Origin of the sequence: Nocardia noduli (genome assembly GCF_019038455.1) — a bacterium.
GTDB lineage: Bacteria > Actinomycetota > Actinomycetes > Mycobacteriales > Mycobacteriaceae > Nocardia > Nocardia noduli.
Genome location: NZ_JAFMPL010000002.1, coordinates 1 through 57,671 on the forward strand (window position 1 = coordinate 1; position 57,671 = coordinate 57,671).

Here is a 57,671-nt window from a genome sequence, read left to right on the forward strand (position 1 = left end):
GGATGGGGATGGCACCGGTGACAGTGGAATACGAGGTCGCCGAGGACGAGCGCTTCGCCCGGGTCGTGCGTCGCGGCGCGGCGGTGGCGACCAGGGAACTGGCCCACAGCGTGCATCCCGAGGTCGACGGATTGGCGCCGGATCGCTGGTACCACTACCGATTCCGCGCGGGTTCGGCGATCTCGCCGGTCGGCCGGACACGAACCGCGCCCGCCTACGACAGTCACCCCGACCGACTACGTTTCGTGTTCGCGTCCTGTCAGGCCTGGAGCGACGGCTACTACACCGGTTACGAGCACATCGCCGCCGAGGACATCGATCTGGTCGTGCACCTGGGCGATTACATCTACGAGGACGCCGTATCCGGCCGGCGCACCGGCAGGACGGTCGAATCGCACCTGCGCCCGGAGGCCCGCGACCTGGCGGGCTATCGGCTGCGCTACGCGCTGTCCAAGATCGAGCAACCACTACAACGCGCCCACGCGCTGTTTCCGTGGCTGGTCACGATGGACGATCACGAGGTCGACGACAATTGGGCGGCGGGCTCGTCCGGCATCGATGCCGATATCGACATCCTCCCCGTGGTGTTCCGGGCGCGCCGCGCCGCCGCGTTCCGCGCCATGTACGAACACCAGCCGCTACGCCTGGCGCAACGACCGTCGGGCACCCACATACATCTGCACCGTCGCTACCACTACGGCGATCTGGCCGACATCACCATGCTCGACACCCGCCAGTACCGCACCCGGCAGAGCAGTCTCAACGGAGACATCACCACCGAACGCGAGGACCGCACCGCCGCCGACCGCACGATTCTGGGCGGCGCGCAACGGGACTGGCTCGTCGACGGATTCGCACGCTCACGCGCCCGCTGGCAGATCATCGGCAACCAGGTGCCGCTGGGCCAGACCGATCACGACCCCGGACCGGCCACCGCCGTGTCCACCGACGCCTGGGACGGCTACGACGCCGACCGCAACGCCCTGCTCGGCGCCGCCACCGACCGCGACGTCCGCAACCTCGTCGTCATCACCGGTGACCGGCACGAGAACTACGCCTCCGACCTGCGCCGCGACTACGCCGACCCCGACTCCCCCGTGGTCGGCAGCGAATTCACCGGCACTTCGCTGACCAGCGGCGGTGACGGCGTCGACACCTACGACCACGGACGGCGTCTGCTCGACGCCAACCCGGACCTGAGATTCTTCAACGCCCAGCGCGGCTACATCCGCGTCGAGGTCGACCGGCAGCTGTGGCGCAACGACTTCCGGGTCGTGCCCTACGTCGAGAGACCCGGAGCGCCCGTCCACACCCGCGCCACCTACGTCGTGCAGGACGGAATTCCCGGAGTCGTCGAGGCGTGGCGACCCGACCGCCCCACCGACCAGGACCGCGCACCGGAACCGGAGATCGACGAACTCGCGGGAGCCTCGGACAGCAGCCGGTGATCCCGCCGACCGACCGGGGTTCCCGCCGACCGGGATGCCGAGTGGGATTCGGTGATGTTTTGCTTCCGCACGTAAAAAGCCCAGGGGTAGCAAGCTCCATTCGCGGCGGGGCCGGCGTCGGGCACGGCGCTGTCACCTGGTGTTACGGTGAGCCCGTGTTCGACTTTGCCCGCCTCGACGCGGCGGTCCTCCTTACGCTGCGCGTCTGTATCGCGGAACTGCGTGACGCAGACGACTCGCTCGCGATGGTGGCCTGCGGCATGGTCGAAGACCTCACCGGGTTCTTCGTCGCCGGAGCCGGTGCGACGTGGGTAGCCGGGCTCGAGGGGGCGAATGTAGGTAAGGCGGAGTTGGTTTGGAGTCCGTCGGAGTGGCCGCTCTTCGCGAAAGATCCGGACGACACCGCGCCAGGTCGGGTAACGCGCGCGATCTGGGCGCTCTCCGGTACTCAGGCGATTATCGATGGGACCGGGAAAGAGCTGGAGGCAGATGCCTACGCGGCCCTGCGGCGGCAATACGAGAACCGGATCGTGCGCGCGATCCAGCAGATGCAGGCGGGCGGGGAGTTTCGCGATGCCGCCGGGCATGACGTGTGGGTCTGGTTGCACTCTGCGGACGACGCTGATCCAGAACTCGACGAGCGCAGCTTCGCCGGTCTGCAGGTCATCGAACTCGCCCGCGATTTCGGTGACCGTTTCGGTGCCGGGGGCGATCGGCTGCTCGCGCGTCTCGCGGCCCGCGAGGGGTAAGGCAGCCTTCCAGGTCATCGCCAGCGCGAATAGATTTGCCATATGCCCGGCACAGAGCAGGTACCGCAGGCGCTGGCCGATATCGTCGAACTCTTCGCACCCGGCTCGGAGTCGATCCGGCGCCGACTTGCCGAGGCGATCACCACCGATCGCGAGCGGACGGGCTCGCGGACCGCCGCCGCGATATTGCTGGACGCCCTGTACCCCGACTCCGCCGACCTGCACGACGCAGGCATGGTCTACTGCGACTGGCGCTCGGTCCCGACCGAGATCCGCGACTACCTGATCGAGTTGCCCACGTGCCCGGCCACGCTGAGCTGGGACTGGCTCGAGGAGTTCGACGAGGACGACTGGGATCCAGAGGAGATCGACAGCTTCCTGTGGCCGCTTGCCGCCCGGTGCCACGAAATGGGCACGGCCCTGATCGCCCTCGACATCGAGTCGGACGGCTACGGTCTGGGTTTCATCGCGGCCGATCACATCGACAGAATCGTGAAGCTCGCCGAGAGCGCGGACTGCGACCTGCGCGTGGTCCATCCGCAGGTGCCTACCGATCTGATCTGACCGACAACACGGCCCCGTCCGACCGGGTGATCTCGCTACCCCGCGATCCCCTCCGCGACATGGCGCCGAGAGTGGGGCGCCGCAGGTAAGGGGCCAGTATCTGCGGTAACTCCTTAGCGCGACTTTTCGCGGATTCGGACCAGTCCCACGTGCCGATCTGAAACAGCGCGGAGGTACCGGAGCCGGTGTGAGCGCGTGCACGGCGCAGCGCTTCGGTGGCGAGGTCGACGCTGAACCAGCGTCGGCCAGTTCCTCGAGCCGCGCCAGCGGGAAGCCGTAGTCCGACCCGGCGTCGGTGACCTCGTTGGGCCAATGGGTGCGGGAGAGTCGGTCGGTCAGGTCGTCGAGGTCTGCCTGAGGATGTCGATGCGAAAGGCTTGATCACGGTTGTCATGTTCGGCCACGTCATCACCCCGGGCGGGACCTGCCAGGTCCGAGCGGCTCGAACCGGCGGCCGAACACCGCAGCTGCTTCGCTACCGGAGCGGGCGCCCGGTCGCCCGCACCTACGCGGGTCACTCGACACCCTCGCCGAGCACAGGCAACACCCTCACCTCCGTCAGTGCCGGGAGCGGCGAGGTCGCTCGAGCCCCCGTGGGCCTTGCCGGAGAACCACACCCTTTGGCTCCCATTACCATTCGCCCGCCGTCGTCCGATCCGGCCGCCCCGGACACTCCCCTCGACGGTGGGATGTGATCACATGGAACACACAAATACCGCGAATTCGCTGGAGGTTGTGTGTCGGAATCCATGAAATTGCGCATTTTCACCGAGCCGCAGCAGGGCGCGAACTACGACACGCTGCTGACCGTCGCGAAGACCGCCGAGCAGTTGGAGTTCGACGCGTTCTTCCGTTCGGACCACTATCTCGCCATGGGTGACTCGGACGGGCTGCCGGGCCCCACCGACGCTTGGATCACCCTGGCCGGGCTCGCGCGCGATACCGAGCGCATCCGGCTCGGCACCCTGGTCACCGCCGCCACCTTCCGACTGCCCGGCCCGCTGGCCATCCAGGTCGCCCAGGTGGATCAGATGTCCGGCGGCCGGGTGGAACTCGGTCTCGGCAGCGGATGGTTCGCCGAGGAGCACGCCGCCTACGGCATCCCGTTCCCCGCCGACAAATTCGCCCGACTCGCCGAACAGTTGGCGATCATCACCGGGCTGTGGTCGACCAAACTCGGCGATACCTTCGATTTCGACGGCAAGTACTACCGGCTCGCCGATTCGCCCGCGCTGCCCAAACCGGTGCAGGATCCGATCCCGGTCGTCATCGGCGGCACCGGCGCGACCCGTACCCCCGCGCTCGCGGCGGAATACGCGACCGAATTCAATATGCCGTTCTCGTCCGCCGAGGATTCGGCCCGGCAGTTCGAGCGGGTGCGGGCGGCCGCGCGGGCACGCGGACGCAGGCCCGAGGATCTGGTCTATTCGAACGCGCTCGTGGCGTGCGTCGGCGCGAACGACGCGGACGTGGCGCGGCGTGCCGAGGCGATCGGGCGCGACGTGGCGGAGTTGAAGGCCAACGGGCTGGCGGGCTCGCCCGCCGAAGTGGTCGACAGGATCGGCGCCTATGCCGCTGTCGGCACGAGCCGGATCTACCTGCAAATCCTCGATCTGCACGATCTCGCGCACCTGGAGCTCATCGCCTCCGAGGTGAGCTCACAGCTCTGAGCGACGGTCGATATGTCCGCGGATGACGCCTACCGCGGGCCGGGTGGGTAGCCTTTCGAATGTTCGGTCCGTTCGAAGGGAACAACGTTCGCGATGCAACCGCTTGGCATGGACGATCCGCGACGGATCGGTGACTACCGGCTGCTGGGCGTGCTCGGCTCCGGCGGGATGGGCCGGGTGTATCTCGGGCGCAACGCGGGCGGGCGCACGGTCGCGGTGAAGGTGATCCGGCCCGATCTCATCGGCGACGGCGAATTCCGGATGCGTTTCCGACGCGAGGTGACCGCGGCGCGGCGGGTCGACGGGCGATTCACCGCGCCGGTGCTCGATGCCGACGTCGACGCGAATCCGCCGTGGCTGGCGACCGGCTACGTCGCGGGTTTCTCCCTCTCCGAAGCGGTGGAGCGGTTCGGCACCTTCACCGAGGACGCGGTGAAGGTGCTCGCGCGCGGTCTGGCCGAAGCTCTCGCCGCCATCCACGGCGCGGGTGTGGTGCACCGCGATCTGAAACCGTCGAATGTGCTGCTCGCACTGGACGGTCCGAAGGTGATCGATTTCGGTATCGCGCGTGCCGTCGAGGACACCGCGCTCACCACGACCGGCAAGGTGATCGGTTCGCCGGGTTTCATGTGCCCGGAGCAGGTGACCGGCGAACCGGTGGTGCCCGCCAGCGACATATTCGCTCTCGGTGGGATTCTCGTGTTCGCGGCCACCGGACACGGCCCGTTCGGGACCGGCGACACGGTGCACATGCTGTGGCGGGTGGTCTACGAGGAGCCGCGACTCGACGCCGTCCCCGAACGCCTCAGACCGCTCATCGCGTCCTGCTTGTCCAAGGATGTCGCCGCACGGCCGACGCCCGGGCAACTGATAGAGCAACTCGACCTGCTCGGGGTCCCCCGGGACGGCGGATGGCTCCCGAGTCCGGTCGTGCACGAGGTGAGCCGCCGCGCCGTGCAGTTGCTCGACCTGGACTCCGGACCGCACGACCTGCCCCCCGAGATCCGATCACACTCCCCCGCAACCGGTTCCGGGTCCTTCACACCGCCACCGACCGCACGGCCGCCGTACACGGGGCCCCCGCGACAGCACACGGGGTACGGCCCCGGAGGCGATCCCTCGGCCCCCGGTCGTCACGAACCCACCCGGCACAACACACCGCCCCCGTCCCCGGTGTGGCAGACGCCGCAGGGCTCGACGCAGCCCGGATCGATGCCACAGCCGGGCAGATACGACGCCCAGTCCGCACCGCCGCCGTCCCCGCCGAAGAACCGCACCCGTGCCGCGCTGATCGCCGGACTCCTCGTCGTCGCGATCGCCGTCGCCTTCGGCGCCTTCTTCATCGGCATCCGGCTGAACAACGATTCGAAGGACAGTGCCGACAGCTCCGAGACCAGCACCGAGGAGTCCACCGACACCGAGTCGACCGACACCACCGAACCGGAGTCGACCAGCGCCTCGTCGGATACGCCGGTTCCGGAGGCCTTCGTCGGCAGCTGGCGCGGGACCGCCAACGACGGCCTGGTCTCCTTCGATATCCAGCTCACGATCAACGAGGGCGTCGTCGGCGAACAGGTCGCCACCTCGTCGAACACCGGCAAGCTGAGCGGTTCGCGGTGCGCCAGGATCGAGACCCTGACCGAGGCGACCGAGAGCGTGCTGACCTTCGAGGCCTCGCTCGACACCGCCAACAGCACGGGCGGCGACTGCGTCGACGACGGAAAATCATCGACCGTGACCCTGCGCGGTGACGGCACGCTCACCTACAGCACACCGGGCCTGATCGGCGGCGACATCACCGGGACGCTCCGCAAGCGCTGACGCGCTCGGGGCGCTGATCTTCGATAGGCTCCTACGCGGCCGGACGGTGTAATCACCCGAGGTGTCCGGTCTCCGCGCATCGGCAACCCCGCATCACCCCGACGAGTGCACTCGGAGCCGCGATGACGAACGACCGCAACGCAATTCAGCTCGAATGTGACGAACGGACGGTGGCCGTCGGGCCGCGGGCGGGGATGCTCGTGGTACTGGTCGCGGTGCTGGTGGCGCTCGGATCCCCCGTCGTCGCGGCCGCACCGCTCGACCGGGCCTGCGGCTCCGCGCTGGGGCGCGACGAGATCGAGACGATCATCGAACTGTCCGATACCGACGTCCTGCGCGGGTCGTCGATGGAGCGGCTCGAGCGGGCGGTGGACAATCACCGCCGGATCACCGAGATCTTCGTGCGCCATCGCGATCGGCGTGGCCTGTTCCCGTTGGGGCTCGACGCCGTGGAACGGACGGCGGTGATGCCGCTTCAGCGTTCGTCCGGGGTTTTCGACGATCCGGAGTGGGCGCATCGGATCAGCCTGGAATTGCTGTCGCGGTTTCTCCGGAATGTGCACGCCGAATTCACCGGCGCTCCGGTGCAGGCGCAGTGGGCGCGCTATTTCGAGCTGACCCGGCAGTGTGAACTGCCGCCGGCGCAGGTCGCGATGGCCGGATACAACGCGCACCTGAGCGTCGATCTGTCGTATTCCGTTGCGGCCGTGCGTGGTACACCCGCGAACGCGGCGGACTATTTCCGCATCGTCGACGTCATCGCGCAGCAGGGACAATTGATCGTGGCGGAGACCGAGCGGGTTTACGGCGGGAATCTCGGTCCGCTGTGGCGGTTCTACTTTCTCGGGGAAGGACTCGATGCCGTCTTCGGGGCCGGGGTGGGCAGCGGCGCGCTGCTGCGGCTCGCCGACGCGGGTGCGAACGTGGTGATCTTCACCAACGGTCTTGCCCTGCAAGATCCTGTTCTCGCACCCGCCGCCGCAGCGGAGATCGACGCGCTGTGGCGGGCGGCCGATGCCGCGTTCGGTGTACTCGCGGGGATCGGTGGCCTGTAGTCCGGCGTGGACCATCCGCGTCACCCGGCGACGCCGCGTCGGTCGGAGACTTCGGCCGTGGCGCCCGGCGGCGTGATCGCGGAGACGGTCGACAGCGTCGCGCGGACGCGACCGTGGACGGATATCGTCGGGAAAGGCAACCACGACGGGATCGAGGCGACCGAGATGACGAGCCGGGACCGGCGCGCGGACACGATTTCCCCGCGAGCGACGCTTCCACCTGCGACGACCGTCGGATCGGCGACGCGGCGACGGGTGGCGATCGCGATCGTCGGTCTCGCGGTGGCGCTCACGGGTTGTTCGGACACACCGACCGCGCCCGACACCACGACGGTGGTGAGCAGCACGGCCCCCAGCGCACCGTCGGGCATCCCCGATCTCGGGACGGGCGAGGAAATCGCCCGGGATATCGACGTGCCTTGGGGGCTGGCATTTCTGCCCGACGGCGCGGCACTGGTGGCCGAGCGCGATTCGGGCCGGATTCTGCGTATCGCGCCGGGGCGCGCGCCGGAAGAGGTCTATCGGGTTCCCGGGGTGGTCGCTCGGGGCGAGGGCGGACTGCTCGGGTTGGCCGTTTCCCCCGACTATACCGAAAACCGTTACGTATACGCGTATTTCACAGCGGCGGATGACAATCGTATCGTCCGATTCCGGCTCGGCGGGACACCTGAACCGGTGTTCACGGGAATCGCCGAGGCGGGCAATCACAATGGTGGTCGCATCGCCTTCGGCCCCGACGGCATGCTCTACGTCGGCACCGGTGACGCCGGGCAGACCGCGCGCTCGCAGGATCCGAAGAGCCCGAACGGGAAGATTCTGCGCCTGACTCCCGAAGGTGTTCCCGCACCGGATAATCCGATCGCCGGATCACCGGTGTACAGCCTCGGACACCGCAATGTGCAGGGTCTGGCCTGGGACCGGTCGGGACGTCTGTTCGCGGCGGAATTCGGGCAGAACCGGCTCGACGAGATCAACCTGATCCGACCCGGCGCGAACTATGGCTGGCCCGCGGTGGAGGGCGGGGGCGGCGGTGAACGGGGCTATGTCGACCCGGAACTGACCTGGTCGACCGCCGAGGCGTCTCCGTCGGGGATCGCGATCGCGGGCGACACCCTGTACGTCGCGGCGTTGCGCGGTGAACGGCTCTGGACCGCGACGATCACCGGCGACGGAATCGTCGACCCGCGCGACCTGTTACGGGACAGCTACGGACGCTTGCGGACGGTGAACGTCGCCCCGGACGGCGCGCTCTGGCTCACCACCTCGAATACCGATGGACGCGGCGATGTCCGCGAGGGAGACGACCGGATCCTGAGATTCCCGGCGCGATGATCAGCGCACGGCCCGACCGAACGGTGAGATGGCCGTCGGCGCGATGGTCCGGAAGAGGCCGAGCACCTGCCGCACGAAATCTCCACGACGGCAACCGAACTCGCGGAGCGCGGGCCCGTGATCGTAGGCGACCACGATCGTGGCGCCGAAAAGGACCGTCCACCACGCCGACAGCGCCACCCATCGCACGGCTCGGGAACTCGTCGCGAAGTCCGCGCGCAGGCGTTGGCAGTGGAACGGGATGTGGCGTTTCTCCTCACTGAGGATCAGCGCGGCGACCTGCGTGGTCAGCGGATCGGATGTCCCGCCGCGCAGCAGGCGGTAGTACTGGAGTGCGACGACTTCCGCGACCATCAGCACCATCAACTCGAGCCGGAGACCGAGTGCCCTGCGCAGGCGGGTGAACACGACATCGGTCCAGTGATTCGCGATGGTCGGGGCGCCTGCCGAGCGGAGCAGCAGTGCCAGCAGGCGGGCGTGATTGCGTTCCTCCGCGATGAACAGCCTTGCCGCGGCGGCGTACTCGGGGTCTCCCGCCCGGTCCGCCTTGGCGATCAGGTTCGCACCGTCGCCGCTCTCACCGACCTGGAACCGTTGGATACTGCGGATCACCGCGGGATCCAGACGCGCGCCACGGGGCCAATCCGGGTCACCGGCCGTGCCGCGCGCGATCGCCTTCGCCTCGAATTCCCGCGTCCACCGCGCGAAATCGACGGTCTCTCCCCTACCGAGCAACAAACTCTCCATGGGCGCAACCCTAGGAAGTCGATGTGCGTGGAACCTGGTCGAATTGTGGAGATCTCGTGCAGGCCGGGCACGGACACGAGAACGGGCCGCCCACCGTCCGTAGCGGCGAGCAGCCCGAATGTCGCGGCGTACTACTCGAGAGTGCTGTCCACTCGAGGGCGCTGCCTACTTGAGGGTGCTGCCCGCGTCCACCGTCATCTGCAAACCCGTGATGTAACGAGCCTCCTCCGACGCCAGGAACAACACCGCATTACTGATATCGACCGGCTCCACCCACCCGATCGGCAACACATGCATGAACTGCGCCACCGGCAACATATCCTCCGGACCCGGCGACTCCAGATCAGGACGGAACAACTTCATCGTCCCCTCGTTCATGAACATCGGCGTATTCACATTCGTCGGATGCACCGAATTCACCCGAATCGAATGCTGACCCAACTCCACCGCGAACGTCTTCATCAAACCCACCACACCATGCTTGGCCGCGATGTAATGACCCGTATTCGGGTACGCCTTGATACCACCCACCGAACTGGTCAGGATGATCGAACCACCCCTACCCGCCGACAACAGATGCGGCACACCCGCCTTCACAGACTTCCACACACCCGCCAGATTGATATCGATCATCGAGGACCAATCGGCCTCACTCAACTGATCCAACGTCTGACCACCATTACCGATACCGGCATTGGCCACGATGATATCGAGCCCACCCAACTCCTCCACACCACCGGCCACAGCAGCCGACAACGCATCGAAATCACGCACATCCACCTGCGCGGTCACGACCCGACGACCCTGCGCCTTCACCAACTCCTCCGTCTCGGCCAAATCCTCCGGCGTCGACGCCGGAATCAAATCCGTACCACTGACCGACGCACACACATCCACCGCGATGATGTCCGCGCCCTCCTGCGCCAAACGCACCGCATGACTACGACCCTGACCACGCGCCGCACCCGTGATGAAGGCGACCTTGCCCTCTACCCGCCCACTCATAGATCCACCTCGTTGGTCGCGGCTCGAACACGACGGTGTCCGATGTCCTGTCGCCGATAAATACTGATCGACTGCTCAGCAACTGTTGCATCGGCGACGCGACATTGTCAACGGCCTCCTCAGCGGCCGGATTCGGATTCCAGAACGGCCATCGCCGCGTTGTGTCCGGGAATACCGCTGACTCCACCGCCGCGCACCGCGCCCGCGCCGCACAGCAGGATCTTCTCGTGTCCCGACGCCACACCCCAGCGGGCGGCGGCGTCGGCGGCGTCCTCGGTGCGGAAGGGAAACGCCAGATCCCGATGGAAGATGTGGCCGCCCGGCAGGCCGATATCGCGTTCCAGGTCGAGCGGGGATTTCGCTTCAAGGCAGAGGTTGCCGTCGGCATCGGTGGCGAGGCAATCGGTGATCGGTTCCGCGAGTACGGCATCCAACTGCGCCAGGGTGGCGTCGACCAGCGCGGACTTCGCGGATTCCCGGTCGTCGGCGAAGAGACCGGCAGGGGTGTGCAGGCCGAACAGGGTCAGGGTGTGCAGGCCGCGCGCGGCGGCGTCGCCGGTCAGGATCGAGGGATCGGTCAGTGTGTGGCAATAGATCTCCGAGGGCGGCGCGGACGGCAGGGCGCCGCTCGCGGCCTCGCGGTAGGCGCGTTCGAGTTGTTCATAGGATTCGGCGATGTGGAAGGTGCCCGCGAAGGCGTCGGCGGGATCGACCGCGGCGTCGCGCAGCCGAGGCAGCCGGTGCACCACCATATTGATCTTCAGTTGCGCGCCCTCGGGTTTGGTCGGCAAGGGTTCGCCGAGCAAGCGTGACAGGTCGTAGGGCGAGGCATTGACCAGGATGTATCCCGCGCCCACCGTGCCGCCGACGTGGCGGACCTCGGAAGTGACGCCGTCGGTGTCGATCCCGGTCACCTCGTGTCCGGTGACGATCTCCGCACCCGCCGCGCGCGCCGCCGAGGCCAGGGCGTCGGTGAGCGCACCCATGCCGCCGACGGGCACATCCCAGTCGCCGGTTCCGCCACCGATGACGTGGTACAGGAAACAGCGGTTCTGGCGCAGCGACGGGTCATGGGCGTGGGTGAACGTGCCGATCAGGGCATCGGTGAGTACCACGCCCCGCACGGTGTCGTCGGCGAAACGGTCCTCGATGGTCTCGCCGAGAGGTCGCTCGAAGACAGCGTCCCAGGTGCGCCGGTCGTCGACCAGGCTCCGCAAACGTTCGCGCGACGGCAGCGGTTCGGTCAAGGTCGGGAAGACGCGTTGCGCGAGTCGTCCCATCGCGCCGTAGAACTCGTGCCACGAGTCGTAGTCGCGCGTCGTACCGGTGAGCCGCGCGAAACTCTCCCTGGTTCGCGTCGCCGAGCCCGTGTCGACCAGCAGGCCGCCGGTGTCGACGGGGGTGTAGGAGGAGATCCGGCGGCGGCAGGTCTCGAATCGCAGTCCGAGATCGTCCACGATCCGGCGCGGCAGCAGACTCACCAGGTAGGAGTACCGCGACACGCGCGCGTCGACTCCCGGGAAAGGGCGTGTCGACACCGCGGCGCCACCGGTGTGATCCTGGCGTTCCAGCACCAGGACCGAACGGCCGGCGCGCGCGAGATAGGCCGCGGCGACCAGACCGTTGTGGCCGCCGCCGACCACCACGATGTCGTAGGCGGAACGTGTCGTTGTCATCGGTCCTCGATATCACGCGGCGCGCGCCGAGGTGAGCCGACGCGCCACGGCCCGGACGCCACGGCGGCGGGGCCTACCCCACCGTCCCGCAGAGGTACCGCGCGCGGCGGCCGATCAGACCGAGCGCGTGTTCGTGGATCTCGCGCGCGTACTCCCACAGATTCGGCCAGTCGAGCAGGGCCACACCGCAATTGGTCTTGGCGAAGGAGGCGTTGGTGAGATCCCAGTCGCCCGCGAGCGCGGTGTACTCGCAGGACCCGCAGGTTTCGAAGGGTTCGGCGCCGTACATCCAGTCCTCGTCGTCCCAGCCGTCGAGCGGGGTCCGGCAGCGCGGGCAGACCGGCGCGGTCGTCTTGTTCCAGGCGCAGACGAAATCGAAGCCGAGCATGGGGGTGATCAGATGCCGGTCCGGCACCTCGGTGGCCCGGCCGACATTGCGCACCGCCTCGGCCATCAGATCCGCCAGGGCGCCGTGGTCGACCGGATGCCCGGGAACGATCAGGAAACCGTGCTCGGACTCGGCCGTGGACACCTCCCGGCACCCGAGGAAATAGCGCACCGTCTCGCGCACCCGTCGCACCGCGGCGGTGTCGGATTCGCCGAGTGCAAAGTAGTACTGCAAGAACACCGTGCTGAGCGTAGCAGTCGGCACCGACAATCGCTGGATGAACGAAAGCCACTGTCGGACAACACTACCCGTGAACGCGATGGCGATGCGAACTTGTCGGTGCCCTCCCGTAGGTTGATCACCATGATGAGGAACGGGAGGGAAGCGAATGGATTCGGATGAGCGCGAACGGGAGCGCGCGTCGGTGGTGCGGATGCTGCCCGCGGTCGCTCCGCGCAAACTCGCGAAGGTCCCCTTCGTGGAGCTTGCCGACGGGCGGTTGCAGGGTGTGGTGTCCAGTGGATCCGATATCGCACGGGTCTACGTCTCGTCGATCTCGGCACGCGACCACGGACTCAGTTGCAGTACCAACAACAATCGGCCGTGCGGCGGTCTGCGCGGATCGTATCCGTGCAAACATATCTCCGCGCTGGTCAGCGAGGCGATAGTGCAGTACGGCATCGACCAGGTCGCCCGGTATCTGCGGGTGGAGGTCCCCGAGGACGGCCATCTGATCGGTGCGCTGAACCCGGTGCACGAACCCGCGCCCGCGGCGGTCGTCTTCAGCCGGTTCCTGCGCCACCTGGCCTACCTGGAATTCCCCGGCAGCACCGCGCCGATTCCGGAGTTGCAGTGGTTCCCGGCCACCACGGGGGTGATGCGCTGATGCTCGGTGTACAGATTGCCGCGCTGACCGAGATCCCCACCGGTGTGGCCGATGTCGTGGACATCGTGACCGGTATCGATACCGCGCTCGTCAACGGGTTCGGACGCCTCGGCGATCAGGACGCGGGCGCGCTGGCGGCGCTGGCGGCGGCGGTGAGCGGTTCGCCGCTCGGCCCCGCGGTCGCCGACGCGGTGGGCAAACTCGGTGCGGGCTCTATCGGGCCCGAGGACCTGTCCGCGGTGGCGGCGGGACGCGCCGCGCTGCTCGGCGCGGTCCACGACGCGCTGGCCGAGCAGTTCGACTCGGCGCTGGGGCGAACCCGATCCCCGTGGGACACCGCCGATCAACTCACCCCGCCCGACGATCTCGTCCTCGGGTGCCGGTCCTGGTTGCAGGAAGTGGCGATCACGGGGTGGCGCGGGGTCGACCACGACCTGGTCGCCGCCGCCGATCGGACCGTCGAAGCGCTGTGGGCCCACCCCACGCTGCGGCGTCTCGCCGTCCTGCTGGACGGATTCACCGCGGAGCTGCGCGCCGCGTGCCCCGTCGCCACCCTCGACACGCTGCCCACTCGGCGCTGGGCCGATCTGTGGACTCGGGCGCTGCTGTCGACCTGGCGTCGTACCGAGGCACTGCCCGCGCGCACCGTCTCCGGGCGTCTGCTGATCCTCGGCGCCGATATCCACGAACACGGCACCGCCGTGCAGGCACAGGTCCACTGCGTGCTCGAAACCGGTGACGGGCCCGCCCGGCGCGTACGGTTGAGCGTCGGCGCGGCCAAGGTCGACACGATCGTCGGCCCGGCGATCTGGGAACTGCTCGGCGATCACCCGCAGCTCCTGCGCGCGCTGGCCGAACACCGCGGCCTCGTGGTCACCGATCTGCCGATCACCGCGGGCGGGGATCTGCTGTGGCAGGACGACAGGGCCGCACTCGACGCCCCCGCCGATCCGTTCACCACCGCGCGCGTCGCGCTGGCGGAGGCGATCGGTCCCGCGGTGGCGCCGCTCGAACGCGATCCGGTCCATCTGTCCGAACCCGTTCTGCTGGAAGGCTATCGGGTCAAGGACGGGGCGGTGGAACTGGACGGCCACCGCCTGGCGCTCGACCTCGAACTGCTGCCCGGCTGCGGACCGCTCACCCCGGCGATCGTGACGAGTTCCACGGCATGTGTCGGGCTGGTGCGCTGGGACGCGGGACGCTGGATCCTGCGGCCGCTCGCGGTGCGGCGCACCGTCAAGGGCGCGGCCGTCGACGCGCACAACGGGGACTGGGCACTCGGCCCGACCGACCCGAAAGCGGTGAAGGCGCTGGCAAAATCCGGTGATTCGGTCGCGGTACTGCGGGAACGAGCGGGACGGTTGCTGCGGAAATGAACGATATCGGTCAATCCACGCACGAAACCCAGCGCCAGATTCTCTATTGGCGTCTGCTGGCCCGGATATTCGACAACGAGCCGCAGCCGACGCTCGAGTCGGCCAGCGTCGCGATCGTCGACGATCTCGGACTTCCCGCGGCACTGCTCGATCCCGGTATCGCGATCGACACCGTGATACAGCGGTTTCCCGAGCTCACCGGGGATCTGGAAATGCTGCGTACCGAGATCGCGCCGCGTGAGCACGGTTCCGCCGCCGAGGAGTCGTCCGCGCCCGGCGAGGAGATCCAGGAGCCCACGGGCAGCGACGAGCCGGAACCGGTGGCGACCGACGAGGTTCGCAATGCCGCGCTGATCTCGAAACTGCTGCTCAACGTGTTCGCCACGGGTTCGGGCAATGTCAGCGCGACCCAGCTGTCGGGCTGGCAGCGCGACGCGGGCTGGCTGCGCGGCGCCCTGGGCGCCGGTGCGGATTCCGAGATGCGCGCGGTACTCGCCGGTCTCGAGGGCGATCTGGTGGCCAGGATGCGGTTGCGCGAAGTGCTCGCCGACCCGCGACTGGCCGCGCAACTCACTCCGAGCATGTCGTTGATCGAGCAGTTGCTGCGGGACAAGGCCAATCTGTCCGGCGTCGCGCTCGCCAACGCCAAGGCGCTGATCCGCAAATTCGTCGATCAGGTGGCCGAGGTGCTGCGCACGCAGGTGCAGCAGAGTTCGGCGGGAACGATCGACCGCTCGGTGCCGCCGAAGCGGATCCTGCGCAATCTCGATGTGGATCGCACGATCTGGAAGAACCTGACCAACTGGAACCCACAGGACGAACGGCTGTACGTGGACCGGCTGTTCTACCGCCAGACCGCGAAACGGACCGTGCCCGCGAAGATGATCGTGGTGGTCGACCAATCCGGGTCGATGGTCGACTCGATGGTCAACTGCACCATCCTGGCCTCGATCTTCGCCGGCCTGCCGAAGGTCGACGTGCACCTGATCGCCTACGACACCCGCGCCCTGGATCTGACACCGTGGGTGCACGATCCGTTCGAAGTGCTGCTGCGCACCAAACTCGGCGGCGGTAACGACGGGCCGGTCGCGATGGCGATGGCCCAGCCCAAGATCAGCGATCCGGCCAACACCGTGATGGTGTGGATCTCGGACTTCTACGAGTTCGACCGGTCGCAACCGCTGTTCGAGAGCATGCAGGCGGTGTACCGCAGCGGCGTGAAATTCATTCCCGTCGGATCGGTGAACAGCTCGGGGCACCAGAGCGTCAATCCCTGGTTCCGCGAGCGATTCAAGGCCATGGGCACCCCCGTGATCTCGGGCCGCATCCAGAAACTCGTCAACGAACTCAAGAACTTTCTCGACTAGGAGATCTCCCCACCATGACCGACACCGCTCTGCGCGCACCCGCTGAAGTCAAGTACGCCGAGGAATTGGACTGGCTGGAATCGATCGATGACGGTCCGAAACCGTTCGCGTGGCGACTGAGCCCGAAAATGGTGCGACTGTTCGTCCTCGGCTCCGAGCGCGCCGACGGACTCGACCGCACGATCGACCAGAAATGGTTCGGCGACCGCAGTTTCGTGGAACGCAGCATCGTCACCCTGGCCTCGGACCGCGGTCTGCTGCTGATCGGCGACCCGGGTACCGGCAAGAGCTGGCTGGCCGAATTGCTCTCCGCCGCGATCAGCCGCAATTCGACCCTGGTCGTACAGGGCACCGCGGGCACCACCGAGGACCACATCAAGTACTCGTGGAACATCTCGATGGTCATCGCCAAGGGGCAGTCCAGGGACTCGATGATCCCGTCCCCCATCATGACCGCGATGGAACAGGGCGTCATCGGCCGCTTCGAGGAATTGACGCGTTCGACCAGCGATGTGCAGGACGCGTTGATCTCGATCCTGTCGGAGAAATACGTCTCCATCCCCGAACTGGACGACGACAATATCGTCTTCGCGCAGCCGGGATTCTCCATCATCGCCACCGCGAACAGTCGCGACCGTGGTGTGAACGATCTGTCGTCGGCATTGAAGCGCCGCTTCAATTTCGTCCGCATCCCCGTGGTCACGAACAAGCGCAGCGAAGCCGAGATCGTGCGGTTCCGGACGGCGGAACTGCTGCGCCGTCATCAGATCGAATTGGAATTGCCGCCGACGCTGCTCGATATCCTGCTGGAGAGTTTCGCCGATCTGCGCGCGGCGTCCGCCGCGGCCGGAAGCGACGACGAGAAACTGGAATCGGCGCTGTCGACGGCCGAGCAGATCGGTGTGCTCGAGGACGCGATCCTGCACAGTCAGTTCTTCGGCGACACCACCCTCGGCGCGCACACTCTGGCCGGTTCGCTGGTCGGGTCGCTGGCCAGGCGCACACCCGAGGATCTCGCCATCCTGAACAAGTTCTGGCACGGCGTGGTCGAGCCGCGCAGCAAGGAAATCGGCGGCGAATGGTCGCAATTCCTCGAAGGCGGCCGTGACGCCATCGCGAGGCTCTCGTGAGCACGTTCTCCCCGCTGCGCGAGCAGCTCACCGAGGCCGCGACCCGATTCGCGGCCGAACCGGGGATCGTCGCCGATATCCTCGCGGGCATCGTCGACGACGTCGACCGGGCGTTGCGCGAGGAGTTGGAGATCTTCCCGGTCTGCCACCACTCGCCCGCCTCGGCGCTGGCCATGGTGCGTCGACTGCACGAGAAACAGCCCAAGGTCATCTACCTGGAGTTGTGTGAGGATCTGCGCCCGATCCTGGAGGAATTGCGCAACTGCACCCTGCCGGTCGCGTTACAGGCGTGGGCCGGGGAGCCCGACGGGTTCCCGGCCACGTGGGCCCCGCTCTCGGTGGTCGCGCCGATCACCGAGGCCTCGGCCGAATACCAGGCCATCGCCTACGCGCTGAACACCCCGGGCGTCGAACTGGTGCTGGTCGACCGGTCGACCGACCACGTCTTCCAGTGGTCACCCGCCAACGAGCGGGATACGGCCGACGGCGGCGAGACCGAGGAAGCCCTGCACGGTGACGCGGTGGGGATCGAGATCGGTGATCTGCGACCGCATTTCGCCGAACTCGAGGAACATCTGCTGCACCACGGCAAGGTGCGGCACTGGTCGGAATGGTGGGACCAGTACGTCGAACAGCCGCTGGCAGGCGCCGATTACGACACCTACCGGCAGGTCATGGTGTTGATCGGCAGCCTGTTCCGTCGGCTGCGCCGCACCGGAACCGATCACGACGAGGACCGCGAACGCTATATGTGGACGCGCATGCGCGAACATCTCGCGGCCACCGGATCCGATCCCGCACGGTGTCTCTACGTGTGCGGGGCGTTCCACGCGGCCAGTCACGTCGAACAATTCGGACTCGCCGCCGACGCGCCCTACGAGATCACCCCGCGCTCGGCGACCGTCTGGCAGTACGGGCTGATTCCGTCGAGCCATTCCGCGATCGAGGAACAGTTCGGGCTGGCTGCCGGTTCGGTGTCGATCGCCGCCGCCACCTGGGCGAAGGGAGTCCGGCGAGGCAAGTTGCGGCCGTTCGTGCTGAAAGGGCAGCAGACCGCGAAAGCCGCGTCGGCCCGCAAGACGAAGGCGATCGCACGGTCGGAGTCGCCGGCTGTCGCCGACCAGCTCTCCGGTTTCCTCTCCCGCCCACCGCGATTGGACGATCTGGACGAGTCCGAGTTGCTGGAGTGGTCGGTCGACATCGTGCGGCTCGCGCGGCGCAACGGCTACCTCGCCAGCACCGCCGACGCCATCGCGATCTTCGAGACCTCGATCCTGTTGGCGGGCATGCGCAATCGGGCGCGCCCGACACCGTACGACTTCCAGGACGCGGCGATCACCTGTATCGAGAAGGATCACGTCCCCGGTCGCCGTGACGTGCGCAGGCTGTGCGAGATCCTGCTCGGCGGTGACCGGATCGGACAGGTCGGCTACGCGGCGCTGCCGCCGCTCGCGCAGAACGTCTTCGATCGGCTGAAGCCGGTCGGTGTCGTACCGACCGATCGCGGGGTGCGCCGCACCCTGCTCGACCTGGAATCCGATCCGCTGCTGCGGCCGTGTTCGGATCTGCTGTGGATGCTGCGCAGGCTGCTGCCCGCGGGCGCGGCCCGGCCCATCATGGGCACGCGGGAACTCGGCGAACGCTCCATCCAGGAGAGTTGGGATCTCGCGCTGGGCAAGTACCAGCGCGATCTGGTGCAACTCGGGTACGAGGGCGTCACCATCGAACAGGTACTGGAGCAGCGCCTGCGCCGGGCCGTCAACGATCCGGACGCGACAGCCGCCGGTGCGCTGGCCGCGGTGGAGGACGCGCTGGTCTACCTCGGCTCGGCGCGACTGGCCGACGAACTCGGCGCTCGCGCGGTCGAATTGCTCGCCGCGGAACGGTCGGTGGACGAAGCGCCCGAGGTGCTGCGCCGAATCCGGCTGCTGCTCAACTATTTCCGCTCGACAAGTGCCGGTCTGCCGCAATGGTGCGGCACCTTCGTCACCGCGGGCTACGCGCACTACTGCACCCTGCTCCCCACCGCGTTCACCGACGAGGAGACCGGTGTCAGGCCCGTCGCCGCCATGCTCGGATTCCTGTTCGGCATGGAGAATCTGGCGCTGTCGCTCGGCTGCGATCACACCCAGCTGGAACTGGCCGTCCGCCAGTCCCATCCCGAGGCACCCGCCAAGGTCGCGCTGCTGTGGGCCACACGCCTGCAATTGGGTCTGCTCACCCAGGCCGAACTGCGCGCCCGCTGCGACGACATGCTCGCGAATCCGCTCGTCGTCCCGGCCTTCCCGCAGTATCTCAGCGGATTCGTCCAGGCCATGGACCCGGTGCCCACGCTGAAACCCTTCATCGTCGAGTTGCTGTCCAAGGCATTCGGTCGTCTACCGGATTCGGTGCTTTTGCCCTGGCTGCCGAAACTGATCACCACCCTGCGCGGTCAGGCCGCCGAACTGATTCCCGCCCTGACCAGGGAAGCGGGCCGCACCTTCCCCGGCGAACGCGGTGCCGTCGCATCCTGGACACCGCCGTGGGCGAGGACCACGTCCGTCGCCCCGGCCACCGTCGTCGTCGCCTCGGGCGGCCCGGCGGGCGATCTGCTGCGTGCGCATCCCAGCGCCTGCGACGCCCTCGCCGGGCTTCTCGGACACGAGGACGGATGGCAGGAACTCACACCCGGCCCGAACCGCTCGGTCACGGCCTTGCTGGAACGGCACCCGCGGGCGGCGGCAGCGTTGGCGGCGATGCTCCCGGGTGAGACGGCGCCTGCCGGATTGTCGGTGGCCACCGCCGCGAGCTGATCCGTCCTTTCGCGCGTGGGACCGTTCGGACGTCGCCTGCCGGATTGTCGGTAGCGTCTGCCGCGGTTGATCCACCCCTCGCGCGTGAGCCCGTTCGTTGGAAGGTGCTCCGGCCGCGCGTATACGATTGGTTCGCCGCAGGTCGGGGCAGCGCGGATACGGTGACGCTGTCGTGCCGGGTTGCCGGACGGACCGCGTCGGGAGGAGTTCGGCATGGCTGATGTACGGGCGCAATTCGGCGTGCTCGGGCCGGTGGAACTCACCATCGATGGGGAGGTCCGGGCGACGGGGGGGCCGAAACAGCGGGCGGCACTGGCCTATCTGGTGATCAACGCGAACCGTCCGGTGTCGGTGGACGCGCTGGCGCACGCGGTGTGGGAGGAGAATCCGCCGCCGGATGTGCGGGTCGGCCTGCACACCATCGTGTCGAATCTGCGGAAACCGTTCCGCGACGCGGGTATCGACGCTCGGTCGGTCCTGTCCCAGGTCGGAGGAGGTTATCGCCTCTCGGTGGCCGACGACGGATGCGACGTCCACCGGTTCCGGGCACGTAAGGAAGCCGGTGTCCGGGCGCTGGCGGCGGGCCGTTTCCGGGCGGCGAGCGAATCGCTGTCCAGCGCGCTGGGGCAGTGGCGCGGGGCGGTGCTGGGGGATCTGCGCGGACTCGCCTTCGCCGACGCCTACGCCGCCGCGCTGGAGGACGACCGGATGAGCGTGATCGAGGCCCGCGCCGAAGCCGATATCGCGCAGGGCCGCGCGAGCGCGGTGGTCTCGGAACTCTCGCACCTGGTGGGGGCACACCCGCTGCGAGAACCGTTGTGGCAGCAGCTGATCACCGCGCTCTACATCGACGGCAGGCAGTCCGACGCGCTGGACGCCGTCCGGCGGTTGCGCACGACGCTGGCCGACGAACTCGGCATCGATCCCAGCCCGCCCCTGCGGGAACTCGAGGAACGCATCCTGCGTCAGGAACCGCTGACCGCGCACGCGGCGGGCACCGCGTCGGCGACCCGAATGACCACGATCGTCGACCAGAAACCGGGTGACCATCTCGCGGTGCTCCGCGACGACGCGGGCAACGACTACCCGGTCCGTGAACGTTTCACCAGGATCGGGCGGCTGCGGGACAACGACATCGCCTTGGACGACGGCAGGGTCAGCCGCCATCACGCGGTGGTCGTCGACACGGGTCTGGCCTACGTCGTCAAGGACCTGCTGTCCTCCAACGGCGTCTTCGTCGACGGTGTCCGCGTGATCGACAGCATGGCGCTCGTCGACGGGGCCGTCCTCCGGATCGGTGACAGCGAACTGGTGTTCGCGCTGGTACCGCGCGCGCCGATGAGGCCACCGGGCGTCTAGGTTTCGCGGGTGAGGTCGGTGTCGCGACCGGTTCGTGACGGCCCGCTAGCCGAATCCGCGTTGGAACCAGGCGAGCAGGTCCGGCTCGGTCTTCGGCCCGTCCTCGGGATTGTCCTCGGACAGCGCGCACACCTCCACCATCGTCGCGTGTTCGTCGTGCGCTCCGACCAGGCAGGTCCGCGCACCGGTTGCCGGGGGGCCGTCGACGTAACAGAAGATTCGCCCGACCGGGGCGGAGTCGGCGCGCCATACGCTGTCGGGGCCGGGTCCGCCGCCGCAGGCATGGCCGGCCAACTGGTTCAGGACGCCCTGATACATCCGCGTCGTGGACGCGCGATCCGGGAAGCCCAGGAACTGCGCCGAGGGAGATCCGAGCGGTGCACCGCACGCGACGGTGGCGTTCATCAGACCGACCGGAGGAGCGAGATGGCGACAGGTGGCCGACGTGTAGGGCGGTCCGACCCGGTCCAGCAGCGCGAGATCGGCGTCGGTGAACACATCCGGATCCGTTGCCGCGTCGCCGGTTCGGAATTGGAGCAGGCCCGCGCGTGCGGCGTAGTCGCGCAACGGCGTCGCGGCCCGATCGGGCCAGAAGTAGTACGCGAGAGACAGTTCGGACTCGTTGGTCAGCGCCAGACCGGGTTTGGGCACCGACGGATCGTCGACGATATTGGTGAGGCAGGTTCGACGGCCGACTTCCTTGCCGTCGACCGGTGACGGAGCGTCACGCCCCGGCGGATCTCCCGGGCAGGCGGTCGCGGCGAATCCGTCGAGGACGACCTCGCGGTAGTACTCGCGCAGCGCGTCGAGATCGCGGAATCGCAGGAAACGGGCGGTCGGCGCCGACACCGCCGGATTCGCGTCGCAGAAGATCACGGCGGTGGTCGTGGTGTCGGGGTCGAGATGCGCGCAGGTGGCGCGGCGGTACCCGGCCCCAGGCAGGGCCGCGAGCAGATCGAGATCCGGTCCGCGCAGTGCCGTGCCGTCTGCGACGGCGGTGCCGTCGTCATCGCGACCGACCATCATCCAGGTACCGAGAAGTGTTGCGGCGATGAGAATTACCGCCACGGTTACCGCGATGACGGGCCGTCTCCGCCGGAACCCGTCCCATCGCGACACACCGACGCGACCATCGCCGCCGCCGGTTTCGTAGGCGGCCCCGCCGACCTCTACGTCCGAGCCTCGGCCGTGCACGGGCGTGCCCGTGGCCGGTCCGGAATCGTCACCTGATCCCGCCCCCCGCTTCGGTGCCGGACTCGAATCCTGCGTCGGGGTTCGGCCCGGCGCAGAGGACGGTGGCGGTGCCGCATCCGGACCGGATTCCGGCACAGCTCGCGCACCGTGCTCGGATGCGTGCGTATCCGCTTCACCGTGCACGGTCTGCGACGACGTCTCATTACCGTCATCCGCGTGCGAAATCGCCTCGTTCGGGCTGGGACTCGGTGACTCATCGGCCGACCCGGCACCACCTGGATCCGACGCCCGACGCGCGCCCTTGTCCGACTCCGACCACTCGACCGCACCCCGGTCGGACTCCGATCTCTCCGCCGACCGGGGCATCGACCCCGACGAGTACCGCCCCGGGGGCTGCGCGCGGTCGGTCACCACCGGTCCGCTCACCGCGCCGCCCCTGGTCGGCTCCTCGTCCACCTGCGCGGCGGTCGCGGTCCGGAGGGCGGCCTCGGCCGCGTCGGCCAGCTCACCCGCCGTGGCGTGACGATCCGAGGGATTCTTCGCCATCCCTCGGCCGATGACGGCGTCGAAACCGAGGGGGACATCGCGGCGGATCATGCTCGGTCGTGGCGGAGGTTCGCCGAGGTGGGCGCGCATGACGGCGGCATCGGTGCCGACCGGGAACGGGCGTGCCCCGGTGAGGCATTCGTAGAGCACGCAGGCGAGCGCGTAGACGTCCGCGCCTCGGGTGACCACGCGCGAGGTGAACCGTTCCGGGGCCATGTAGTGGAACGAGCCGACCGCGGCGCCGTCGGAGGTCAGTCCGGTGTCGGCGCTGGAATGCGCGATGCCGAAATCGACCAGGTAGGCGAAACCGCGTATGGTGGTGAGGATGTTGTCGGGTTTGATGTCGCGGTGCACCAGTCCGTCGGCATGCGCGGCGTCGAGCGCGGCGGCGATCTGCCCGATCAGGCCGACCGCGCGCGCGGGTGCCAGCGGCGCTTCGGCGCGCAACACGGCGCGCAGATTGTCACCTTCGACCAGACGCATATCGATGAACAGGTGACCGTCGATCTCGCCGTAGTCGTGGATCGGGATGACGTGCGGTTCCTTGAGCCTGGCCGCGCTGTGGGATTCGCGGCGGAACCGCTCGCGGTAGACCGGGTCGTCGGCGAGTTGCTCGGGCAGCACCTTGATCGCGACGACCCGGTCGCGTTCGGTGTCGTACGCCTCGTAGACCTCGCCCATGCCACCGCGGCCGATCAGGCGATCCAATCGGTACGGGCCGAACCGTGATCCCACCGTGAGCGGCGGCTGCTCGGCCGTCATCTACCCCTCCGCGTGACAGGAACCACCCGTGCGTGCCGATCAACTGTAGAGCGCGCGGACACGTTCCGCAGACGTACCGACGTGCGGTGATCGGCTCTCATCGGTCGCGGCGCACGCGAATCACACGACCAGGCAGGACGTGCCGATGGGCATGCCGACCCCGACGTAGACGCTCACGCCGGGAACCTGACCGTCCTGCGGCGCCTGCACGGCGGTGAGGGTGTGCGGGCCGCGGGAGGTGGGAATCCAGGTCGCGAGCGCGACGCCGCCGGTCGGTGCGATGGTGGCGAGCGGAATTCCGTTGTCGTAGAGCGAGACCGGGGTGACGGCGTCGGTGAGGACGGCCTCGATCGTGTAGGAGCAGCCGGTGCCGTAATTGGTGAGCGGGCCGTAGTTGATATCGGGAAGTACCCCGATCCTGGTCACGGTGGCGGCGGCGTGCGGCGGCTGGATCACTCCGCCGAGGACGCAGGCGAGGGCCGCGACACCGATGACCGAGGCGCGAAGGACCGACGATCGGTAGGCGATCCCGGCCCGGTCGGTGCGGTGGCCCCTCGTGCGGTGGTTCCTCATGCGGTCCTCGTTCCGCGCCGCCCGTTTCCGCGCGGCGCACGCCGTGGTCCGCGCGCTACCGGCAGCCGATCGCACGCGAATCGTCCAGCAAGCCCTGTCCGGGGATGGGACATCCCCGCCCCGATCGTATCGGTTCGGGGCGGGTGCGGACCACGGGTCGCGCGGTGAGTCCGCGCCGGAAACTCAGCCCACCAGCACCGACAGCGTCTCGGCCACGCAGGCGGGTTTGGCGCCGCCCTCGATCTCGACGGTGACCCTGGCCGCCAACTGGCTGCCCGCCGGTGTGGTGGTCAGGCCGACCAGTTCCACGCCCGCGCGCACCCGGCTACCGACCGGCACCACCGAGACGAACCGCACCTTGTTGGAGCCGTAGTTGACCGCCATCTTCAGCCCGTCGACCCGATAGACCTGGGAGACCAGCATCGGAAGCAGCGACAACGTCAGGTAGCCGTGCGCGATGGTGGTGCCGAACGGACCGCTCGCGGCCCGCTCCGGATCCACGTGGATCCACTGGTGGTCACCGGTCGCCTCGGCGAACAGATCGATCTGCTTCTGCGTGACGGTGTGCCATTCGCTGTAGCCGACATGGGTGTCGATCGCCGACTCGAGTTCGGCGATTCCGTTGAACGTACGCATTGTGTCTGGTTCCCCTGTATCAGTCGGTCGGTCCACCGGCGACATAGAGGACCTGTCCGGAAACGAATCCGGCGCCCTCGCTGACGAGGTAGGAGACGGCGTTGGCGATATCGGACGGCTGGCCGATGCGGGCCACCGGGATCTGCTGCACCAGCCCGTCACGGAACTGCTCGAAGGTCACGCCGAGACGTTCGGCGGTCGCGTGGGTCATATCGGTTTCGATGAAACCGGGCGCGATGGCGTTGGCCGTCACGCCGAATTTGCCCAGCTCGATCGCCAGCGTCTTGGTGAAGCCCTGCAGGCCCGCCTTGGCCGCGGAGTAGTTGACCTGACCGCGATTGCCGAGCGCCGAGGTGCTCGACAGGTTGACCACGCGACCCCATTTGGCCTCGGTCATGTATTTCTGCGTCGCCCGCGTCATCAGGAAGGAACCGCGCAGGTGCACGCCCATCACCGCGTCCCAGTCGGCGACGCTCATCTTGAACAGCAGGTTGTCCCTGGTGATGCCCGCGTTGTTCACCAGTACGGTCGGTGCGCCGAGTTCGTCGGCGACGCGCTGGACCGCCGCGTCGACCGACGCTTCGTCGGAGACGTCGACACCGACCGCGAGCGCCCGGCCGCCCGCCGCTTCGATATCGGCGACGACGGGTTTACCCGCCTCCTCCGCCAGATCGAGGATCGCGACGGCGAATCCGTCCTCGGCGAGTTTGCGGGCGGTGGCCGCGCCGATTCCGCGCGCGGCGCCGGTGACGATGGCGGTTCGGGTGTCACTCATGGAGACTCCTGGGGTCGAAGGGGATCGAGACGACACTTCATAAAATACATCTTCATTTGGGCGTCTCTAACTGGCCGGTAGGTGTCGGACCGGAAAACTACCCGCACGTAGGTTCGATACACAGCAATTCAGCTGTACTATTCTCGCGGTGAGCACCTCCCAGCGGCATCCGTCCACACGTTCTCCCGGACGGCCGGCCTCCGCCACGCGGGAGCAGGTCCTCGACCTGACCCGGCGTTCGTTCCTCGCGGGCGAACGGGTGGACGTCCAAGCCATCGCGGCCGAACTCGGACTCAGTCGCGCCTCCATCTATCGCTGGTTCGGTTCCCGCGACGGACTACTCGGCGCCATGCTGGTCGACGAACACCAGCGCATGCTCGACCGAGCCGACGCCAAACGGCGCACCCGCGGCGCGGCACGAGTGCTCGAAGTCTACGGCCGCCTGGTCCGGTGGGAATCGGATAACGAACCGTTCCGGCGGTACTTCGAACACGAACCCATGTCCGGCCTGCGCATCCTCACCGCGAGCGACGGTCCGGTGCAGCCGAAGATCGTTGCCGCGATAGAGGATTTGATCGGCAGGGCGATGACCGAGGACGGCTACCAGCCGTCGCTCGAGCCGTCCCTGCTCGCCTACGCGCTGGTCCGACTCGGCGAGGCGTTCCTCTACAACGATCGCGCGGCAGGCATCCGCGGCGATGTCGATCGCCTGCGTCAGGTCGTCACGGTGCTGCTCGGCGTCACACCGCTGGAGTGAGCGCGGCGTCGTCGAGACGGCGTGCGCCCGTGCGGTTTCCCGAGCGGTTCAGACCGCCGGGTCGATGATCAGCACGATGAGTTTTCTCGGCGCGGTGAGGACGCCCGCCTCCTCGGACCGCGGATCGGCGGTGGCGGCGGGCCCGCCGAACCAGGTGATCGGGCGGCGGTGGTCGAGCCGGTCGATCACCTCGGGCAGGGTCGCGCCGATCTGCTCGACCCGGACCACGCACACGTGACATTCGGGCGCGAGGGTCGGCGCGCGCCGCCCCTGCCCCGCACTACCGTCGAGGACGATGATCCCCGCGTCGGCCACCGCCGCGGCGCAGGTCGTGACGACCGCGTCGGCGCCGGACAACTCCTCCTGGGGCAGGAACGGGCTGTCGTCGATGACGCGGTGTCCGGTCGCGGACGACCAGCGTGACAACCAGTATTCGGGCAGCCCCTGCGGCGCCACCACCGATTCCACCCCGTGCGTCGCGAGGATATCGCACACCATATTCGGGATATCGGGCTCGATCAGGTGATACACCTGTCCGCCGTAGTGTTTTACGCGGTCGGAGAACAGGTCGGCCAGGGCGGTGCGGTCGCCCGAGGTGGGGTCCGACGGGTGCCGCTGATGAGCCCGTGACATCGGCACGAGCCGTTCGTCATCGGGAAGATCGTGCAGCGCTTCCAGCAAACGGCGCAGCAGATCCTCGCGCGGATTCATCTCCGCCCGCCGTTCGCCTCGTCGCGAACGGCACCGCTTGTTCTACCCAATGCACAACTCCCCGAGCGATTTCCGTAGCGCCCGCCGGTTGCTCCACGATGGCATCGCGATGCTAGCGCACGACCCATCCACGTCATCCGACCGACACACCGGGCGGTCTAGACCGACTTCTCGACCGGGTGCTCGCCGCCACCGTGCACGGCGGCGAGCTCCAGGCCGGTGTCGTCGGCGTCGACGTGGACGGTGTCACCGGAGGACAGCGCGCCGTCGAGCAACAGCCTCGACAATTTGTTGTCCAACTCCTTCTGCACGGTACGCCGAAGCGGGCGCGCGCCGAATTCCGGCTGGTAGCCGTGCTCGGCCAGCCAATCCACGGCGGGTTCGGTGACGTCGAGTTCGATGTCCTGGGCGTGCAGCAGCCGTCGGGTGCCGTCGAGCACCAGATCGACGATGTGGTGGATCTGCTCCTGATCGAGGCGATGGAAGATGATGGTGTCGTCGATCCGGTTCAGGAATTCGGGGCGGAACCGCGTGCGCAGACGCTGGGTCAACTGCTCTTCGATCGCGCCGGGATCGGACGCGGACAGAATGAGGTCGGAACCGATATTGCTGGTCAGGATGACGATCGTATTCTTGAAATCGACTGTGCGACCTCGGGAATCGGTGACCCGTCCGTCGTCGAGCAGTTGCAGCAGCACATTGAACACATCCGGGTGCGCCTTCTCGATCTCGTCGAACAGGATCACCGAATACGGCCTGCGTCGCACCGCGTCGGTGAGCTGGGCGGCATCGTCGTAGCCGATATATCCGGGAGGCGCGCCCACCAGACGCGACACGGTGTGCTTCTCCTGGAATTCGCTCATGTCGAATCGGATCAGCCGGTCCTCGTCGCCGAAGACGGCCTCGGCCAGCGCCTTCGCCAACTCGGTCTTGCCGACACCGGTGGGGCCGAGGAACAGGAACGAGCCGATCGGGCGGTTCGGATCCTTCATCCCGGCCCGCGCGCGCCGCACCGCCTCGGCGACCGCGACGATCGCCTCGTCCTGCCCGACCACGCGTTTGTGCAGCGCGTCCTCGAGTCCGAGCAGGCGCTGACGTTCCTCGACGGTCAGATCCGCGACCGGTATGCCGGTGTGGCGTGACACCACCTCGGCGATATCGGTGACCGTCACCTGCGGCACCTCCGCCGCGTCGACGTCGGTGCGTGTCCTTTCCGCGTCGGCGATCTCGGTCTTCAGCGCGTTGGCCTTCTCGTAGTCCTCGGCCGCCACCGCGGCGTCCTTCTCCCGGTGTAGCCGCGCCAGTTCCTCCTCCGCCGAGCGCAGGTCCCGATCGGGGGTCCTGATCCGCAACCGGACCCGCGCGCCGGCCTGATCCATCAGATCGATCGCCTTGTCCGGCATGAAGCGGTCGGCGATATAGCGATCCGACAGTTCGGCGGCGGCGACCAGCGCCTCGTCGGTGAAACGCACCTGGTGATGTTCCTCGTAGACGTCGACGAGTCCGCGCAGGATCTCCACCGTGTCCAGTACCGAGGGCTCCTTCACCAGCACGGGCTGGAAGCGACGTTCCAGCGCGGCGTCCTTCTCGATGTGCTTGCGGTACTCGTCGATGGTCGTCGCGCCGACCACGTGCAGTTCGCCGCGGGCCAAGGCCGGTTTGAGCATATTCCCCGCGTCCATCGACCCCTCGGAGCCGCTGCCCGCGCCGACGATGGTGTGCAGTTCGTCGATGAAGACGATGAGTTCGTCGGAATGCGCGCGCACCTCGTCGAGGACCTTGGTGAGCCGTTCCTCGAATTCGCCCCGGTATTTGCTGCCCGCCACCAGCGAACCGACGTCGAGGGCGACCACCCGGCGATCGGCCAGGGTGCCCGGCACGTCGCCGTTGACGATGCGCTGGGCCAACCCTTCCACGATCGCGGTCTTCCCGACGCCGGGATCACCGATCAGCACCGGATTGTTCTTGCGCCGCCGCGACAGGATCTCCACCGTCTGCTCGATCTCCTCGGCCCGGCCGACCACCGGGTCGACCTTTCCGGCCCGCGCGTCGGCGGTGAGGTCGCGCCCGTATTCGTCCAGGGTCGGCGTCTGGCTCTGCACGCGGCCCGCCGCGGCCTGCTTCCTGCCGCCCGACAGCAGCACCTGCGCCGCCGGGCTGTCCGGCGAGGAGGCGACGCCGAGCAGGATGTGCTCGGGGCCGATATAGCTGCTGCCCGCCTCGGCGGCGCTGCGCTGGGCGGCGCGCAGGGCGAGTTTGGCGGCCGGGCTCAGCGTGAGCGTTCCGTCCGCGGGTTCGGCCGCCTGACCGGTGTCGGAGATCGTGCGCATCTGCTCGGCGATCTTGTCCGGGTCCTGCCCGAGTTCGGCGAGAATGCTGCGTCCCGGCTCGGCCTCGGTCGCCGCGTAGAGCAGGTGTTCCGGGGTGACCTCCGGATTGCCCCAATCCAGTGCCGTCTCACGCGCGGTGTTCACCAGCAGTTTGGCGTTGTCGGTCATCAGACGACCGAGATCGATCCGCTGCACCGGTGGCTCGGCCGTCGAACCCGGTCCGAAGAAGCGCTGGAAGATATCGTCGAAGGAATTCATCGAACGGGGCCACGGGTCGGTCATGTCCACCTCGCTGCGTCGGCGGCACCGGATCGGCGCCCGGATCACGGAGGGGGCCGAATGTTCGGAGACTTCGGCACCCACGGACTACTCGGTTGCACTGGTTCGCGACATGGCCCCGCCCCTGCGGTACGGCCACCACCGCAAACTACCGCCGTCCGACATTCGGTCGCAACCGGTCGGTTCTATCGCCAGCCCAGCAGCTCCCGACCGTGACAGCTTCGATACGCCCGCGTCGAGTCGTGACCCGCGCGGACGCCTACGCTGCAGAGATGATGCCGGGCACCGGGGTGACGATCCGACCGTCGGCGTGGAGCTGAACAGCCGATGTACCCGACCATCGCCGCCCTCGACGCCGCCGTCGCCGACTGTCGCGCGTGCCCGCGCCTGGTGGCATGGCGCGAACAGGTCGCGCGCGACAAACGCGCCGCGTTCCGCGACGAGACCTACTGGGGACGGCCCGTGCCCGGCTACGGACCCGACGACGCGCGCTTGCTCGTGGTCGGCCTCGCGCCCGCCGCGCACGGCGGCAACCGCACCGGACGCATGTTCACCGGCGACCGCAGCGGCGACGTGCTCTTCGCCGCCATGCACGCCGTCGGCCTGACCAACCAGCCGACCGCCGTGCACCGCGACGACGGTCTCCGCCTGCTCGGTGCCCGCGTCACCGCGCCGGTACACTGCGCGCCGCCCGACAACAAGCCGACCCCGGACGAACGTGACCGGTGCCGCCACTGGCTGCGCACCGAACTGGAGTTGCTGGCGCCGACGGTCCGCTCGATCGTCGTCCTCGGCGGATGGGGGTGGCGGGCGCTGATGCCGGTGCTCGCGGACGCGGGGTGGATCGTGCCGCGTCCCCGGCCCGCGTTCGGGCACGGTGCGCGGGTCCTGCTCGCACCGGCCGATGCCGATCGCGCGCCGCTACACCTGTTCGGCTCCTATCACGTGAGCCAGCAGAACACCTTCACCGGACGATTGACCCCGGCGATGCTGGAGGAGGTCTTCACCGCCGCCGCGGATGCCGCGGGGATAGCGACGGGCGAGCGCACCTGATCCGGGGGCCGGGCCGCGGTATCCCGGTTCGCCGCGCCGCACCGCGTACACGCACCGCCACGACATGGCAAAGGCGAACGGGCGCAACGACGCAACTTCGTCCGCGGCACGGCACGGCACCTTACGGCGGCACCGGATCCGACGACGAGATCACCCGTATGCCGGAGGATCGCTCGCGCGGTATTCGGTACGGTATGCGGGTGCTCACAACCGGCGCGGTGCCCGCGTCCGAGGGCCACCGAAGCCCCCGTCGTCCTTCGGTGATCGAACGCCCCGCTACTCCGGCCCGACGCGGCGCCGTACCCATCGACGATATCGACCGGGTTCTGCTCGACCAGCTCGCACGCGACGGCCGGATGACCAACAACGCCCTCGCCGCCGCCGCGGGTATCGCGCCGTCGACCTGCCTGGGCCGGGTGCGCGCGCTGGTCGAGCGCGGCGTCATCCGCGGCATCCACGCCGATATCGATCCGGCCGCGATGGGCCGTGGCCTGCAAGCCATGATCGCCGTTCGGCTGCACGGGAATTCACGCGGGCACCTCGCCGAATTCGGCCGCGAACTCGCCGCGCTCCCGGAAGTGCTCGACGTGTACCTCATCGCGGGCGCCGACGATTTCCTCATCCAGGTCGCGACTTCCGACACCGACGAACTGCGCAATTTCGTGCTGGCCGAGCTGAACAAGCGGGCCGCGGTGGCGTCGACGGAGACGATCCTGATCTTCGAGCACATACGTCCGAACGCGTTCTGACGATCGAACCGTCCATGATCCGGCAGTCGATTTCCGCGCATCAGGTCGGGCCGGACGGCCTCACGGCATCGACTACCGGGAATGAGCGGGTCGACGCCGCAGGTCGCACCCGAGCCGAACAGGGTCCGCTACACCGGAACCCGGTCGTCGGCGAGGGATTCGAACGGGCCGCGGGAATCGGGGGCGGCGGCGCGGATCGCGTCGGCGGATTCGTCGTCGGGGCGGGTGTTGGCGCGCAGTTCGGCCTCGACACGGGCCAGGTAGGTGGCGATCTCGCGGTCGATCCGCGCGTCGTCCCAGCCCAGGTGTGGGGCGACGAGGCGGGCGACCTCGGCGGCCGAGTCGGCGCCGCGTGTTCCCGTCTCGATCGACAGGCGGGTGCGGCGGGTGAGGATGTCATCGAGATGGAGTGCGCCCTCGTGGGTGACCGCGTAGACGATCTCGGCCGCCAGGTAGCGCGAATTGCCCAGTGGTGCAGTCAGTTCCGGATTCGCGCCGACGATATCGCGGATTTCGGTGACGGCGCTGCCGTAGCGGCCGAGCAGATGTTCGGCGGTGGTGATGTCGACGCCGAGTTCGGCGGCCAGTCGGGGAATCGACAGTGTCAGTTCGTGATAGCCGTGCGCGCCGACCAGCGGCACCCGGGCGGTGCGCGAAGGTCCCACGCGGTCGGGCAGATCCGCGACGGCCAGGTCGACGGCGTCGGCGGCCATCACCCGGTAGGTGGTGTATTTGCCGCCCGCCACGACGACCAGCCCCGGGGCCGGTGACACGACGGCGTGTTCGCGTGACAGCGCGCTGGTCTGCGCGGCGGTGCCCGCGAGCAGCGGACGCAGTCCGGCGTAGACGCCGACGATGTCGTCGCGGCTGATCGGGGTCTCGAGCAGCTGATTCACCTGCGCCAGAATGTAATCGATATCCGCGCTGGTGGCCGCCGGATGTGCCGGGCCGTGTTCCCAGTCGGTGTCGGTGGTGCCGATGACCCAGTGCTGATCGCTCCACGGGCACGGGATGACGAACAGCAGGCTCTTCTCGGTTTCGGTGATCAGGCCGGTCTCGGAATCGATGCGGTCACGCGGGACCACGATATGCACCCCCTTGGAGGTGCGGACCCGGAAGTCGCCGGGTGTGCCTAGCACGTCCTGGAGTTCGTCGGTCCACGGGCCCGCCGCGTTGATGGTGCGGGCGGCGCGCACCCGCAGGTATCGCCCGGATTCGAGATCGTGGACGAGCGCGCCGACGACGCGGCCGTCCTCCCGGAGGAAATCGACCACCCGCGCGCTCGAGGCGACCAGCGCGCCGTGCGAGGCGGCGGTGCGCGACAACATCATGGTGTGGCGGGCGTCGTCGAGTTGGCCCTCGTAGAAACTCACTCCGCCGTGCACCGCGCCGCGTTTGGCTCCGGGGAAGCGGGCCAGTGTCGCGCGTTTGCCGAGGTGGCGGTGGTGGCCCGGCACGCCGCGTCCCGCGCCGAGGAGGTCGTAGACGCCGACGCCGGTGCCGACCCAGGCACGATCAAGGCCCCGCCGTTCCAGCGGGTAGACGAATTCCACCGGTTTCGCCAGGTGCGGAGCGAGGGTGCCGAGGATCAGTGATCGTTCCCGCAGGGCTTCGAATACCAGCCGGAAGTCCAGTTGTTTCAGGTAGCGCAGTCCGCCGTGGATCAGTTTCGACGACCGACTCGAGGTGCCGGAGGCGTAATCCCTGGCTTCGACGAGTCCGACGGTGAGTCCACGGGTGACGGCGTCGAGCGCCGTGCCCGCGCCGACGACACCGGCGCCTATCACCAGGACGTCGAGTTCGGTGCTCGCCATGGTGTCGAGGGCGTGCTGTCGCTGCTCCGGACCGAGGGCGACGGGGGTGAACGGCGACCGGTCGGCCGCGGCGACATTCTTTCCGGCTCGAATCATGGTGCGCGCATTCGTCTTTCTGGTCGTTTCGGCAGGAGTTTCCGCTCGACGGCGGAGTGTGAGCGTTCCCGCCGAGCGAGCCGTACCCGAAAGTAGGCACTCCGCCCCCCACGGGCAAGCGATACCGTTCGACAATGTCGAACGGTATCGACATTCCGCCCGCTACAGTGGACACCGTGCCCGGGCCGATCCAATCCATCGAACGGGCCGCCGCGATCATGAACGTGGTGGCCGAGGCCCCGTTCGGCATCGGCGTCGGCGAATTGGCGGCCGCGCTGGATCTCCCGAAGACCACCGCGCACGGTCTGCTCCGCACCCTGGTGCGGGTCGGGTATATCGAGCAGGAGCCGGGGTCGGGGAAGTATCGGGTCGGCGCTGTCGCCCTCGGGCTCGCTTCCCGGCCCTTGGATACCAATGTGCTGCGGTCCTACTCGATGAACCGGGCCGACGCGCTCGCCGCGCGTTCGGCGGAATCGGTCCGTATCGGGGCGCTGCACGAAACGAATGTACGGATCGCGCACCACGTCTTCCGCCCGGACGACACCGCGCAGACCCTGCGCATCGGCGCCGAACTGCCGCTGCACGCCACCGCCCTGGGCAAGGTGCTGCTGGCGTACACCCCCGGCCTCACCGAACGCGGCGCGGGTGCGACGCTGCCCGCGTTCACCCTTCGCACCCTCGTCGCGCCACGCGCGCTGTCCGCCGAGGTGGCGGGAGTGCGAGGGCGTGGCCACGCCACCGATATCGGCGAGTTCTCCTCCGAGCGGGCCTCGGTGGCCGCGCCGATCCGGGACGCGGGCGGGCGGGTGGTCGGGGCGATCGGACTGGTCGGGACGATCGACCGGATCACCGAACGCGGGACCGTGCCGCGACCGGGTCTGATCGAACTGGTCGCCGCCGCCGCCGCGGGGATTTCGCGTGATCTGACCGCCGCCCGGCCCGGGGCCCGATGATGTCGGCCGCCGCGAGCACGGGACGCTTCGTCATGGCGATCGACCAGGGCACCACCTCCAGTCGCGCGATCCTCTACGACGCCACCGGACAACAGGTTTCGATCGTCCAGCGCGAACACCGGCAGCTGTATCCGGCCGCGGGGCGGGTCGAACACGACGCCACCGAGATCCGCAAGCATGTCGAGGCGTCGATCGGGCGGGTGATCAGCGCGGCCGGGATCACCCCGGCGCAGGTGGTCGCGATCGGGATCGCCAACCAGCGGGAGACGACGGTGCTGTGGGACCGCCGCACCGGCGTCCCGGTGGGTAACGCCATCGTGTGGCAGGACACCCGTACCGAGGACCTGGTCACCCGGCTGGCGGGTTCGGCCGGGGCCGCCGAGGTAACCCGGCGGTCGGGGCTGCCGCTGCTCGGCTATTTCGCCGCCCCCAGGATTCGCTGGATGCTCGACCGGGACGAACGTCTACGGGAACGAGCCGAACGCGGCCACATCCTGTTCGGCACCATGGACAGCTGGCTGATCTGGAATCTGACCGGTGGCCCGGACGGCGGCGTGCACGTCACCGACGTCACCAATGCCGGGCGCACCATGCTGATGAATCTGCGCACCCTGGACTGGGACGACCCTCTGCTCACCTTCTTCGGCGTGCCACGGGCGATGCTTCCCGAAATCCGTTCCAACGCCGAGATATACGGGCATACCGCGATAGCGCCGAAGGGTATCGCGATCGCGGCCGCCCTCGGCGATCAGCAGGCCGCCCTGTTCGGGCAGACCTGTTTCGAGGCGGGCGAGGCGAAATGCACCTACGGCACCGGCAGTTTCCTGCTGGCCAATACCGGAACCGAACCGGTGTATTCGACCCACGGTCTGCTGACGACCGTCGGCTTCCGGATCGGCGACGAACCGGCGAGGTACGCGCTGGAGGGCTCCATGGTCGCCACCGGAACCCTGGTGCAGTGGCTGCGTGACCGTCTCGGCCTGATCGACGCCGCCCCGGAAATCGAGACCCTCGCCGCCACCGTCGCCGACAACGGCGGCTGCTACGTGGTTCCCGCGTTCTCGGGTCTGTTCGCGCCACGCTGGCGGGCGGAGGCACGCGGCGTCATCGCGGGACTCACCTCCTACATCACCAGGGGGCATCTGGCGCGGGCCGTCCTGGAGGCGACCGCCTGGCAGACCAGGGAGGTGGTCGACGCGATGAACGCCGATTCCGGTCACGCGCTCGCCGAACTCCGCGTCGACGGCGGCATGACCTCCAATCACCTGCTCATGCAACAGATCTCGGACGCACTCGGCATTCCGGTGGAACGTCCGCTCTTCTCCGAGACGGTGTCGCGCGGTGCCGCCTACGCCGCCGGACTCGCGGTGGGGCTGTGGCCCGATATGACGGGCCTGCGTCGCAATCGCCACACCGCGGCACGCTGGCAGCCCTCGGCGGCGGCCGATCGGCGCGAGCACGAATACCGGCAGTGGTCGCGGGCGGCCGAACTCACCTACAACTGGCACGAGCCCGTCCCTCGGTGACCCGGGCGCCGCTATCGCCCGAATCGGTCACGTAACCAGGACCAGCCGCCGGTCGACCACAGTGCGATGGCGATCAGGACGGGCTGGAAGAACAACCGGGTGAACCGTTTGCCGTCGGTGTCGAGACCGAAGGCGTCCACGTGCTCGCGCCACTGGCCGATATTGCCGGGAAAGACCGCGACGAAGAACACGGCGACGACGACACCGACGATCGGCCGCCACCGGCGGACGGCGAAGAGCAGGGCCAGGCCGAGCAGGATCTCGACGACGCCCGAAGCGAGCACCACCAGATCCTCGTCGACCGGAACCCACGCGGGCACCTGAGCGCGAAATTCCTGACGGGAGAAGCTGAGATGGCTGATTCCGGCGAAGGTGAGACTCGCGCCCAGCCACAGGCGGGCGATCACGCGAATCACCCCGACCGAGCGGGAAGACGATGTTCGATCCGATGTCACCGGGGTGCTCATGTCGATGATCGTTCCAGAAACATTGTGCACGATCAAGTTGTCAGCGATGTATTTGTGTCGCACCCCGGTCGGTTCGTCCGGCGAGCGGAAACCTAGAATGCAACTTGTGTCTAAGACGTACTCATCAGCCGATCACGCCTATCGCGAGGTCAAGGAGCGGATCCTGACGGGCGTTCTGCCGGGCGGTGAGCTGATCAGCGAGGGCGAGGTCGCGAGCGATCTCGGCATGTCGCGCACGCCGGTGCGGGAGGCCTTCCTGCGACTGGAGACCGAAGGCTGGATGCGGCTCTACCCGAAGCGCGGGGCGCTCGTCGTGCCGATCCCGGTGGCGGAAGCCGAACATGTCGCGCACGCGCGCTACGTCGTCGAGGTGGCGGCGGTGCGCGCGGTGGCCGTACACGACCGCACCACGCTGATCGCGGCCCTGCGCGCCTCACTGGACCGGCAGCGAGCCGACGCCGAGTCCGGCGACCGTGAACGATTCGCGCTGGAGGACACCGACTTCCACCGCACCTACGTGGTCGCCGCCGACAATCCGCTGCTGGCCGGGTTCTACGACTCACTGCGAGAACGGCAGCGCCGGATGAACAGCCTCGCGCTGCACCGGGGCGCCACCGATATGGCGGCGATCATCGACCAGCACGCGGGACTCGCGGACCTGATCGAGGCGGGCGACGCGGACGGTTTCGCCACCGCGCTCGTCGCGCACCTGTCCACGGTGCACCGACTATCCCTCTCGGGCCTGTGATGGCCACGCTCACCGACCTACGCTCCCCCGCCGTCGCGACGTCGACGCGGCACTGGCGGGCCGTCGCGGCCTCGATGTTCGCGATCGCCTGGGGTGGTAACGAATTCACGCCACTGCTGGTGATGTACAAGGCGAACGGGCTCGCGGTCACGACCGTCGACCTGCTCCTGTTCCTGTATGTGCTCGGCATCGTGCCCGCGCTGCTGATCGGCGGGCCGATGTCGGACCGGTACGGGCGCAAACCGCTCATGCGACCGGCTCCCGTCATCGCGGCCACGGGTTCACTGCTGTTGGCCTGCGGTGCGGATTCGGTGCCGATGCTCTCGGCCGGACGGATTCTGTGCGGTGTCGCGCTCGGCCTCGCCATGGCGGTGGGCAGCAGCTGGCTCGAGGAACTGTCGCAACCGCCGTTCGCCCCGGTGCGCGGCACCGGCACCGGAGCCCGACGGTCGGCGATGAGCCTGACCGGCGGCTTCGCGGTCGGCGCCGGTGTTTCCGGAGTACTGGCGCAATGGGCGCCGTGGCCGCATTCCCTGGCGTACCTGATCAATGTGGCGCTGTGCGCGGCCGCGGCGATCTGGGTTTCCCGTGCACCGGAAACGGTGGTCCCGCGCGCTGATCCCGGTCTTCTGCGCGACGACCTGCGGATTCCGGTGGGCGGCCACCCGCGTTTCGCCAGGGTGGTGTTGCCGGTGGCCGCATGGCTTTTCGCCTCGGCGGCCACCGCCTATGCCGTCATGCCGACCCTGATGGCGCCCCGGGTGCACGGTGCGTCCATCGCGTTCTCCGCCCTGATCACCGTGATCACACTGGGTTGCGGTGTCGCGATCCAGTCCGTCGCGCGCCGGATCGACCGGCCCGGCACCGCCCGCGCCGCGGTGGTGTCACTGTCACTCGTGGTGTGCGGCATGGTGTCGGCGGTGTTCGCCGCGCACATCCTGACCATGTGGGCGACGATCCTCACCGCGGTGGTACTGGGCGCGGGCTACGGCATCGGCATGGTCGCCGGTCTCCAGGAGATCGAACGGATCGCGCGCCCGGACGACCTCGCCGGGCTGACCGCGGTGTTCTATTCCGTGTCCTACCTCGGATTCGGGATCCCCGCTCTGCTGGCCTGGCTGCACCGGTGGGCGGGGCTCGGCTACCCGGTGATGTTCGCCGCGGGGGTGCTCGCGGCGGCGGCCTGCCTGGCGCTGGTCGCGCGCGATTACCGCGCCGACGAGGCTAGGCGGTAGTCGACAACGGCACGGCGCGCCACGGTCGAAAACGGCGCGGCGCGCCACGGCGGACCGGCACGGCGCTACCGTTCTCCCAGCACCGAATCCGCCGTGTTCACCAGAGGAGTTCCCTTGCTCGCGATCGTGCAGATCCTGGCGATTCTCGCCGCCGTCCTCCACGTCTACATCTTCACCCTGGAGACGCTGCGATTCGGCGTCCCCCAGGTGCATCGCGGAATCTTCGGGGTGGCGGACACCGACCTCGCCGCCGTCCGCCCGTGGGCCTTCAACCAGGGCTTCTACAATCTCTTCCTGGCCGTCGGGACATTCGTCGGCGCCCTGCTCGTCCGCTCGGTCGAGGCCGCGGGCTGGGCGCTGATCGTGATGGGGTGCGGATCGATGGTCGCGGCGGCCGTCGTCCTGCTCGCCACCGACCGCCGCATGGTCAAAGCCGCCGCGTCGCAGGGCACCATCCCGGCGCTCGCTCTGCTCGCCTCGCTCACCCAACTCTGACCGTCGACCGCGGCGCCCGATGTCCACGGACGCCGCGGACGATCTGTCAATTCCCGTACAGCGGAGCCGATTTCGGAAAGTCGACCGGAAGCGAGACCAGGGCGCGGTGGAACGGTCCCGGCCGCCACATCAACTCCTCGGCCGCCACCGCGAGACTCAGTTCGGGCAGCGCGTCGAGCAACTGGTCGATGGCGTCCTGCACGACCAGGTACGCCAGCGAACGCGCGGGGCAGGCGTGCGGGCCGACACCCCACGCCAGGTGCGACCGATTGTCGGAGAACTCGCGCCGCGTCGTGATCGCCGGATCGTTGTTGCACGCGGTCATGCTGACGACGACGGGTTGGTGCGCGGGTAACCAGGCATCATCGATGAGGATCGGCTGACGCGGGTAGGTGACACAGTAATTCGCCATCGGCGGATCGCTGAACAGCACCTCGTCGATCGCGTCGCGGGTGGACAGACTGCCGCCGAGGATACCGCCGCTGAAACGTTCGTCGGTGAGCATCAGCAGCACCGTGTGCACGATCAGGTTCTGCTGCGTCTCGATGCCCGCGCCGTAGAGGGTGGCGAGCTGGTGGACCATCTCGACGTCGTCGAGCCCGGCCCGGTGGGCGATGAGCCGGGAGGTGATGTCGTCGGCGGGATCACGGCGTTTGCGCGCGGTCAGTTCGAGCAGCGCGTCGGCGAGCATCACATTGCCCTTCGCCGCGTTCACACCGTCGAAGATCGCCGCCATCCCGGTGGCCACCTGCTGCCCGATATCGGGCGGGCACCCGAGCATCTCGTTGAGCACCGCGAACGCGAGCGGAAAGGCGTACTGGCTGATCAGATCCGCGGCGCCGTCCCCGCAGAACCCGTTGATCAGCGGAAGGGCGATCTGCTCGACCACCGCGTGCAGCGCGTGCAGATCCATGGCCGCGATGGCCTCGACATTGGCCTGCCGGTAGCGGGTGTGCTCGGCGCCCGCACTGCGCAGGGCGTTCGGCCGCCACTCCAGCATCGGCAGTACCGGACACTCCCCCGGGATATCTCGCTGCCAGGTACGCGGGTCGGCGGGGAAATGCTCGGGATCGTTGAGGATGCGCACGGCGGTGTGATAGCCGATCACCAAGGTGGCGGGCACACCCGGAGCGAGCTCGACGGGGGCCAGTGAACCGTAACGTGCGCGCATCCGGTCATAGGCGCCGTGTGGATCCTGCGCGAATTCCGGGTCGAACAGAGAAACCCGCGGGCCGTCGGTATCGATCGGCGATCCGTGGGGCACCGGGCAACGCCCGGAGACAGAAGAAAGGGTCAACGACGAGTCTCCACGCGATGGAACAGGAATTCGACCAGGGTGATCAACGACTGTAGACAGGTGCCGCGATGTCGGGCATCGAGCGCGGTCAACGGGGTATCGGGGGTCAGGTCGAGTGCGTCCCTGATCTCGTCGAGCGGATAACTCTGCGCACCCTCGAATCGGTTGACGGCCACCGAATACGGCACCCCGCGCTCCTCGAGAACCGACAGCACCTCGTCGGCCTTCTCGATCCGGCGGGTGTCGACCAGGACGAGCGCGCCGAGCGCGCCGCGCGCCAATTCCTCCCACAGCGGCACGAATCGCTGCTGCCCCGGGGTGCCGAACAGGTACAGCGCCAGTTGCGGATTCAAGGTGATCCGCCCGAAATCCATGGCGACGGTGGTGTTCACCTTGCCGGGTAGCCCGACCATATCGTCGATACCGACACTGGCCTCGGTGATGGTCTCCTCGGTGCGCAGCGGTTTGATCTCCGAGACGCTGCTGACGAACGTCGTCTTTCCGACCCCGAAATTGCCCGCTACCAACAGTTTGACCGAACGTGTCACCGTCTCCGGTACGTAGTCGACAGCGCGCTCAGGCCGGGAGAGCACGGAGCCCATTGAGTACCTCCTCCAACAGGGCGATCTCCGGCAGATTCTCGGCCGGGGTCGGTGTGACCAGATGCTCGCTGTCCATCAGGTCGGCGACCAGGATCTTCACCACCGACGGTGGGAGATCCAGATAGGCCGCGATCTCGGCGACGGACAGCGCGCCGCGCCTGCTGCACAGGTTCATCACCCGAACGACGTCCGGCGCGGCGCCGGGCGTCGGATCGGATTTCGCGATGACCAGGGTGACCAGATCCAGTTCGCGGGTCGGGCGCAAGCGCCCGCCGGTGCGCACGTAGGCGCGCACCAGGTCGGGATCGCGGCGGGATCTGGTCATCGCCGGTCGCTATCCGCTCTCCGCTGCGACATGCTGCCTAGCTCGTGACCGACTCTGGCCGCCAACTCGTTCATGCGGTGGGCGATGAGACTGACGTCGATCTCCCCGGTGGTCGAAACCCCCAGCAGCGCACCCTCACCCGCCGCGGTGATGAAGATCATCCCGTCGTCGTATTCGGTCATCGCCTGCCGCAGATTGGTCTCCGGTCCGCCGCAGAACTCACCGAGGGCCTTACCCAGTGAGCGCAGCCCGGACGCCGCCGCCGAGAATCGCTCGGCGTTGTCGCGGGTGATACCCGCGGAGTGCGCGATCCGTAATCCGTCGTCGGAAAGCAGCACCGCGAATCGCACCCCGGGGACGTTCAGATCCTCGAGTAACCACCCCAGCTTGTTGCTGTTATCGGTCGCGGCCGTGTTCGGTGTGCTCATCAGGGTGTCGTCCCTTCCGGGTGTTCGGTCGCGATGCTGTTCGGAGCGGTCGCGGGGTTGTCGTCCGCGGCGGCGCGGCCGCTCTTGGAACCCGATTGCCATGCTGCGGCGATATCCGGTCGAGCGGGTCCCGACGCCGTCGCGTTATCGGATCGGGCAGTACGTGGCCGGGCCGACGACGCGGACGCGACCGTGCGACGGCGCCGCTTCGGCAGACCACCGCTGGTGATGTCGTGCACGGCGAATTCGCTCTCCTCACTGGCCGGTTCCGCTGCGGCGGGCACCAGGGCCGGTTCGAGTACCTGCGGTTCGGGTTCGGCGGGCGCGGGGGGTTCGTCGGACCTGGTCGGAGCGGCGAGCAGGGCCTCGGGCACGTACACCATGGCGCGCATACCGCCGTAGGCGTTCGGCCCATCGATGTAGACGGTGAATCCGTAGCGTCGCGCCAGGGCCGCGATACCAGGGAAACCGACCTTGGGAGCCGGGCCGAGCTGGTGGATGTCGACCGGACGCTCGTTCGCGAGGATCTGCCTGGCCTCCTCCATCTGCTCGGAGTTCATGCGCACACCGGCGTCGTCGATGATGACGGTGACGCCGTGATGGCCGGTCTGGAAGCTGACGTCGACGAAAGAGGTCGGCGGCGAATAGCGCAACGCGTTGTCGAGCAACGTCGCGAGCGTATGGACCAACGGCTCCACCGCACGGCTGATGACGACCCGGTCGAGTTGGTTCGGCCGGACGCGCAGGTAGTCGCGCACACGGCCGACCGCGCCGCCGACCACATCGGTCAGCGACTGCGCGGGCCAGCGCCGTCCCGGCAGGCCACCACAGACGATCACGTAGGACTGCGCCTGACGGATCATCTGCTGCACGGTGTGGTCGATCCTGGTGAGCGTCGCGTAGACCTCGTCGTCGCGGTGTTCGCGCAGCGCGGCACTCACGACCTGGCTCACGTCGGCGCCGAGACTCACCACCGAGGTGCCGAAGGAGCGCACCGCGCCACTGGTCGCCTCACGGGCCGAGGTGGCGACCTCCGATCGCACCGTGGACTCGGTGTGCTTGATGACCAGCCTGGCCTGTTCCTCGGCTTCGTGCGCGATCATCTCGCGGGTCTCGGTCTGCACCCGACGCAGATCCTCGTCGAATCGTTCGCCGATCCAGCGCAGTCCCTGCGCCAGTCGCGAATTCTCCAGTCCCACAGGAATTTCCACGGCGGGAGCGGAGGGCTCGAAACGCCGCACCGCCTCGGCCACCGCGGGTAGGGTCTTGACCGCGAACGCCTCGAGTGCGTCCTCGTACGCGCTCTGTCTCGCCGCGAGCTCGTCGATCCGGGCTCTCTGGCGTCTTCCGGTATTCACCGAAAACCCCGCCACCGCGAGCACGAGTGCAAGGGCGAGGATCCATGGCAGTACTACGGCGATATCCACATTCATCAGTTCTCTCGTCGTCGACAGGTTCAACCTCCCCCCGAGAACCAGTTGCCTATGGTCCGCGTCGAATCCCACAGCCTGCTGCCACCGAACTCCGTCTCACCTTCCGAACGTTTGCCCAATACATATTTGCCGAACACATATTGCCGATCACGATGCCCACCTCGATACACCACTGCGATCGGGTCACCTCACCGTTCACGATCGGAGGTTCCGAATCCCGTAGCGGCGACCGGGCGGCGCGGGTCATCGCCGGTCGAGTCCCGACCCACAGTGCCTGTGGGACAGGCGATCAGACAATCGATCGCCAACTGAACGGAGCGCTCCCGCACAGCCCGGAACCCGACGACCCGCCCACCCTAGCAGCAACCTCGCGAACGCACGACGTAACCATGAGACGCAAAGAAGTTGAGCCGGTGCGGATCACGCGTCCGAACGGAAACATGTCCGCCCGTACCCACCGCGAACACAAAGCAATCGGCCGGGGTTCACCGAATTCGGTGAACCCCGGCCGGGATACGCGTGTGCGGGTGGGTCAGCTCTGGAGGCCGACTTCCACCTCGAGGGAGAGGGTGATCTTGTCACCAACCACAACACCGCCGCCGTCCGGCAGTGGCATATCGATATCCACGCCGAAATCACGACGACTGACCGCGGTGGTGGCCTCGAAACCGGCGACGGGTCCGTTGCCCATGCCCGGATTCACGCCGAGGAATTCCACCTCGAGCGAGACCGGCTTGGTCACGCCGTGGAAGCTGAAGTCTCCGTCGACGACGAACGCGTCGCCCTTCACCCGGAAGCCGGTCGACCTGAAACTCGCCACCGGGAACTGCTCGGCGTGGAAGAAGTCGGCGGTGCGCAGGTGGGCGTCGCGCTGAGGATTGTCGGTGGTCACCGAGTCGATCCGGATCTCGGCCTCGGCCGAGGCCGAACCGTCCTCGCCGATGACGAGTTTGCCCGAGAAATCGGTGAATCGGCCGCGCACCTTGCTCACCATCAGGTGGCGGACGGAGAAACCGACGAGCGAATGGGCGGGGTCGATGACCCAGGTACCCGCGGACAGGGCGGTCGTGGTTCCGGCGGTCATGGAGCGCTCCTCTGCTGTGCTGTCGCTGCATTTTGGTTGATGTGGCAACTTCTACAACACGACCGCACGGCGAGACATTTCCACTGTGACGCACGACACAATCGATCGCAATGGGCCGTCGCGCGGCCGAATACCCAAACCCGCGGTACCGGATACCATGCGCGCATGGCAAAGCTGAAGGTCTCCGTCGACGTTCCGATTCCGCCGGAACAGGCGTGGGCGCACACCTCGAACCTGGCCGATCTGGACAAATGGCTGACCATGCACGAGGCGTGGCGCGGCGAGGTCCCCGCCGAATTGACCAAGGGCACGAAACTCGTCGGAGTGGCCACGGTGAAAGGTCTGCGGAACCGGGTGACATGGACCGTCGACGCGGCGGAACCGCCCCGCCGACTCGCGCTCAGCGGCGCGGGCAAGGGCGGCACCAAACTCGGCCTCGAACTCCGGGTCGCGCCGAAGGGGGCGGGCTCGGAGGTCACCGTCGACATCGCACTCGGCGGAGCGCCGCTGTTCGGACCGATCGGCGCGGGTGTGGCGCGGGCGGTGCGGGGCGATATCGAGCGGTCGCTACAACGCTTCGTCGCGCTGTACGGCTGAGCCGGAACGACCGCGAAACGCCGAAATCCGGGTCGGTGACGTCGATAGACGCTCATCGACCCGGATTTCGGTCGTTCATACCGGCTGATACGCCGACGCTCTCAGCGCATCGCCCGTCAGTGCATCATCGCCGCGGGCGTGTCCGCGGCGAGTTCCGGATTCTTCGGCCTGGTCCTCGGCAGGAAGAACGCCGGGATCAGGGTGAGCGCGAGCACGACCACGGCGACGACATAGGTCGAACCGAACGCGTCGGCGGCCTGATCGAAACCGGACTCGATGGTGCCCGGCGGCAGTTTCGCGGCCAGGGACGGGTCGGTATTCGACGCGATCGCGGCCCCCGCGTCCGGCTTGTCCTGGAGCAGGTTGGTCAGCACCACCGACATGATCGCGGTGCCGATCGAGCCGGAGGTCTGGTTGACGATATTCATCAACGTCGTACCCCGGGCGACCTGCGAATGCGTCAGCGTCTGGATGGCCGCGGTCATCGTCGGCATCATCGTGCAGCCCATGCCGAAGCCCATGATCAACAGCGCGACCATCATGATCGGGTACGCCGTGTCGGCCTCGAGCTGGGTGAAGAACGCCATGCCGATGGTCATCAGGGTGATGCCGGTCAGCACGATCTTGCCGGGGCCGATCTTGTCGACGAGCCGCCCCGCGATCGGCATGGTGATCATCGCTCCGATGCCCTGCGGCGCGATGAGCAGACCGGCCGCGAGCGCGGTTTCGCCCCTGACCTGTTGCAGGTAGCTGGGCAGTAGCAGGCCCGCGCCGAAGAAGGCGATCGCGAACAGCACCATGGTGAGCACCGCGAAGGTCATCGCCCGGTCGCGGAACAGATGCAGATCGATCAGCGGATGTTCGGTGCGCAACGCGTGCAGCACGAACAGCACCAGCAACGTCACACCGAGCAGCGCCGGAATCAGCACCCTGGCCGAGGCGATGGTGCCCTGTTCCGGGATCGAGGAGACGCCGAACAGGAACAGCGCCAGACCCGGTGAGGCCAGCAGCATGCCGAGGAAGTCGAAGGATTCCGACGGTTCCGGACGGTCGGAATCGAGGACGACGAAAGCGAGGATCAGCGCGACCACGCCGATCGGCAGGTTGATGAGGAAGATCCAGTGCCAGCTGAACGTGTCGATCAGCCAGCCGCCGAGAATCGGGCCGCTGATCGGGCCGAGCAGCATCGGCACGCCGAGTACGGCCATGACCCGACCGACCCGCTGCGGGCCCGCCGCATGGGTCATGATCGTCATGCCGAGCGGCATCAGCATGCCGCCGCCGATGCCCTGGAGCACTCGGAAGGCGATGAGCGACTCGATATTCCAGGCCGTGCTGCACAGCAGCGAGCCGAGTATGAAGAACGTCAGCGCCATGATGTAGAGGCGCTTGGTGCCGAACCTGTCGGCCGCCCATCCCGTCAGCGGGATGACCGTCGCGAGTGCCAGGGTGTAGCCCGTCATCGACCACGCGGCGATGGCGTAGCTGGTGTCGAACTCGGCCTGGAAGGTGGGGATCGCGACGGTCACGACCGTGATGTCGAGGATGGACATGATCGCGCCGAGCACGACCACGCCCGCAACCTTGTACACCCGCGCGTCCAGCTTGTCGCTGGCGGGATCGGGACCCGGCGATTTATCCGGAGATAGTGTCACCGCTTAAGAGTGGCACCTCTTCGGCAAAAGAACCAGTACCGCGACGAAGCAATCGCGATTCTCCTAGGGGGTGAGTGCCGCCAATTCGCTCTGGACCAGTTCGTCGTGTTCCTTCGCCGCGGCGGCCGCCTTCCTCGGGCTCCAGTGTCCCGCCATGACGAAGACGAACGGCAGGAAGGCCACCTGCGCCAGCAGGCAGATCCACCACCAGAGTTCCCACTGCGCGGGCGAATCCTCCTTGGCCTGAGCGACTTCCGGACCGTACTCGGCCAGGTAGGCGGCGTCGTCGGGTGCGATGCCGCCGACGGCGGCCAACTGCGACGCCGCCGTCGCCACCTTCGGGCCGACCGTCGCGGCGACCGTCAGCTGATCCCTCGGAATTTGCTGAGTCGCGGTCAGTCGCGCGATCGCCTGATCCACCGGGATGCCGAACTTCTGCGAGACCTGACCGACGGCCGCGAGCCCGGCGGTGGCGTCGGTGGGATTCTCGGCCAGCTTCGCCTGGGTCTCGGGCTGGATCGCCTGGAGGGTCTGCAATTCCTGCGGGTATTTCGCGTTCAGCGCCAGCGTGGTCTGTACCTGCTCCGGTGTGGCACCGCTCAACGCCGACAGCGCCCGCACCTGCGCGGCCTGATCGCCCGGATTCTTCTGCAACGCGGCGAGGGTTTCGGTGCCGACGGTCTGGATGGTGGCCAGCTCCGAGCCGTACTTCTCCTGGATCTCGCCCAGGCGCGGACCGTGGTTCACCAACGGACCCGCCGCGTTCACCACGATCAGCAGCCCGAACAGCACCAGGGTCACCACACCGCGCAGGATGCCGCCCCACACCGCGAGTCCGGCCACCGTGGCGGCCGGATTGCGCGCTTCGACGGTTTCGGTGAAACTCGCCATCCAGGTCGAATAGGCGATACCGGTGCCGATCGCGATGACGACGAAAACCCCGGCGAAGGTGTAATACCCCGTATCGGGCTTGTCGGTGAATCCGATGAAGACGAACAGGCCGACGATGCTGATGAGCGCGCCCACGATCATGAACGGCTTGCGCACCTTCAGATAGTCCGAGGCGATTCCCGCCAGGACGAGCGCGATGGCGTTCGGCCCCCAGTACCAGTTGCCGAGCGCGTTGGCCTGGGACGGACTGAATCCGAAATTGGTCGCCATGTACACCGGCAGGAACGACACGATCGTGTAGAAGTACGCCAGGAACAGGCTGATACCCAGCGCCGAGCCGACGATGTTCAGGCGCATCATCTGCTTCCACTGGTCACGTTCCAACGCGTTCACGTCCAGGCCACGGGCCCGCGCCTCGATCAGCGCCTTGTCGCGCAGCGACACCATGATCTGATCGCGCAGCGGCGGACTCAGCTCCCGCAGACCGATCACCGCGACGACCGCGATCACCATGCTGATCACACCGCAGACCCGGTAGTGGAATTGCCAGTCCGGATGCGCGTCCAGGGTGCGGGTGGAGATCGCCGTGGTGACCAGCGCGCCGATCACCGGTCCGAGCGTCCAGAACCCCATCGCCGAGGCCCGGCCCAGCTGCGGGGAGAAATCGCGGATCAACGCGGGCGTCGCCACCAGTACCGCGCCCTCGACGATGCTCACCAGGATGTAGACGGCCAGGTAGGCCTCCTTGGTGGTCACCGCGGGCACCGCGAACAGCGTCAGCAGCGAGCAGATCACCACGCCGTAGGCGACGATATTGGCTCGCCCCCATCGGTCGAGCAGCCCGGCGAGCACCGACGCGACCGCGCCGAACGCGGCGCCGATGATGAATATCCAGACGAAATAGGCGAACGACAGATCGAAGTAGTCGATCAGCTCGTTGCCGACGGCCCCGGTGACGAACAGCTGGTAGTACAGCGCGATCGAGGCGATCACCACGACGGCCAGATACCAGGAACGGGCGGGGGTGTCCGGATAGTGCGGGAGTTTTCGCTGCCAGAGCCCGGTCAGCAGGGTCGGCGAGGTGGTTGGTATCGACGAGGAACTCATGGTCGAGGCGCCTTTCTAGCCACGGCACCTCGCACGAGCTGGACCACCGCGGTTCAGGAACGAGCAGCCGGGTGGGATCAGGCTACCGAGACGACGTGACGCACATCACTGTTTGCGCAGGGTTGTCCGGTTCGGCGGCATCCGCCCGCGCGCGAGGCCCCCACCAGGGCATTCGTCCTCGAATTCAGCCGGGAATCCGGTACGGCGCACGCGCCTGCGGACGTTCCCGCTCCAGCTGCGCCGCCGCCGAGAGGATCGTGGTCTCACCGTTGGCCGGTCCGATCAGCTGAACCGACAGCGGCAGCCCGTCGGCGGCGACCCCGGTGGGCACCGAGGCGGCGGGATTGCCGGTGACGTTCCACAAACCGGTGTAGGCGACCATCGGAATCGCGGCGAGCTGGGCGCGGACGCTGCCGAGACCGTCGAGCACACCGACCGCGGGCGGGCGGATCGCGAGCGTGGGGGTCAGCAGCAGATCGCATTCGTCGAAGAGCCGGTCGACCTTGCGGGTGAGCGCCTCGCCCTTGCGTATCGCCCGTTCCACCACACCGCGCCGCGCCCAGGCCCCGAGTCGCAGGGTCTCCCTGGTACGTCGTTCGAGCAGCTCCGGGTACTCGACCGACTCGGCCTCGGCGCGCACACCGCCGAAGAACTGTGGGAAGAACGCGGGCGTCGGATCGGGATAGTCGGGGTCGACCTCGAAGACGGTGTGACCGAGCCCGGCCAGCAGCGCGGCCGTCTCCTCCACCGCACGCCGGTGCTCCGGATCGAGTTTCACCATCGGCACCGGCGAGCGCGTGCTGTATCCGATGCGCAGCACCCGGTCGGTTCGGCGCGCGGCCTCCTCGAACGACATGATCGGGTCGGGGGCGCTGAACCGGTCGGCGGGGGCGCCGCCGCGGATGACGTCGTAGACGATCGCGGAATCGAGCACACTCCTCGTCAACGGTCCCGCCACACCGAGCGCCCACCACAGGTGCTCGTGCGGGGCGACCGGCACCCGGCCGCGCTGCGGTTTCAGCCCGAACAGGCCGCAGCAGGCGGCCGGAATCCGGATCGAACCGCCGCCGTCGCCGCCGAGGGCGACCGGGACCAGCCCCGCGGCCACCGCGGCCGCCGACCCACCACTCGAACCGCCCGTCGAACGGGTCGGATCCCACGGATTGCGGGTGATCCCGTAGGTGCTGGACTCGGTGAAGGGCCACTGGCCGAATTCCGGCATCGCGGTCTTGCCGATGATGACGGCCCCGGCCGCGCGCAGTCGCCGTACCATCTCGGCATCGGCAGCGGCCGGTGTGCGATTGGCCCGGGTGCCGAATGTCGTGACCACCCCGGCCACATCGATCTCGTCCTTCACGGCAACCGGAATACCGTGCAGCGGACCGAGTTCCGTACCGTCGACGCGCTGCCGGTCGCGGGCCGCCGCTTCGGCCCGCGCCTGTTCGCGCAGTACCCGGATGAAGGCGCCGAGTTCGCTCGCCCTGTCGATCCGCTCGAGTGTCGCCTCGACGAGTTCGGTCACCGAGACGGCGCCGCTGTCCAGCAATTCGCGCTGCTCGCCGATGCCCGAACCCGCAACCTCGTGAATATCCATCCGTCCTGCTTCTCACATTCGTGTGATCGATCCGATTCGACCGGGGACGCGCGTCGCCTCACGTCGGCGACCGGTCAGGCGAGCCTACCGACGTATATCGCGATATCGAGGAGATATGTGAACGCCGACCACGCTCACGACCGGGAACGTTTCTGATCTCCGAACGGTTCGTCGCGTTCGCGCACGGCCTCGCGGAAACCGACGGTGGCCGCCCGCGTCTGAAAGGCGTAGCCCTCCGAGGTGTGGCGGGAGATGCCGTCGAAGACGGTCGAGATCATGCCGGAATTGAGCACGCCCTGGGAGTAGAGGGCCGAGTTGAGCGCGAGTTTCGCCATCATGAGCTGGTTGACCGGCATCCGCGCGATGCGCGCGACCAGCGCTTCGGTGCGTTCGTCGAGTTCGTCGGCGGGCCAGGACTCGACGGCGAGACCCCATTCCACGGCCTGCTTGCCGGTGAGGCAGTCACCGGTGAACAGCAGCCGCTTGGCACGCTGATCACCGAGGCGATGCGCCCACATCCCGGCCGCCGGGATACCCCACACGCGGGTCGGCGGGTAACCGATCTTCGTATCGTCGGCGCAGATGATCTGGTCGGCGAACAGGGCGATATCGCTGCCGCCCGCGACGGCGAAACCGTGCAGTTTCGCCACCGTCGGTTTGTCGGCGCGCAGCAGACTGGCGAAACCGCGGTTGAACCGGCTCATCATGGCGTAGTCGACCATCGGATCCCAGGTCGCGGCGGGATCGTGATTGCGGCCCTGCACGACGGGATCGACCACGGTTCCGGTGACATCGTCGGCGGGGTCGGCAACCTGGAAGGAGTTCTCCGCGAACATGCTCAGGTCATAGCCGCCACAGAAGCCCTTGCCGCGCCCCGACAGCAGGATGACATGCACGCGCGGATCCAGATCGGCCCGTTCCACCGCGTGCGCCAGGTCGCGTGGTGTGTCCGGGGTGATCGCGTTGCCCTGCTCGGGCCGGTCGAAGGTGATGCGCGCGATCCTGCCGTCGACCTCGTAGGTGAGAGTCGGGTAGGTGCGTTCCGATTCCGCCCGCGCGCGGTCGTGCCAGCGCGAATCCGGTGTCTCGGTCCAGTTCTCGTACCACGCCGCGGGGCGGGAGCCCGCCTGGAATCGGTTGTCTGTCACTGGTTTTCCTCTCGTGCCCGGACTCGGCGGGGGAATATTCGACGGGTCGAAGTCTCGTCCACGATCATTTGACAGTCAATATTGACTGTGAAATTCTCGGGACGCTACGACCGAGGGAACCGATGACGGGTAAGCGGGACGAACAGAAACGAGCGACGCGGGCGCGCATCCTCGACGCCGCGACGACGCTGCTGATCGAGCGCGGATACGCGGCGCTGTCCACCCTCGCGGTTCAGCGGACGGCCGGGGTCACCCGTGGCGCATTGCTGCACCACTTCCCCACCCTGGACGAATTGCTCCGTGCCCTCGTCGCACACCTGGTGGAACGCAACGAAGCGGTCGTGCGCGCGGTAGCACTACGTGGGGACCACCCCGGCGACCCGATCGCGCGAACCCTGACCGCGCTGTACGAGGCGATGACCGGCCCCGCCGCCACGGCCGAATTCGAACTGTGGGCGGCGGCGCGCGGTGATTCCGCGCTCGCCGCGCTGCTCCGCGCTGCCGAACGCCGGGCCGGGCGCGACCTGTACCGCGTCATCGACGACCTCTTCGGCCCCGATATCGTCACCCATCCCCGCTACCCCCAGGTGCGCGACCTGACCGTGGCGGTGCTGCGCGGAACGGCGGCGGCGCGTCCGCTGCGCGACTCCGCGCGAGCGGAGGCGACGACACTGCGCTACTGGGCCGACGCGATCGCGGCGCTTCTCGTTTACCCGGTGGAGAATTCGCGCCGCGAGTCGCTAGAGGTGGTAGCGGACGTTCGGGCTCCACAGGAAGTAGCTGTCGATACCCGCGGCGGCGCAGGCGTCGATCTGAGCGCGGACCTCGGCGGGTCCGTAGTTCACCCCGAGACTGAAATCCTGGAGCCACGGAACGACTTTCGCGCCGGTTCCCTCGGTCTGCCTGCGGAAGTCGTCGAGTGATCGGACGATGATGTCGTAGGGCTGTCCGTTCGGGTCGGCGACGCCGTACTCCCCCGCGTTCCAATGCGACGGGTACAGCATCGGCGCGACGTAATCCACGTGCCGCGCCATCATGGGGATGTCCTGGGCGATCTGCTGCGGCCGGGTCGAGGCGATGCCGAAGACCGCCGCGCTCTGGAAGGCGCCCGCGTCGTGCACCGGGCCGCGGCTCTCCCCCAGGAAATCCGCGATGGAGACGGCGGCGTCGACCGTGGCGCCGGGGAATACCATCGACGATTCCGGGCCGTCCGGGCGTCGGATGTAGTCGTACATGATCTCGTCGAAGCCCAGCCGCGCCGCTTCGACCGCGAGAGCGATGTTGTAGCGGCGGATCTCGGGATGCGCGAAATTGGTGAAGGCGATCGGGCCGTACTTGCTCGAGTACGGCTGCCCGCCCGGATTCTGGATCACCCAGTCCGGTCGGCCCGCGTGCCACGCCCATTCGGCGACGGCCGGATCCCTGAACGCGACGATCCGGCCCACCACGCGCAGGCCCATGTCGTGCAGCACGCGCAGGGCCGACGGCGCGTCGTAGATCGCCTCGACGGCACCGGATTCCCGTGCCAGCGGCACCTGGGAGTCGTAGCCGACCACGCCGTCCTCGTCCTTGATGTCGAGTTGGACGGTGTCGATGCGCCCGGACCGCGCCAGTTCGAGGACATCCTCGCGCAGCCCTTCGTGTGACCAGGCGTGCGCCGTGACGTGCACGGCCCTGATCCGGGGAACCGCGGCCGCGGCGGCGAGGGGAACGGTGGTCGAATTACCCGCCGCGTCCAGCGCGACCAGCTCCGCGCGCACCGGCGCGCGCGACAGGGTGATGTCGAATGTGCCGTCGGGGGCGAGCGGTACCGGTTCGGACCCGATCGAGGCACGCTGCGCGCCGATGATCCTGCCGCGCACCGAAACCGGCTCCCGATAGGAACGCACGGGCGCGGTCGGGGCCAGTTCCACCTGGGGAGCGGCGGTGTCGACGGTGAAGGTCTCGTCGAAACCGGGGCCCGCGCGCAACCACCCGGACGGTCCGCCACGCGGGATCTCCGCGCTGAGCCGGTGTTCCCCGTCGGCGAGCGGGCCGGGGCGGAAGACGACGGCATCGCCGTCGACCGTGCCCGCGACCGGGGCACCGTCGAGTTCCAGACGCAGTTCCTTCGCGTCGTGTCCTCGCGTGTCCACCCGGAATTCCAGGGCGTTCAGCTGCGCGGCCCCGACGATCCCTTCCGGCAGACCGGTCACCGTGAGCCCGTCGGGTTCGGTTCTCATTCCGACTATCACCGAGGCGATCACCACCGAGGACACGACCGCGACCGCCACCGACACCAGCCGCCGACGGCCCGGCTGCCGGACACTTTCCAACAACGCCCACACCAACTTTCGTACCGAGTGTTCCCACTATCCCCGGCATATTCGGTCGCGTCGTGGTTTTCGCGTATATCCCGCGAACGAAATTCATCCGGCGGGTACCGTCACCCCGATGGCGGTGCGAACGGTCCCCGGAATACGACCCATCCTGATGTCGCTGCTGGTCGCGGCGGTCGCCGGATGCGCGACCGCGCCCACTCCCGAATCCGCTCCCGAACAACAGGTCTCGACGACGGTCGCCGAACCCACGCCGACGTTCGTCGACCCGGCCGGGGTCGCCGCGAACGAGTTGGGCGCGGTGCCGATCCTGATGTACCACCAGGTGAGCGCGAATCCGGCGGGCGAATACGATCAGACCCCCGAGGAATTCCGCGCCGAACTCGACCGGCTGTACCGGGAAGGCTATCGCCCGGTGACCGCCGCCGATTACATTTCCGGTCGCATCGATATTCCCGCGGGTACCCACCCGGTTGTTCTCACCTTCGACGATTCCACCGTCAGCCAATTCGCCTTCACACCGGACGGGCGGCCGACGCCGGAATGCGCGATCGGCATTCTCGAGGAATTCGGCGCGAGCCGTCCCGATTTCGGCCCGACCGCGACCCTCTACGTCAACGACGACCCGTTCACCCTCGGCGCTCCCGCGTTGACCTGGCTCGCGGCGCACGGCTACGAGATCGGCGCGCACACCGCCGGTCACGCCGCGCTGGCCCGCCTGGACGGTGACGGCGTGCAGCGTGAACTGGCCGAGAACGTCCGTGCCATCGAGGTTTCCGGTGTCCGGGTGCGCACCATGGCGCTGCCGTTCGGTCTCGCTCCCGCCGATCGGTCCCTGGCCAGGCAGGGCAGCTGGGCGGGGACCTCGTACTCGTTCGAGGCCGTGATGCTGGTCGGTGCCGGGCCCGCGCCGTCCCCGTTCGGACCGGTGGACCCGATCGCGGTGCCTCGGATCAGATCCGGGCGGGGCGAGGTCGATTTCGATTCCGCGTATTGGCTGGATCGGCTCGCCGAGACCCCGGAGCGGCGCTACACCTCCGACGGCGATCCGGCCAGGATCTCCTTCCCCACCGCACGGGCCGGGGAGCTGGCCGCGCAGTGGTCGAGCCGGGCGACTCCGTACTGAGTCCCCGACGGCGGATTCAGCCCGAGAAGGTCCGCACACCGTTCAGATAGGTGCCGAGCACCGCGACATCGGCCAGGTCCTCGGCCGGTACCACACGCGGATCATGTTCGAGGACAACGAGATCGGCGTACTTGCCGGGCGTGAGAGAACCGGTGATGTCGTCGGCGAAGAGCTGGTAGGCGGCGTCGATGGTCTGGGCGCGCAACGCCTGGTCGATGGAGATGCGCTCCTCGGGGGCGAGAACGCGCCCGGAGCGCGACGTCCTGGTGACGGCCGCGGCGATATTGCGCATCGGCTCCTCCTCGGTCACCGGACTGTCGTTGTGGAACGAGATCCGCATGCCCGCGTCCAGCGCCGATCTGGCGCGCACCCAGTGCGCGCCGTGCTCGGGGCCGAACAGATCGTCGACCAGGACGTCGCCCCAGTAGTAGAGGTGGTCGACGAAAAGGCTGCACGTGATCCCGAGCCGTGCCGCGCGTTCGAACTGCGCGCTCGTCATCGCGCCGCAGTGTTCCAGTCGCATACGGTGATCGGACCTCGGATACTGCCCGAGTACCTCGTCGTAGACATCGAGGATCATGTCGACGCCGTTGTCGCCGTGGACATGACACGCCATCTGCCAGCCGAGCGGATAGTAGGCGCGCACGATCGAGAACAGTTGTTCCTCGGTGTAATTGGAATGTCCGCGATGATCGTGTCCGAGTCCGAGCGCGGCGGTCGCCGGGGTGTTCAGGTACGGGAAGGAGATGTCGATATTGCCGATCCACGGCGACCCGTCCACCCACAGTTTGATGCCGACCTGACGGAACATATCGTCGCCGTTGCTCAGCGGACAGTAGGTCACGCCGTCGACGCTCGACATCTCGTACACGCGCATGCGCACCTTCGCCAGGCCCTGCCGGTACAGCTCGGCGGTGAGCGGGCGCATCTGGTCGGAGAACGCCATATCGCTGCACAGGGTGACCCCGCGCGCCGCCAGATCGGCGTGCTGACGGGCGAGCAGTTGCGGGCCCGTCAGTTCCCCGGCCAGGATCGGGGCGACCACGGCGAGAACGGCGGGCGCCTCGTAGACCTTGCCGGTCGGTCTGCCGTGCGGGTCGCGTTCGAACGATCCGCCCACCGGATCGGGGGTGTCGGCGTCGAGGCCGGCCAGGGTGAGCGCCGCCGAATTGGCCCAGGCGAGGTGACCGGAGTTCTGCCACACGATGATCGGCCGATCGGGTCCGAGTTCGTCCAGCCATTCCCGTGTCGGTTCCGGAAACCCGGTCTGCAACAGGACATCCACGCCGTAGAAGATCAGCGGACGACCGGCGGGCGCGTTCGCCACCGTGCGCGTGATCGTGGCGTGCGCCTCGTCGGCGGTCGGGCAGGTGGTGACCGGTCGGATGTCGATCACGGTGTCGGAGTACAGCATCTGGTCCTGCGTCGGGTGGGTGTGCGCTTCGACGAACCCCGGCATGAGGCAGTGCCCGCGCAGGTCGACGACCTCGGTACCCGAACCGCGGGTCGCCAGCACCTCCTCGCCGCCGACCGCGGTGATGCGATCGCCGGTCACCGCGACGGCGCTCGCCACGGGACGGTCGGGATCGACGGTGATGACGGGACCACCGGTGAAGATCAGATCTGGCGTGCTCATCGAACCTCCGCGGGACAACGGGGGCGAAATCGGGCGCGTTCCGATCGAGCGTCGTATGCCCAGAGGTAGCTGTCATCCGACAAGCGACGACGATAACAGCAGCGTGGCCGCCGTCGGCGCTACCCGCGTGCCGCGCGCGCCGTCGCGAACCGACCGGTCGGCGCCCTGCGAGGTCTGTCGCGGACAGATTACGAGATCGTGTACTTCGCCCGAACCGGCCCGCGAGAGCAAGCTTGTGGCATACGGTGGGTTCACCTCGGTAACCCCGGGGTTGCAGGATGGGTAGCGAAGCCCCCAACGCACCCGTCATCGCTGAGTAGGTCAGGTGGGGTTCACGGGTTCAGGCTTCACCCGACCCCACCTGACCAGCACAAGACCGTTGCGGCGTAGATTCTGATCGAAGGACCACCATGAGCGGTATCGAGGAATGCACCCCGGCCGAGCAATTGCTGGCGAGTATCGCCCGCGCCGGATACGCGTCGATTGACGAATTCATCGCCCGGCTACGCGCCGACCCCTTCGCCGACACCATGGAATTGCCTGCTGTCACGGAGTTCTGGGCCGTTCCCGCGCGACAGGCCAGCTGATATATGCGCGGCGACGGCAGCAGCGGCGACGCGGCGAACCGCGCACGGCTCCCCGGCGAGTCATCGACCCCGGCGCGCGAATCGGACCCCTACAGTGCCGACATGACCAGTGACGTTGCGCGGCAACCGACGGCCGAGGATCTGGCGTGTGCGGCGGCGACCAAGGAAGCGATGGGCTATTTCACCGACCAGGGCTGGTCGTATCCGCCCACCCGGGTCGCGCAGGCCATCGAACTCATGGGCACCGTCGGGCGCTATCTCACCGACGCGGTGGAACATTCGGGCCAGCTGGACTCGGCCGATCTGGACAGGCGCTACGAATTCGTCTGCGCCCTCACCGAAATGGCCTACGAACAGCGGCGACTGTACTGGCTGCTCGACCGGTGGGCACAGGAATGCGCCACCGAGGGCACACTCAACGGCATCGACGCGGTGTGGACCGCGCACCGGTTCCGCGACGCGCAGAAACACGCGACCGCCCTCGGTGACGCGCTCAGCGACGCGCACGCCCGCATCGGCCGCGATATCGATCGCTCCTGTGGCGAACACGCGCACGCCGCCGACCGGGCCGACGACGACGGAGACGATCAGCGCACCTGGTGACCACACGTGAGCGCCGCCGCACCCGAACCGGATGCGGCGGCGCTCATGTCGTTCACTAGGTCGTCGTCGCGACCTCCGGTTCGGCCTTCTCCTCCGGTTCCGCCGGTGGCGCCTTCTTCGCGCTCGGCAGGAACGAGTAGGCCAGGCACACCAGGCCGAAGAACAGGTAGCCC

51 protein-coding genes and 1 pseudogene (1 of these 52 running past the window's edge) are annotated in these 57,671 nt (G+C 68.0%); 26 read left to right on the forward strand and 26 right to left on the reverse strand.

From position 1 onward, the window contains the following. The 6 genes from JZ792_RS02010 to JZ792_RS02035 all read left to right on the forward strand — a co-directional run. Positions 1–1,448: alkaline phosphatase D family protein (locus tag JZ792_RS02010; protein ID WP_216906216.1), on the forward strand; the 1,448-nt coding region annotated here is incomplete at its 5' end. A 155-nt stretch (positions 1,449–1,603) separates the two neighbouring features. Then, entirely contained in the window at positions 1,604–2,197 is a 594-nt protein-coding gene (locus JZ792_RS02015) for a hypothetical protein (RefSeq protein ID WP_216906219.1), read from the forward strand. Positions 2,198–2,239: 42 nt separating this feature from the next. Continuing rightward, entirely contained in the window at positions 2,240–2,761 is a 522-nt protein-coding gene (locus tag JZ792_RS02020; RefSeq protein WP_216906222.1) for a DUF6630 family protein, read from the forward strand. A 749-nt stretch (positions 2,762–3,510) separates the two neighbouring features. After that, positions 3,511–4,431: an LLM class F420-dependent oxidoreductase gene (locus JZ792_RS02025; RefSeq protein ID WP_216906224.1), complete on the forward strand. Its 921-nt coding sequence runs from the start codon at positions 3,511–3,513 to the stop codon at positions 4,429–4,431. A gap of 93 nt (positions 4,432–4,524) precedes the next feature. Beyond that, positions 4,525–6,252 (forward strand): serine/threonine-protein kinase, encoded by a 1,728-nt coding sequence (locus JZ792_RS02030; RefSeq protein WP_216906227.1) that lies wholly within the window; start codon positions 4,525–4,527, stop codon positions 6,250–6,252. A gap of 194 nt (positions 6,253–6,446) precedes the next feature. After that, entirely contained in the window at positions 6,447–7,307 is an 861-nt protein-coding gene (locus JZ792_RS02035) for a DUF5995 family protein (RefSeq protein WP_216906643.1), read from the forward strand. 20 nt (positions 7,308–7,327) lie between these two features. On the opposite strand, the gene JZ792_RS41735 is transcribed toward JZ792_RS02035, so the two are convergent. Further along, a complete protein-coding gene (locus tag JZ792_RS41735) occupies positions 7,328–7,654 on the reverse strand; it encodes a hypothetical protein (RefSeq protein ID WP_254189172.1) in 327 nt (108 codons plus the stop codon). On the opposite strand from JZ792_RS41735, the gene JZ792_RS02040 reads away from it, so the two are divergent. After that, complete coding sequence (locus tag JZ792_RS02040; RefSeq protein WP_308165110.1) at positions 7,644–8,639, forward strand: PQQ-dependent sugar dehydrogenase; 996 nt, start codon at positions 7,644–7,646, stop codon at positions 8,637–8,639. The genes JZ792_RS41735 and JZ792_RS02040 overlap by 11 nt on opposite strands. Here JZ792_RS02040 and JZ792_RS02045 read toward each other — a convergent pair whose 3' ends face one another. The 4 genes from JZ792_RS02045 to JZ792_RS02060 form a co-directional block, all read right to left on the reverse strand. Continuing rightward, the gene (locus tag JZ792_RS02045) at positions 8,640–9,386 is read right to left on the reverse strand and encodes a ferritin-like domain-containing protein (RefSeq protein ID WP_216906230.1); all 747 of its coding nucleotides are present in this window, start codon (positions 9,384–9,386) and stop codon (positions 8,640–8,642) included. It abuts the gene before it with no gap. Positions 9,387–9,551: 165 nt separating this feature from the next. Beyond that, a complete protein-coding gene (locus tag JZ792_RS02050) occupies positions 9,552–10,391 on the reverse strand; it encodes a mycofactocin-coupled SDR family oxidoreductase (RefSeq protein WP_216906232.1) in 840 nt (279 codons plus the stop codon). Positions 10,392–10,510: 119 nt separating this feature from the next. Further along, entirely contained in the window at positions 10,511–12,067 is a 1,557-nt protein-coding gene (locus JZ792_RS02055; RefSeq protein WP_216906234.1) for a phytoene desaturase family protein, read from the reverse strand. Positions 12,068–12,140: 73 nt separating this feature from the next. Beyond that, positions 12,141–12,695: a hypothetical protein gene (locus JZ792_RS02060; RefSeq protein ID WP_216906236.1), complete on the reverse strand. Its 555-nt coding sequence runs from the start codon at positions 12,693–12,695 to the stop codon at positions 12,141–12,143. A 148-nt stretch (positions 12,696–12,843) separates the two neighbouring features. Between JZ792_RS02060 and JZ792_RS02065 the strand changes: the two genes are divergently transcribed. The 6 genes from JZ792_RS02065 to JZ792_RS02090 all read left to right on the forward strand — a co-directional run bounded on the left by JZ792_RS02065 (position 12,844) and on the right by JZ792_RS02090 (position 21,368). Continuing rightward, complete coding sequence (locus tag JZ792_RS02065) at positions 12,844–13,341, forward strand: hypothetical protein (RefSeq protein WP_216906238.1); 498 nt, start codon at positions 12,844–12,846, stop codon at positions 13,339–13,341. Continuing rightward, positions 13,341–14,717, forward strand: a complete 1,377-nt coding sequence (locus JZ792_RS02070; protein WP_216906239.1) for a hypothetical protein — start codon at positions 13,341–13,343, stop codon at positions 14,715–14,717. The genes JZ792_RS02065 and JZ792_RS02070 overlap by 1 nt, the downstream gene beginning before the upstream one ends. After that, positions 14,714–16,084: a vWA domain-containing protein gene (locus JZ792_RS02075; protein ID WP_216906240.1), complete on the forward strand. Its 1,371-nt coding sequence runs from the start codon at positions 14,714–14,716 to the stop codon at positions 16,082–16,084. The genes JZ792_RS02070 and JZ792_RS02075 overlap by 4 nt, the downstream gene beginning before the upstream one ends. 14 nt (positions 16,085–16,098) lie before the next feature. Continuing rightward, positions 16,099–17,214 carry an ATP-binding protein gene (locus JZ792_RS02080; protein ID WP_216906241.1) on the forward strand — a complete coding sequence of 372 codons (1,116 nt, stop codon included), beginning with the start codon at positions 16,099–16,101 and terminating at the stop codon, positions 17,212–17,214. Beyond that, the gene (locus tag JZ792_RS02085) at positions 17,211–20,009 is read left to right on the forward strand and encodes a DUF5682 family protein (RefSeq protein ID WP_216906242.1); all 2,799 of its coding nucleotides are present in this window, start codon (positions 17,211–17,213) and stop codon (positions 20,007–20,009) included. The genes JZ792_RS02080 and JZ792_RS02085 overlap by 4 nt, the downstream gene beginning before the upstream one ends. Positions 20,010–20,222: 213 nt before the next feature. Further along, positions 20,223–21,368, forward strand: a complete 1,146-nt coding sequence (locus JZ792_RS02090; protein ID WP_216906244.1) for a BTAD domain-containing putative transcriptional regulator — start codon at positions 20,223–20,225, stop codon at positions 21,366–21,368. A 45-nt stretch (positions 21,369–21,413) separates the two neighbouring features. Here the strand turns inward: JZ792_RS02090 and JZ792_RS43480 are convergent, their stop codons facing one another. The 4 genes from JZ792_RS43480 to fabG form a co-directional block, all read right to left on the reverse strand. Further along, a complete protein-coding gene (locus tag JZ792_RS43480) occupies positions 21,414–23,870 on the reverse strand; it encodes a serine/threonine-protein kinase (RefSeq protein ID WP_216906246.1) in 2,457 nt (818 codons plus the stop codon). Positions 23,871–23,990: 120 nt separating this feature from the next. Then, positions 23,991–24,443: a hypothetical protein gene (locus JZ792_RS02100; RefSeq protein WP_216906248.1), complete on the reverse strand. Its 453-nt coding sequence runs from the start codon at positions 24,441–24,443 to the stop codon at positions 23,991–23,993. Positions 24,444–24,626: 183 nt separating this feature from the next. Beyond that, positions 24,627–25,079, reverse strand: a complete 453-nt coding sequence (locus JZ792_RS02105; RefSeq protein WP_216906250.1) for a MaoC family dehydratase — start codon at positions 25,077–25,079, stop codon at positions 24,627–24,629. Between the two features lie 19 nt (positions 25,080–25,098). Further along, the gene (fabG, locus tag JZ792_RS02110; protein ID WP_216906252.1) at positions 25,099–25,854 is read right to left on the reverse strand and encodes a 3-oxoacyl-ACP reductase FabG; all 756 of its coding nucleotides are present in this window, start codon (positions 25,852–25,854) and stop codon (positions 25,099–25,101) included. A gap of 148 nt (positions 25,855–26,002) precedes the next feature. Here fabG and JZ792_RS02115 point away from each other — a divergent pair, with 148 nt between their 5' ends. Then, a complete protein-coding gene (locus tag JZ792_RS02115; RefSeq protein WP_216906254.1) occupies positions 26,003–26,611 on the forward strand; it encodes a TetR/AcrR family transcriptional regulator in 609 nt (202 codons plus the stop codon). A 48-nt stretch (positions 26,612–26,659) separates the two neighbouring features. Here the strand turns inward: JZ792_RS02115 and JZ792_RS02120 are convergent, their stop codons facing one another. Beyond that, complete coding sequence (locus JZ792_RS02120; protein WP_216906256.1) at positions 26,660–27,322, reverse strand: LutC/YkgG family protein; 663 nt, start codon at positions 27,320–27,322, stop codon at positions 26,660–26,662. A 158-nt stretch (positions 27,323–27,480) separates the two neighbouring features. Next, positions 27,481–29,934 (reverse strand): ATP-dependent Clp protease ATP-binding subunit, encoded by a 2,454-nt coding sequence (locus JZ792_RS02125; RefSeq protein WP_308165111.1) that lies wholly within the window; start codon positions 29,932–29,934, stop codon positions 27,481–27,483. A 324-nt stretch (positions 29,935–30,258) separates the two neighbouring features. Here JZ792_RS02125 and JZ792_RS02130 point away from each other — a divergent pair, with 324 nt between their 5' ends. After that, a complete protein-coding gene (locus JZ792_RS02130; RefSeq protein ID WP_216906258.1) occupies positions 30,259–30,984 on the forward strand; it encodes a uracil-DNA glycosylase in 726 nt (241 codons plus the stop codon). A 194-nt stretch (positions 30,985–31,178) separates the two neighbouring features. Then, positions 31,179–31,733 carry an Lrp/AsnC family transcriptional regulator gene (locus tag JZ792_RS02135; RefSeq protein ID WP_216906260.1) on the forward strand — a complete coding sequence of 185 codons (555 nt, stop codon included), beginning with the start codon at positions 31,179–31,181 and terminating at the stop codon, positions 31,731–31,733. 128 nt (positions 31,734–31,861) lie between these two features. Here the strand turns inward: JZ792_RS02135 and JZ792_RS02140 are convergent, their stop codons facing one another. Beyond that, a complete protein-coding gene (locus tag JZ792_RS02140; protein ID WP_216906262.1) occupies positions 31,862–33,643 on the reverse strand; it encodes a glycerol-3-phosphate dehydrogenase/oxidase in 1,782 nt (593 codons plus the stop codon). 134 nt (positions 33,644–33,777) lie between these two features. On the opposite strand from JZ792_RS02140, the gene JZ792_RS02145 reads away from it, so the two are divergent. Beyond that, positions 33,778–34,596 (forward strand): IclR family transcriptional regulator, encoded by an 819-nt coding sequence (locus JZ792_RS02145; protein WP_254189173.1) that lies wholly within the window; start codon positions 33,778–33,780, stop codon positions 34,594–34,596. A gap of 32 nt (positions 34,597–34,628) precedes the next feature. After that, on the forward strand, positions 34,629–36,122 hold the full coding sequence (gene glpK / locus JZ792_RS02150) for a glycerol kinase GlpK (RefSeq protein WP_254189174.1): 1,494 nt from the start codon (positions 34,629–34,631) through the stop codon (positions 36,120–36,122). An 11-nt stretch (positions 36,123–36,133) separates the two neighbouring features. Here the strand turns inward: glpK and JZ792_RS02155 are convergent, their stop codons facing one another. Beyond that, the gene (locus JZ792_RS02155) at positions 36,134–36,535 is read right to left on the reverse strand and encodes a DoxX family protein (protein WP_308165121.1); all 402 of its coding nucleotides are present in this window, start codon (positions 36,533–36,535) and stop codon (positions 36,134–36,136) included. Between the two features lie 160 nt (positions 36,536–36,695). Between JZ792_RS02155 and JZ792_RS02160 the strand changes: the two genes are divergently transcribed. The 3 genes from JZ792_RS02160 to JZ792_RS02170 all read left to right on the forward strand — a co-directional run bounded on the left by JZ792_RS02160 (position 36,696) and on the right by JZ792_RS02170 (position 39,067). Next, entirely contained in the window at positions 36,696–37,337 is a 642-nt protein-coding gene (locus JZ792_RS02160; protein WP_216906268.1) for a GntR family transcriptional regulator, read from the forward strand. Then, the gene (locus JZ792_RS02165) at positions 37,337–38,572 is read left to right on the forward strand and encodes an MFS transporter (RefSeq protein ID WP_216906270.1); all 1,236 of its coding nucleotides are present in this window, start codon (positions 37,337–37,339) and stop codon (positions 38,570–38,572) included. Before JZ792_RS02160 ends, JZ792_RS02165 begins: the two co-directional genes overlap by 1 nt. Before the next feature lie 114 nt (positions 38,573–38,686). After that, positions 38,687–39,067 carry a DUF1304 domain-containing protein gene (locus tag JZ792_RS02170; protein WP_216906272.1) on the forward strand — a complete coding sequence of 127 codons (381 nt, stop codon included), beginning with the start codon at positions 38,687–38,689 and terminating at the stop codon, positions 39,065–39,067. Between the two features lie 46 nt (positions 39,068–39,113). On the opposite strand, the gene JZ792_RS02175 is transcribed toward JZ792_RS02170, so the two are convergent. The 6 genes from JZ792_RS02175 to JZ792_RS02200 form a co-directional block, all read right to left on the reverse strand. Beyond that, the gene (locus JZ792_RS02175) at positions 39,114–40,364 is read right to left on the reverse strand and encodes a cytochrome P450 family protein (protein WP_216906274.1); all 1,251 of its coding nucleotides are present in this window, start codon (positions 40,362–40,364) and stop codon (positions 39,114–39,116) included. Further along, positions 40,361–40,966: a GTP-binding protein gene (locus JZ792_RS02180; RefSeq protein WP_216906275.1), complete on the reverse strand. Its 606-nt coding sequence runs from the start codon at positions 40,964–40,966 to the stop codon at positions 40,361–40,363. Before JZ792_RS02180 ends, JZ792_RS02175 begins: the two co-directional genes overlap by 4 nt. Next, positions 40,941–41,291, reverse strand: coding sequence for a DUF742 domain-containing protein (locus JZ792_RS02185; protein ID WP_109524172.1), 351 nt, complete (start codon positions 41,289–41,291; stop codon positions 40,941–40,943). Before JZ792_RS02185 ends, JZ792_RS02180 begins: the two co-directional genes overlap by 26 nt. Beyond that, a complete protein-coding gene (locus JZ792_RS02190; RefSeq protein WP_109524171.1) occupies positions 41,288–41,719 on the reverse strand; it encodes a roadblock/LC7 domain-containing protein in 432 nt (143 codons plus the stop codon). The genes JZ792_RS02185 and JZ792_RS02190 overlap by 4 nt, the downstream gene beginning before the upstream one ends. Beyond that, the gene (locus JZ792_RS02195; RefSeq protein ID WP_216906278.1) at positions 41,719–43,152 is read right to left on the reverse strand and encodes an ATP-binding protein; all 1,434 of its coding nucleotides are present in this window, start codon (positions 43,150–43,152) and stop codon (positions 41,719–41,721) included. Before JZ792_RS02195 ends, JZ792_RS02190 begins: the two co-directional genes overlap by 1 nt. A 532-nt stretch (positions 43,153–43,684) precedes the next feature. Then, positions 43,685–44,236, reverse strand: coding sequence for a YceI family protein (locus tag JZ792_RS02200; protein ID WP_216906280.1), 552 nt, complete (start codon positions 44,234–44,236; stop codon positions 43,685–43,687). Between the two features lie 165 nt (positions 44,237–44,401). On the opposite strand from JZ792_RS02200, the gene JZ792_RS02205 reads away from it, so the two are divergent. Beyond that, positions 44,402–44,833 (forward strand): type II toxin-antitoxin system Rv0910 family toxin, encoded by a 432-nt coding sequence (locus JZ792_RS02205; protein WP_216906282.1) that lies wholly within the window; start codon positions 44,402–44,404, stop codon positions 44,831–44,833. A 116-nt stretch (positions 44,834–44,949) separates the two neighbouring features. Here JZ792_RS02205 and JZ792_RS02210 read toward each other — a convergent pair whose 3' ends face one another. From JZ792_RS02210 to JZ792_RS02225, 4 genes are all read right to left on the reverse strand, one after another. Continuing rightward, positions 44,950–46,488: a DHA2 family efflux MFS transporter permease subunit gene (locus tag JZ792_RS02210; RefSeq protein WP_216906284.1), complete on the reverse strand. Its 1,539-nt coding sequence runs from the start codon at positions 46,486–46,488 to the stop codon at positions 44,950–44,952. 63 nt (positions 46,489–46,551) lie between these two features. Beyond that, positions 46,552–48,486 (reverse strand): MFS transporter, encoded by a 1,935-nt coding sequence (locus tag JZ792_RS02215; protein ID WP_216906287.1) that lies wholly within the window; start codon positions 48,484–48,486, stop codon positions 46,552–46,554. Positions 48,487–48,670: 184 nt separating this feature from the next. Further along, positions 48,671–50,080, reverse strand: a complete 1,410-nt coding sequence (locus JZ792_RS02220; RefSeq protein WP_216906289.1) for an amidase — start codon at positions 50,078–50,080, stop codon at positions 48,671–48,673. 134 nt (positions 50,081–50,214) lie between these two features. After that, on the reverse strand, positions 50,215–51,228 hold the full coding sequence (locus tag JZ792_RS02225) for a crotonase/enoyl-CoA hydratase family protein (protein WP_216906291.1): 1,014 nt from the start codon (positions 51,226–51,228) through the stop codon (positions 50,215–50,217). Positions 51,229–51,350: 122 nt separating this feature from the next. Between JZ792_RS02225 and JZ792_RS41745 the strand changes: the two are divergent. Further along, positions 51,351–51,524: pseudogene (locus JZ792_RS41745) on the forward strand (helix-turn-helix domain-containing protein); the annotation flags it as partial. 444 nt (positions 51,525–51,968) lie between these two features. Here JZ792_RS41745 and JZ792_RS02235 read toward each other — a convergent pair. Next, positions 51,969–53,546: a putative glycoside hydrolase gene (locus JZ792_RS02235; RefSeq protein WP_254189176.1), complete on the reverse strand. Its 1,578-nt coding sequence runs from the start codon at positions 53,544–53,546 to the stop codon at positions 51,969–51,971. Positions 53,547–53,661: 115 nt separating this feature from the next. Here JZ792_RS02235 and JZ792_RS02240 point away from each other — a divergent pair, with 115 nt between their 5' ends. After that, positions 53,662–54,672 (forward strand): polysaccharide deacetylase family protein, encoded by a 1,011-nt coding sequence (locus tag JZ792_RS02240; RefSeq protein WP_254189177.1) that lies wholly within the window; start codon positions 53,662–53,664, stop codon positions 54,670–54,672. 16 nt (positions 54,673–54,688) lie between these two features. Here the strand turns inward: JZ792_RS02240 and JZ792_RS02245 are convergent, their stop codons facing one another. Beyond that, entirely contained in the window at positions 54,689–56,308 is a 1,620-nt protein-coding gene (locus JZ792_RS02245; RefSeq protein ID WP_216906293.1) for an amidohydrolase, read from the reverse strand. A 410-nt stretch (positions 56,309–56,718) separates the two neighbouring features. On the opposite strand from JZ792_RS02245, the gene JZ792_RS02250 reads away from it, so the two are divergent. Both JZ792_RS02250 and JZ792_RS02255 read left to right on the forward strand, forming a co-directional pair. Further along, on the forward strand, positions 56,719–56,895 hold the full coding sequence (locus JZ792_RS02250; protein WP_216906296.1) for a hypothetical protein: 177 nt from the start codon (positions 56,719–56,721) through the stop codon (positions 56,893–56,895). Positions 56,896–56,997: 102 nt separating this feature from the next. Then, positions 56,998–57,498, forward strand: coding sequence for a hypothetical protein (locus JZ792_RS02255; protein WP_216906298.1), 501 nt, complete (start codon positions 56,998–57,000; stop codon positions 57,496–57,498). A 55-nt stretch (positions 57,499–57,553) separates the two neighbouring features. Here JZ792_RS02255 and JZ792_RS02260 read toward each other — a convergent pair whose 3' ends face one another. Beyond that, positions 57,554–57,671 carry the 3' portion of a SulP family inorganic anion transporter gene (locus JZ792_RS02260; RefSeq protein ID WP_216906301.1) on the reverse strand. The gene runs 1,487 nt beyond the window's last position, so 118 of the gene's 1,605 nt are visible here — the last part of the coding sequence; the start codon falls outside the window, past its right edge — the gene reads right to left on this strand; its stop codon occupies positions 57,554–57,556.

Excerpts from the sequence above, each read along its gene's own strand:
- JZ792_RS02045 (WP_216906230.1), bottom strand. The coding sequence starts at position 9,386 with ATGGAGAGTTTGTTGCTCGGTAGGGGAGAGACCGTCGATTTCGCGCGG.
- JZ792_RS02255 (WP_216906298.1), top strand. The coding sequence starts at position 56,998 with ATGACCAGTGACGTTGCGCGGCAACCGACGGCCGAGGATCTGGCGTGT.
- JZ792_RS02100 (WP_216906248.1), bottom strand. The coding sequence starts at position 24,443 with ATGAGGAACCACCGCACGAGGGGCCACCGCACCGACCGGGCCGGGATC.
- JZ792_RS02135 (WP_216906260.1), top strand. The coding sequence starts at position 31,179 with ATGCGGGTGCTCACAACCGGCGCGGTGCCCGCGTCCGAGGGCCACCGA.
- JZ792_RS02125 (WP_308165111.1), bottom strand. The coding sequence starts at position 29,934 with ATGACCGACCCGTGGCCCCGTTCGATGAATTCCTTCGACGATATCTTC.
- JZ792_RS02140 (WP_216906262.1), bottom strand. The coding sequence starts at position 33,643 with ATGATTCGAGCCGGAAAGAATGTCGCCGCGGCCGACCGGTCGCCGTTC.
- JZ792_RS02195 (WP_216906278.1), bottom strand. The coding sequence starts at position 43,152 with ATGAATGTGGATATCGCCGTAGTACTGCCATGGATCCTCGCCCTTGCA.
- JZ792_RS02030 (WP_216906227.1), top strand. The coding sequence starts at position 4,525 with ATGCAACCGCTTGGCATGGACGATCCGCGACGGATCGGTGACTACCGG.
- JZ792_RS02220 (WP_216906289.1), bottom strand. The coding sequence starts at position 50,080 with ATGGATATTCACGAGGTTGCGGGTTCGGGCATCGGCGAGCAGCGCGAA.
- JZ792_RS02065 (WP_216906238.1), top strand. The coding sequence starts at position 12,844 with ATGGATTCGGATGAGCGCGAACGGGAGCGCGCGTCGGTGGTGCGGATG.
- JZ792_RS02105 (WP_216906250.1), bottom strand. The coding sequence starts at position 25,079 with ATGCGTACGTTCAACGGAATCGCCGAACTCGAGTCGGCGATCGACACC.
- JZ792_RS02035 (WP_216906643.1), top strand. The coding sequence starts at position 6,447 with ATGCTCGTGGTACTGGTCGCGGTGCTGGTGGCGCTCGGATCCCCCGTC.
- JZ792_RS02070 (WP_216906239.1), top strand. The coding sequence starts at position 13,341 with ATGCTCGGTGTACAGATTGCCGCGCTGACCGAGATCCCCACCGGTGTG.
- JZ792_RS02120 (WP_216906256.1), bottom strand. The coding sequence starts at position 27,322 with ATGAATCCGCGCGAGGATCTGCTGCGCCGTTTGCTGGAAGCGCTGCAC.
- JZ792_RS02075 (WP_216906240.1), top strand. The coding sequence starts at position 14,714 with ATGAACGATATCGGTCAATCCACGCACGAAACCCAGCGCCAGATTCTC.
- JZ792_RS02245 (WP_216906293.1), bottom strand. The coding sequence starts at position 56,308 with ATGAGCACGCCAGATCTGATCTTCACCGGTGGTCCCGTCATCACCGTC.
- JZ792_RS02145 (WP_254189173.1), top strand. The coding sequence starts at position 33,778 with ATGTCGAACGGTATCGACATTCCGCCCGCTACAGTGGACACCGTGCCC.
- JZ792_RS02200 (WP_216906280.1), bottom strand. The coding sequence starts at position 44,236 with ATGACCGCCGGAACCACGACCGCCCTGTCCGCGGGTACCTGGGTCATC.
- JZ792_RS02025 (WP_216906224.1), top strand. The coding sequence starts at position 3,511 with ATGAAATTGCGCATTTTCACCGAGCCGCAGCAGGGCGCGAACTACGAC.
- glpK (WP_254189174.1), top strand. The coding sequence starts at position 34,629 with ATGGCGATCGACCAGGGCACCACCTCCAGTCGCGCGATCCTCTACGAC.
- JZ792_RS02080 (WP_216906241.1), top strand. The coding sequence starts at position 16,099 with ATGACCGACACCGCTCTGCGCGCACCCGCTGAAGTCAAGTACGCCGAG.
- JZ792_RS02185 (WP_109524172.1), bottom strand. The coding sequence starts at position 41,291 with ATGACCAGATCCCGCCGCGATCCCGACCTGGTGCGCGCCTACGTGCGC.
- JZ792_RS02050 (WP_216906232.1), bottom strand. The coding sequence starts at position 10,391 with ATGAGTGGGCGGGTAGAGGGCAAGGTCGCCTTCATCACGGGTGCGGCG.
- JZ792_RS43480 (WP_216906246.1), bottom strand. The coding sequence starts at position 23,870 with ATGACGGCCGAGCAGCCGCCGCTCACGGTGGGATCACGGTTCGGCCCG.
- JZ792_RS02180 (WP_216906275.1), bottom strand. The coding sequence starts at position 40,966 with ATGGGCTCCGTGCTCTCCCGGCCTGAGCGCGCTGTCGACTACGTACCG.
- JZ792_RS02090 (WP_216906244.1), top strand. The coding sequence starts at position 20,223 with ATGGCTGATGTACGGGCGCAATTCGGCGTGCTCGGGCCGGTGGAACTC.
- JZ792_RS02165 (WP_216906270.1), top strand. The coding sequence starts at position 37,337 with ATGGCCACGCTCACCGACCTACGCTCCCCCGCCGTCGCGACGTCGACG.
- fabG (WP_216906252.1), bottom strand. The coding sequence starts at position 25,854 with ATGAGTGACACCCGAACCGCCATCGTCACCGGCGCCGCGCGCGGAATC.
- JZ792_RS02215 (WP_216906287.1), bottom strand. The coding sequence starts at position 48,486 with ATGAGTTCCTCGTCGATACCAACCACCTCGCCGACCCTGCTGACCGGG.
- JZ792_RS02250 (WP_216906296.1), top strand. The coding sequence starts at position 56,719 with ATGAGCGGTATCGAGGAATGCACCCCGGCCGAGCAATTGCTGGCGAGT.
- JZ792_RS02055 (WP_216906234.1), bottom strand. The coding sequence starts at position 12,067 with ATGACAACGACACGTTCCGCCTACGACATCGTGGTGGTCGGCGGCGGC.
- JZ792_RS02190 (WP_109524171.1), bottom strand. The coding sequence starts at position 41,719 with ATGAGCACACCGAACACGGCCGCGACCGATAACAGCAACAAGCTGGGG.
- JZ792_RS02205 (WP_216906282.1), top strand. The coding sequence starts at position 44,402 with ATGGCAAAGCTGAAGGTCTCCGTCGACGTTCCGATTCCGCCGGAACAG.
- JZ792_RS02020 (WP_216906222.1), top strand. The coding sequence starts at position 2,240 with ATGCCCGGCACAGAGCAGGTACCGCAGGCGCTGGCCGATATCGTCGAA.
- JZ792_RS02240 (WP_254189177.1), top strand. The coding sequence starts at position 53,662 with ATGGCGGTGCGAACGGTCCCCGGAATACGACCCATCCTGATGTCGCTG.
- JZ792_RS02130 (WP_216906258.1), top strand. The coding sequence starts at position 30,259 with ATGTACCCGACCATCGCCGCCCTCGACGCCGCCGTCGCCGACTGTCGC.